Here is a 56,094-nt window from a genome sequence, read left to right as displayed (position 1 = left end):
AAATCCTGTACTCCGCCGGGCACACTCCGGTGCGACCGAAACGCTCCGCGAAGGCCGTGGGGGGCTTTGCGGGGCCTGGCGGTCGGTCGCACCGGGAAGCGCCGACGTGCCCGGCAGAATGACAGCGGCGGTGGACGGGTGGGGATCCGTCCACCGCCTGCTGGCGTAAAGATTTGTTGAACACAAAAAATAGGCGCGCCCGCCACCGGGCAGTCAGGGAACCCGGGGGCAGGCGCGGTCTATGGGGCCCTTGGTGGGGCCGGGGTGTCAGCGGCTGTCGCTGCCCTTCGCCTCGGCGGCCGCGCGACCGGCCTCCAGGCGCGCCACCGGAATCCGGAACGGCGAGCAGGAGACGTAGTCGAGGCCGACCTCGTGGAAGAAGTGGACGGACTCGGGGTCGCCGCCGTGCTCACCGCAGACGCCGAGCTTGAGGTCGGGGCGGGTGGCCCGGCCGGCCTCCACCGCGCTGCGGACCAGCGCGCCGACGCCGTCCTTGTCGATGGTCTCGAAGGGCGAGACCCCGAAGATGCCCTTCTCCAGGTACGCGGTGAAGAAGCTGGCCTCGACGTCGTCGCGGGAGAAGCCCCACACGGTCTGGGTCAGGTCGTTCGTGCCGAAGGAGAAGAACTGCGCGGCCTCGGCGATCTGCCCGGCCGTCAGGGCGGCGCGCGGCAGCTCGATCATGGTGCCGATGCTCAGCTTGAGGCTGGTGCCGGTGGCGGCCTCGACCTCGGCGATGACCTGGTCGGCCTCGTCGCGGACGATCTCCAGCTCCTGCACGGTGCCGACGAGCGGGACCATGATCTCGGCGCGCGGGTCGCCCTTGGCGTTCTTGCGCTCGGCCGCGGCCTCGGCGATCGCCCGGACCTGCATCTTGAACAGGCCGGGGATGACCAGGCCGAGGCGGACGCCGCGCAGACCCAGCATCGGGTTCTGCTCGTGCAGCTTGTGCACGGCCTGGAGCAGGCGCAGGTCGTTCTCGTTCGCGTCCTTGCGGGACTCGGCGAGGGCGACGCGCACCGAGAGCTCGGTGATGTCGGGCAGGAACTCGTGCAGCGGCGGGTCCAGCAGGCGGACGGTGACCGGCAGGCCGTCCATCGCCTCGAACAGCTCGACGAAGTCCTTCTTCTGCAGCGGCAGGAGGGCACTGAGTGCCGCCTCGCGCTCTTCGTCGGTGTCCGCGAGGATCAGTCGCTCCACCAGTTCGCGGCGCTCGCCGAGGAACATGTGCTCGGTGCGGCACAGGCCGATGCCCTGGGCGCCGAAGCGGCGGGCGCGCAGCGCGTCCTCGGCGTTGTCGGCGTTGGCGCGCACCCGCAGGCGGCGGACGCGGTCCGCGTACGCCATGATCCTGTGCACGGCGGCGACGAGCTCGTCGGCGTCGTCGGCGCCGGCGTGCATGCGGCCCTCGAAGTACTCGACGACCGGGGAGGGTACGACGGGTACCTCACCCAGGTACACCTTGCCGGTGGAGCCGTCGATGGAGACGACGTCGCCCTCTTCGATGACCGTCTCGCCGACCGTCATGCGGCGGCGCTTGGTGTCGACGTCGAGCTCCTCCGCGCCGCAGACGCAGGTCTTGCCCATGCCGCGGGCGACGACGGCGGCGTGCGAGGTCTTGCCGCCGCGCGAGGTCAGGATGCCCTCGGAGGCGATCATGCCGTCCAGGTCGTCCGGGTTGGTCTCGCGGCGGATCAGGATGACCTTCTCGCCGGAGCGGGACCACTTGACGGCCGTGTACGAGTCGAAGACGGCCTTGCCGACCGCCGCGCCCGGGGAGGCGGCGATGCCGCGGCCGAGGAGGGTCGTGGAGGCGGCCTCGTCGAAGCGCGGGAACATCAGCTGGGCGAGCTGGTGGCCGGTGACGCGCTGGAGCGCCTCGGCCTCGTCGATCAGGCCCTGGTCGACGAGCTGGGTGGCGATGCGGAAGGCGGCGCCGGCGGTGCGCTTGCCGACGCGGGTCTGGAGCATCCACAGCTGGCCGCGCTCGATGGTGAACTCGATGTCGCAGAGATCCTTGTAGTGGTTCTCCAGCGTCGTCATGATCGTCATGAGCTGGTCGTACGAGGCCTTGTCGATGGCCTCCAGGTCCGCGAGCGGAACGGTGTTGCGGATGCCCGCGACGACGTCCTCGCCCTGGGCGTTCTGGAGGTAGTCGCCGTAGACGCCCGCGTGGCCGCTGGCGGGGTCGCGGGTGAAGGCGACGCCGGTGCCGGAGTCGGGGCCCAGGTTGCCGAAGACCATGGAGCAGATGTTGACCGCGGTGCCCAGGTCGCTCGGGATGCGCTCCTGGCGGCGGTAGAGCTTGGCGCGGTCGGTGTTCCACGAGTTGAAGACGGCCTCGACGGCGAGGTCCATCTGCTCGCGGGCGTCCTGCGGGAACTCGCGGCCGGCTTCCTTGGCCACGATCTTCTTGAAGACCTTGACCAGCTTCTTCAGGTCGGCGGCGTCGAGGTCGGTGTCGACGGTGACCTTCTTGGCGGCCTTGGCCTCGTCGAGGGCGTCCTCGAAGAGCTCGCCCTCGACGCCGAGGACGGTCTTGCCGAACATCTGGATGAGGCGGCGGTACGAGTCCCACGCGAAGCGCTCGTCACCGGCCTGGGAGGCAAGGCCGGTCACGGACTCGTCGGAGAGGCCGATGTTCAGGACGGTGTCCATCATGCCCGGCATCGAGAACTTGGCGCCGGAGCGCACGGAGACCAGCAGCGGGTCGTCCGACTGTCCGAGCTTCTTGCCCATCTTCCCCTCGAGGGCGGCAAGGTGGGCGCTGACCTCGTCGCGCAGCTCGGCCGGGGCCGTGCCGCTGTCGAGGTAGACCTTGCAGGCCTCGGTGGTGATGGTGAAGCCGGGAGGGACCGGGAGACCCAGGTTGGTCATCTCGGCGAGGTTGGCTCCCTTGCCGCCGAGAAGGTCCTTGAGGTCGCGGTTTCCCTCGGTGAAGTCGTAGACGAACTTCTGATCTTTGTTTTCCGACACGGGTCTCGACTCCTCGAGGCTCGGTGGCTGCCCTGACGGCCAGGAACATACCCAGATCGAAGGCTTCTGGGTACGTCCACTTGGTCGTCATACGGCTGTAACCACCCGTGCGCCAGCAGATCGAAAGTAACTCATGGGTAGTCAGAAACCCGGATGAGCCTTCACACCCCGAAGGGTGAGGGTCGCTTTGAGGCCTGATCACGCCCGGATGAGCGATCATCGATACATTTGCCTTCAAGACTTGAACACACAAAGGGTGGCACCCAGTGCCACCCTTTGAAAGTCTTACCCGTGACTTCGGTGCTCATCTGAGCGAAACCCTTCCCATGCGTGGCGTATATCACGCACAACGGAGGGCGATTTGTCAGCCTCCGGAGGTGTCCAGTTCTGCGTCCTCGCTCACGCCCGCGCAGTCGTACGGGTCCTTCAACCAGCCGTCCGGCAGGACAACTCGGTTGTTTCCGGACGTCCGGCCCCGCGGGCCGTCCGCGCTCTCGGGCCATCCCTGATCCAAATCCAGCTCGCTCAGATGAGCGTCCAGCTCGGCCAGCGAAGAGGTGACCGCGAGCTTGCCCCGCATCTCGGACCCGACGGCGAAGCCCTTGAGGTACCAGGCCACGTGCTTACGGAAGTCGATCACCCCGCGCGCCTCGTCACCGATCCACTCCCCCAGCAGCTGTGCATGGCGGAGCATCGTGGCCGAGACCTCGCGCAGCGTGGGCTTGTGGAAGTCCTCCGGGCGCCCCTCGAAGGCCGCCACCAGGTCGTTGAACAGCCACGGCCGCCCCAGGCAGCCCCGGCCCACGACCACGCCGTCGCAGCCGGTCTCGCGGACCATGCGCAGCGCGTCCTCGGCGCACCAGATGTCGCCGTTGCCGAGCACGGGGATCTCCGGCACGTGCTCCTTGAGCCGCGCGATGGCGTCCCAGTCGGCGGTGCCGCCGTAGTGCTGGGCGGTGGTGCGGCCGTGCAGGGCTATGGCCGTGACCCCCTCCTCGACGGCGATCCGGCCGGCGTCGAGGTAGGTGAGGTGGTCGTCGTTGATGCCCTTGCGCATCTTCATGGTCACCGGCAGGTCGCCGGCGCCGGCGACGGCCTCGCGGAGGATCGCGCGCAGCAGGTTGCGCTTGTACGGGAGGGCCGATCCGCCGCCCTTGCGGGTCACCTTGGGGACCGGGCAGCCGAAGTTGAGGTCGATGTGGTCGGCGCGGTCCTCTTCGACGATCATGCGGACCGCCTTGCCGACCGTCGCCGGGTCGACCCCGTACAGCTGAATCGAGCGGGGCTTCTCGGTCGCGTCGAAGTGGATCAGCTGCATGGTCTTCTCGTTGCGCTCGACCAGGGCGCGCGTCGTGATCATCTCGCTCACGAACAGCCCCTTGCCGCCCGAGAACTCGCGGCACAGGGTACGGAACGGGGCATTGGTGATGCCGGCCATGGGTGCGAGCACCACCGGGGGCTGCACGGTGTGCGGGCCGATCGCAAGGGGCGGGGGGAGCGTGGTCATCCGCCCATTGTCCCGCATGCCGAGGGGGTGGGGCGGACGTAGCATCGGCGGCATGATCGAGCCGAGTCACCGGCAGCGCATGCTCGTCCTGGCGATCTGCTGCATGAGCCTGCTGATCGTCAGCCTCGACAACACCGTGCTCAACGTCGCGCTGCCCTCGATGCGCCGGGATCTCGACGCCTCGGTCGCGGGGCTGCAGTGGACCATCGACGCGTACACCCTCGTGCTGGCCTCGCTGCTGATGCTCGCGGGCTCCACGGCCGACCGGATCGGCCGCCGCAAGGTGTTCGTGGCGGGCCTGGTGGCCTTCACCGCCGGTTCCCTGCTGTGCTCGCTCGCCCCCAGCCTGAACTGGCTCATCGTCTTCCGGATGGTCCAGGCCGTCGGCGGCGCGATGCTCAACCCGGTGGCGATGTCGATCATCACCAACACCTTCACCGATCCCGCCCAGCGGGCCCGGGCGATCGGCGTGTGGGGCGCGGTCGGCGGTGTCTCCATGGCCGCGGGCCCCCTGATCGGCGGGGTCCTGGTGGACACCGTGGGCTGGCGCTCGATCTTCCTGATCAACCTGCCGATCGGGCTGGCGGCGCTCTTCCTGACCCTGCGCCACATCCCCGAGTCTCGGGCGGCCCGGCCGCGGCGCCCGGACCCGGTGGGGCAGGTGCTGGTCATGGGCCTGCTCGGCAGCCTGACGTACGGGATCATCGAGGCCCCGACCGCCGGCTGGCGCTCGCCGCTGATCCTGGGATGCGCCGTGGTGGCCGTCGGCTCGCTCGTGGGGCTGCTGGTCTACGAGCCCCGGCGCGAGGAGCCGCTGATCGATCTGCGGTTCTTCCGGAGCGCGCCCTTCAGCGGGGCGACCGTGATCGCGATCAGCGCGTTCGCCGGGCTGGCCGGCTTCCTCTTCCTGAACACTCTCTACCTCCAGGACGTACTGGGGCTCAGCGCCCTGAACGCCGGGCTCTACATGCTGCCGATGGCGGCGCTGACCGTCCTGTTCGCTCCGCTGGCGGGGCGGCTGGTGGGCAGCCGGGGACCCAGGATCTGCCTGCTGATCGCGGGCGTCGCGATGGCGGGCAGCGGGCTGCTGTTCGCCCTGTTCGAGGCCGAGACGTCCACCCCGCTGCTGTTCACGGGGTACGTGCTGTTCGGGCTCGGCTTCGGCATGGTGAACGCGCCGATCACCAATACGGCGGTGTCCGGGATGCCGCGCTCCCAGGCGGGCGTCGCGGCCGCCATCGCCTCCACCAGCCGGCAGACCGGCGGCACGCTGGGCGTCGCGGTCATCGGCTCCGTCCTGGCGGCCGGGCTGGCGGGCGGTGCCGACTTCTCCGCGGCGGCCCAGCCGGCCTGGTGGATCATCACGGTCTGCGGCGCGCTCGTCCTGGTCGTGGGCGCGGCGACGAGCGGCAGCTGGGCCCGCGCGACGGCGGAGCGCACGGCCCGCACCCTGGAGGAGCCCGTCAGCCCTTCCGCGGCGGCGGGGTCCCCGCGCGCCTGACCGCGCCTGGTCGTCTACTCGCCCAGTCGTCTACGCGTCTACGCGTCTACTCGTCGCAGTTGAAGTCCTCGGCCGAGGTGTTCACCCGGCCGAGGAGGCCGCGCAGGAGGTCGCACTCCTGGGCCGACAGGCCCGCGAAGATGACGCTCTCGACCTCGTCGAGGGCGGCGTTCGTCTTGCCGAGGACGGCCTCCCCCGCACTGGTGATGGCCACGTTGTGGCGACGGCGGTCGGCCTGGTCCCGGCGGCGTTCGGCCAGGCCCTCGCCCTCCAGGTCGTTCAGGATCCCGACGAGGACGCTCGGGTCCACCTCCAGCCGCTCGGCGAGGGCCCGCTGGCTGATGGGGCCGTCCTCCAGGTGCATCAGCGTCATCGCGTGCCTCGGGGTGAGCCCGGCCGCGCCGAGCGCCCGCTTCATCCGGGTCTGGGTGACCGACCCGTGCCAGGCCAGCAACAGGCCCAGCCGCTGCGGAGGGTGCGATCCGTCCTGGTCTGCCGTCATGGTCCACATCGTAACAACCGGGAAACGATTGCATCTCTCATATCGTTGATGCTATTCAATGGTTTCACAACTTCTACCGTTGGAGATTTCCATGTTCATCGCCTACGCCGTCGTCGGCACCCTGCTCGCCCTCGCCCTCACCGCCTCCGCCACCTTCACCCTCCAGCGCAACGACCAGATCGTCGCGAACATGCAGAGGGTCCAGGTCCCGGACTCCTGGCTGCCGCGCCTGGCCGGCCTCAAGGCCGCCGGGGCGATCGGCCTGGTCGCAGGCCTGTGGGTGACTCCGCTGGGCGTGGCCGCCGCCGCCGGCGTGACCCTCTACTTCATCGGCGCCGTCATCAGCCACCTCCGGGTCAAGGACTACGAGCTCGCACCGGCGGCCGTGCTCGCCCTGGTCGCGGCGGCGGCCCTGGCCCTGCGGATCCTCTCTTGACCCTGACGAGTGACAGATATTGAAATCTGTCACTCGTCATGTCATTCTCGTTCCATGACGAAGAACGAGAGCATCCACGCAACCGCGACCGCGGCCCGCCGCACCCTCGGCAGCACCGGCCCCTCCGTCTTCCCGCTGGGGCTGGGCTGCATGGGGATGTCCGCCCTCTACGGGGAGGCCGACCGCGCCGAGTCCATCGCGACGATCCACGCCTACCTGGACGCCGTCCCCGACGGCACCCACGCACTGCTCGACACCGGCGACTTCTACGGCATGGGCCACAACGAACTGCTGATCAACGAAGCCCTGCGCACCGCCCCCGCCGCGGCCCGCGAGCAGGCGCTGACCAGCGTCAAGTTCGGCGCCCTGCGCACGGTGGAGGGCGGCTTCACCGGGTACGACGGCCGGCCCGAGGCCGTGAAGAACTTCCTGGCCTACTCCCTCCAGCGGCTCGGCCGGGACCACATCGACATCTACCGGATCGCCCGCGTGGACCCGGACGTGCCGATCGAGGAGACCGTCGGGGCCATCGCCGAGGCGGTCCAGGCCGGACACGTGCGCCACATCGGCCTCTCCGAGGTCGGCGCGGACACCCTGCGCCGTGCCGCCGCCGTGGCCCCGATCTCCGACCTCCAGATCGAGTACTCGCTGATCTCCCGCGGCATCGAGGACGAGATCCTGCCGGCCGCCCGCGAGCTCGGCATCGGCGTCACGGCGTACGGAGTGCTGTCCCGCGGCCTGATCAGCGGCCACTTCACCCGCGACCGCGCGCTGGCCCCCGGCGACTTCCGCGGCATGAGCCCGCGCTTCCAGGGCGACAACCTCGACCGGAACCTCGACCTGGTCGACGCGCTGCGCAAGGTCGCCGACGACAAGGGCGTGAGCGTCGCCCAGACCGCCATCGCCTGGGTTCTCGCGCAGGGCCCCCGGCACGACGTCGACATCGTGCCGCTGGTGGGCGCCCGCCGCCGGGACCGGCTCTCCGAGGCACTGGGTGCCATGGACGTCACCCTCAGCGGCGCCGACCTGGCCGCCATCGAGGCGGCCGTGCCCGCCGGCTCCGCGGCCGGCGAGCGGTACCCGGCCGCCCAGATGGCCCACCTCGACAGCGAGCACTGAACCGGCGGTACGGTCGTACCCATGCCACCTGCTGCTGCCGAGCCCCTGACACCCGAGCGCATCCTCGAAACCACCGAGGAGGTGCTGCGCCGCTTCGGCCCCACCAAGGCGACCGTGGTGGACGTGGCCCGTGCCCTGGGAGTCAGCCACGGCAGCGTGTACCGGCACTTCCCGTCGAAGGCGGCCCTGCGCGAGGCCGTCACGGACCGCTGGCTCGCCAAGAGCGTCGTCATGCTGGAGGAGATCACCTCCGCCCCGGGCGAGAGCGCGCCCTCCAAGCTGGAGGCGTGGCTGGAGGCCCTCTTCGAGGCCAAGCGGCACAAGGCGGGGGCGGAACCCGAACTGTTCGCCACCTACACCGTGCTGCTCGCCGAGAACAGCGACGTGGTGGACGCGCACCTGACCGAGCTGATCGACCAGCTGGCCCGGATCATCTCCGAGGGCGTCGCGGCCGGCTCGCTCGCCGCCGACGACGTGCCGGCCGCCGCGCGCGCGGTCTTCGACGCAACCGGCCGCTTCCACGACCCGCAGTACGCGGCCGAATGGCTCTCGCCGACCATCTTCACGGAGTTCGAGGCGGTCACCTCCCTGGTCGTCCGGGGCCTGCGCGCCTGACGCGGAGCCCGGTCCGTCCGGAACGCTCCGGTCCGGACATTTGATGATCATCTTGGGCGCATTTGGCTTGCTCATGCCATCAAGTGCCCTACGGTCCCCCCTACCGCACTCATCCGGCATGTTTCAGGGGGGACCATGTCCACCCACGACGCTCGACAGCGTCATCAGCCTGGCCTGGCGCCGCGAGCTCGACGAGTTCGCCGTCGTCACCCTGGTGTTCCTGGTGATCACGGCCGTCGTCTCGCTCGTCGGCGACCACTCGGCGAGGACCCTGCTGATCAAGGACTCCGGCGTGACCGGGCTGTTCGGGCTGCTGTGCCTCGCGACGCTGCTCGCGCCGCGCCCGCTGATGTTCTACTTCGGCCGCAAGTTCGCCACCGACGGCACCCCTGCGAGCACCGCCTGGTGGAACGGCCTGTGGCAGTACGAGGGCTTCCGCACCACCATGAACCGGATGACGCTGGTGTGGGGTGTGGCCTATGTCGTCGAAGCCCTGGTCCGGATCGTCCTGGCATACAACCTGGACACCAAGACCATGGTGACCGTCAGCCCGTTCATGATCTACGGCGTGCTGGCCGCCCTCGGCGTGTGGACCGCCCGCCACGGCAAGCGCTCGCAGGCCGAGGGCGAGCGCCGCGCCGTCCTCGGCGGCGGCCGCCGCCGAGGACGGCGCGGCGGCCCGGCCGGCCTGAGCACCGCAGAAAGACCGGTGGCCCGGTGCGCTGTCAGCGCACCGGGCCACCGGTCTTTCTGCGGCGGGACCTAGCAGCCGAGCAGGCGGCTGCCGAGGTAGGTCTGGATCTGGTCCAGGGAGACGCGCTCCTGCTTCATGGTGTCGCGCTCGCGCACGGTCACCGCGTTGTCGTCCAGGGTGTCGAAGTCGACGGTGACGCAGAACGGCGTGCCGATCTCGTCCTGGCGGCGGTAGCGGCGGCCGATGGCGCCCGCGTCGTCGAACTCGATGTTCCAGAACTTACGCAGGTCGGCGGCGAGGCCCTTGGCCTTCGGCGACAGCTGCGGGTTGCGGGACAGCGGCAGGACGGCGACCTTGATCGGGGCCAGGCGCGGGTCGAGGCGCATCACGGTGCGCTTCTCCATGACGCCCTTGGCGTTGGGGGCCTCGTCCTCGTTGTACGCGTCGAGCATGAAGGCGAGCATGGCGCGGTTGACACCGGCCGCCGGCTCGATGACGTACGGGGTGTAGTGCTCCTTGGACTCCTGGTCGAAGTAGCGGAGGTCCTGGCCGGAGGCCGCGGAGTGCGCCTTGAGGTCGAAGTCGGTGCGGTTGGCGATGCCCTCGAGCTCGGAGAACTCGTTGCCACCGAAGTTGAAGCGGTACTCGATGTCGGCGGTGCGCTTCGAGTAGTGGGAGAGCTTCTCCTTCGGGTGGTCGAACCAGCGGATGTTCTCCTCGCGGATGCCGAGGTCGCGGTACCAGTTCCACCGCTCCTGCATCCAGTACTCCTGCCACTGCTCGTCCTCGCCCGGCTTGACGAAGAACTCCATCTCCATCTGCTCGAACTCGCGCGTGCGGAAGATGAAGTTGCCCGGAGTGATCTCGTTCCGGAAGGACTTGCCCATCTGCGCGATGCCGAACGGGGGCTTCTTGCGCGAGGTGGTCTGCACCTGGGCGAAGTTGGTGAAGATGCCCTGGGCGGTCTCGGGGCGCAGGTACGCCTTGGAGGCGGTGTCCTGGCTCGGGCCGAGGTGGGTCTCCAACATGCCGGAGAACTGCTTGGGCTCGGTGAACTGGCCCTTCACGCCGCAGTGGGGGCAGTTGATGTCGGCGAGGCCGTTGGCGGGCAGACGGCCGTGCTTGGCCTCGTACGCCTCTTCAAGGTGGTCCGCGCGGTGCCGCTTGTGACAGGCGGTGCACTCGGTCAGCGGGTCCGAGAAGGTCGCGACGTGGCCGGAGGCCACCCACACCTCGGGGGCAAGGATCACGGACGAGTCGAGGCCGACGATGTCCTCACGCCCGGTGACCATCGCCTTCCACCACTGGCGCTTGATGTTCTCCTTGAGCTCGACACCCAGCGGGCCGTAATCCCAGGCAGCCCGGGAGCCGCCGTAGATCTCACTGCAAGGGAAAACGAAGCCACGGCGCTTGCTCAGGCTGACGATGGTGTCGATCTTGTCGGCGGCCACGGTGCTCTCTTCATTACGAGGACGAACGGCGAATGCCTCAGGTTACCGGCGCCCGCACCCCCCCTTTCAAATCGGATACCCCTTCACGGCCGCCCGCAGGGCCCTCCCACCTGGGTTTTTGACAATCGTTTCCATCTTTGATGAAAATGGATGTCATGAACGTACGACGCCTCATACCCACCGCCGCCCTCGCCGGAGCCGTCGCCCTCGGGGCCACGGCCCTGACCGCCTGCTCCGGGGCGGCCGCCGGCACCGGCTCCAAGGACGGCAAGGTCGGCGTGACGGCGTCGTTCTACCCACTGCAGTACCTGGCCGAGCAGATCGGCAAGGACCACGTGAAGGTCGACACGCTGACCAAGCCCGGCGTCGAACCGCACGACCTGGAGATCACCCCGAAGCAGGCCGTCCGGCTCTCCGGCGCCGATGTCGTCCTCTACCTCAAGAGCCTGCAGCCCGCCGTCGACAAGGCCGTCGCCCAGGCCGGCGTGAAGAACACCGTCGACGCCGCGACCCTCACCACGCTCGCATCGCACGGCGCTTCCGGCCACGACCACGGCGCCGAGCCGGGTCACGACGAGGAGGGCCACGCCCACAAGGAGGGCGACGAGCACGCCGAGGAGGCGCACGGCCACAGCCACGGCGAGGCCGGCCAGGACCCGCACGTCTGGCTCGACCCCGCCAAGTACGCGGAGATCGCCAAGGGCGTCGGCGCGGCCCTGGAGAAGGCCGACCCCGACCACGCCGCGGACTACAGGAAGAACACCGACGAGCTGGTCGCCAAACTGGCCGCACTGGACACGGAGTTCAAGGACGGCCTGACCAACACGGCCTCCAAGACCTTCATCACCACCCACGCCGCCTTCGGCTACCTCGCCGAGCGCTACGGCCTGGACCAGGAGAGCATCTCCGGGGTCGACCCCCAGTCCGAGCCCAGCCCGGCGCGGATGAAGGAGCTCCAGGCCTTCGCGAAGCAGGAGAACGTCTCCACCGTGTTCTTCGAGACCCTGGCCAGCGACAAGACCGCCAAGGTCCTCGCCGCCGACACCGGCCTGAAGACGGACGTCCTCGACCCGCTCGAGGGAATCACCGACAAGTCCCAGGGCGCTGACTACTTCGAGGTCATGCGGTCCAACCTGAAGAACCTCCAGAAGGCACTCGGTAGCAAGTGATGGCAGTAGCAGCAACGGAGGCGCGCGCCATGCAGTCCTCGCCCCGACAGGCGGATGACCAGCCCGTCATATCCCTGCGCGGGGCCACGGCCTCGCTCGGCTCGCGCCCCGTGCTGCGCGGGGTCGACCTCACCGTCCGCCGCGGTGAGGTCGTCGCCCTGCTCGGCGCCAACGGCTCCGGCAAGTCCACCGCCGTGCGTGCCGTGGTCGGCCAGGTCCCCCTGACCGACGGCTCCCTGTCCCTCTTCGGGACCGACTTCAAGCGCTTCCGCGACTGGTCGCGCATCGGGTACGTCCCGCAGCGCACCACCGCCGCCAGCGGCGTCCCGGCCACCGTCCGCGAGATCGTCTCCTCCGGCCGGCTGGCCCGCTCCCGTTTCGGTCTCCTGCGCAAGGCCGACCGGGCCGCCGTCGAGCGGGCCCTCGTCCTCGTCGGCATGGAGTCCTACGCCGACGCCTCGGTCAACGCCCTCTCCGGCGGCCAGCACCAGCGCGTCCTGATAGCCCGGGCGCTCGCCGTCGAACCCGAACTGCTGATCATGGACGAGCCGATGGCCGGCATCGACCTCGCCAACCAGGAGGTCCTCGCAGGCGCCGTGCGCGAGCAGGTCGCCGCCGGCACCACCGTCCTGCTCGTCCTGCACGAGCTGGGCCCGCTGGAGCCCCTGATCGACCGCGCCGTCGTCCTGCGCGACGGCTGCGTCGTCCACGACGGCCCGCCTCCGGAGGCCGTCGGGCAGCACGCCCTGCCCGGCCACGACCACGTACACCCCCACGCGGCGCACGACGCCGAGCCCCTGCGGACGGGACTGCTGAGCTGATGGACCTCCTGGACTCCCCCCTGATGGTGCGCGCGCTGATCGCCGCCGTGCTGGTGGGCATCACCGCGCCCGCGATCGGCACGTACCTCGTCCAGCGCCGCCAGGCGGTCATGGGCGACGGCCTCGGCCACGTCGCCATGACCGGTGTCGCGCTGGGCTTCGTGCTCCACACCAGCCCCGTGTGGATGGCCACGCTGGTCGCCGTCGTCGGCGCGGTCGGCATGGAGATGATCCGCTCCCGCGGCAAGACCAGCGGCGACGTCGCGCTCTCCATCCTGTTCTACGGCGGCCTGGCGGGCGGCGTCATGATCATCAACGTGGGGGGCGGCACCACGACCGATCTGCTGAGCGCCATGTTCGGCTCGATCACCACCGTCGCGCCCGAGGACGTCACCGCCGTCGTGATCCTCGCGGCGTTCGTCCTCGCCGTCACCCTCGGCCTGCGCCGGCAGCTCTTCGCCGTCTGTCAGGACGAGGAGTTCGCCCGGGTCACCGGCCTGCCGGTGCGCGCACTGAACCTGCTGATCGCCGTGACCGCCGCGGTCACCGTCACCGTCGCCATGCGCATCGTGGGCCTGCTGCTGGTCAGCGCCATGATGGTGATCCCGGTCGCGGCCGCCCAGCGCGTCACCCGCGGGTTCACCGCGACCCTGTCGCTGGCGATGCTGATCTCCCTGCTCGTCTCCCTGACCGGCACGGTCTCCACGTACTACGTCGACGCGCCGTCCGGCGCGACCATCGTGCTGCTCGCCATCGGCGTCTTCATGGTGATGACGGCCTTGTCGACCCCCCTGGCCCGGCGCCGCGCGAAGGCGGCCCGGGCAGCGCAAGAGGTGTGCACGCGGGACGACGTCAAGGTCTAGGAGGAGGGCCGGGGCCGGGCAGAGCCGCCGGACACTCCTGGGGTGCTCGGCCGCCTGGCACAATGGCCGCAGGCCGATACGAGGAGGAACCGGTGGCGACTGCGCCTGGCGAGATGAATACCGCGCCAGTACGAGGACGATCCACCCGGCAGCGGGCCGCAGTGGCGGCGGCGCTGGACGAGGTGGACGAGTTCCGCAGCGCCCAGGAACTCCACGACATGCTCAAGCACCGTGGTGATTCCGTGGGCCTGACCACCGTCTACCGCACCCTCCAGTCGCTCGCGGACGCCGGCGAGGTCGACGTCCTGCGCACCAGCGACGGCGAGTCCGTCTACCGCCGCTGCTCCACCGGGGACCACCACCACCACCTGGTCTGCCGCAAGTGCGGCAAGGCCGTCGAGGTGGAGGGCCCGGCCGTGGAGAAGTGGGCGGAGTCCATCGCGGCCGAGCACGGCTACGTGAACGTGGCCCACACGGTGGAGATCTTCGGCACCTGCGCGGACTGCGCGGCCGCGGCCTAGAGCCGCCTGGCGCCCGCGCCTGGACCCGCCGACCGGCGGGCTAGACCCGGCGCAGGTTCCGGTCCAGGATCGCGCGCAGGCGGTCGATGTCGGCGGGGTGCTGGGCGCCCCGCTTCGGCAGCACGCCGATCGCGGCCGCGCGCGTGCCCCCGACGAGGACGAACAGCTCCGGCGTCTCGGTGTACTGGGGGAAGAGCTTCCAGTCCATCGTGTACGACATGGTCTCGCCCGTGGTCGCGGTGCCCCGTTCGCCGGCCACCGTGCGGCACTCCCCGTACTGCTCCACCACGGAGTACACCTGGCGGGCCATGCCGCGCCGGAGCGAGAAGACACCGCAGGTCGCGACGACCAGGGCCACCGCCGCCGAGACCGCGGTCACGATCGACAGGGTCCCCTGGAGCAGGCACAACCCCACGACGGCGGCGACCGACAGCAGCGGGAGGAGCAGCGTCTCCGCCCGCCCTGCGCTCGTCCGGCGGGCCCGCGCCCGGACCGCCCCCCGTATGTCGTCGAGCGCCAGCCGGTAGACGAGGGAGACCTGCTCGGGCTCCTGCCCGGCCTGCTCCGCCGCCGCCCCGCCCTGCCCGGTCTGCTCCGCCTGCCGCACTCTGTGATCCTCACCCGTGTTCATCGGGTGAGGATAACGGCAGCTCAGCCCGTGGTTCCGGAGCCCTCCGCCTGGTTGGGGACGGCCCCGCCGAAGCGGCGGTCGCGCTGGGCGTACTCCAGGCAGGCCGCCCACAGGTTGCGGCGGTCGAAGTCCGGCCACAGGACGTCCTGGAAGACCATCTCGGCGTACGCGCTCTGCCAGAGCAGGTAGTTGGAGGTGCGCTGCTCGCCGCTGGGGCGCAGGAACAGGTCCACGTCCGGCATGTCCGGGTAGTACATGTACTTCGCGAGGGTCTTCTCGTTGACCTTCGACGGGTCCAGCCGGCCGGCCGCCACATCGCGGGCGATCGCCTGCGCCGCGTCCGCGATCTCCGCGCGGCCGCCGTAGTTCACGCAGAAGTACAGGGTCATGGCGTCGTTGTCGACGGTCTGCTCCTGTGCGACCTGGAGCTCCTGGACGACCGACTTCCACATCTTCGGCATGCGGCCGACCCAGCGGATGCGGATGCCCAGCTCGTTCATCTCGTCGCGGCGGCGGCGGATGACGTCGCGGTTGAAGTTCATCAGGAAGCGGACCTCGTCGGGCGAGCGCTTCCAGTTCTCCGTCGAGAAGGCGTACAGGGAGAGGTTCTTGACGCCCATCTCCAGGCAGCCCTTGAGCACGTCGAGCACGACTCCCTCGCCGACCTTGTGGCCCTCGGTGCGCGGCAGGCCGCGCTCCTTGGCCCAGCGGCCGTTGCCGTCCATGACGACGGCCACGTGGTTCGGGACCAGCTCGCCGGGGATCTTCGGCGGGCGCGCACCGGACGGGTGCGGCTCGGGAACCTTGTACTCGCGGCGAGAGCGTCCCAGAATCCCGCGTCGTGCCATTGCCCAGCTCCTATTTCTCGACGTATCGCAGGGAGCGTAGCCCGCGCTCCAGATGCCAGTGCAAATAGGCGGAGACCAGCCCGCTGCCCTCCCGCACGTGACGCGCCTCGCACGCGTCGGCATACCCCCAGTCGCCCGTCAGCAGGGCGCTGAGCAGGGCGATGGCCTCTGATGAGGGTACGACGCTGCCGGCCACCCGGCAGTCGCCGCATATCACCCCGCCCGCGGCGACGGAGAAGTGCCGGTTGGGGCCGTGGATCCCGCACTTCGCGCAGTTCTCGAAGCTGGGCGCGTAGCCGTTGACGGCGAGGGAGCGCAGCAGGAAGGCGTCGAGGATCAGATGCGGTTCGTGCTCGCCGCGGGAGAGGGTGCGCAGGGCTCCGACGAGCAGCAGGTACTGCTGCACGGCGGGTTCGCCCTCGTTCTCGGTGAACCGCTCGGCGGTCTCCAGCATGGCGGTGCCGGCGGTGTAGCGGGCGTAGTCGGTGACGATGCCGTTGCCGTACGGGGCGATGATCTGAGTCTGGGTGCAGAGCGGGAGGCTGCGGCCGATCAGTTCGCTGCCGCGGGCGAAGAACTGCACGTCGGCGTGGGAGAAAGGTTCCAGCCCGGCGCCGAACTTGGACTTCGTACGCCGGACCCCGCGGGCGACGGCCCGCACCCGGCCGTGGCCTCGGGTCAGCAGCGTGATGATGCGGTCCGCCTCACCCAGCTTCTGGGTGCGCAGCACGATGCCGTCGTCGCGGAACAGACTCATGCGCCCATTGTCCCGTACGGGGACCGGCGCAGGGACAGCGCTGACCCCTCGCCCGGACCGGGGTCCGGGCGAGGGGTCACCACCCCTTGGGAGGATCAGGGAGCGGACGGGGACGCCTCCGCGTCGTCCGCCTTCTCGGCACCGGGTGCGGGGGACGCCGCCTGGGCGGGCACCGCCGCGGCGACCTTGCCGTCGTCCGGGGTGTCGTCCCCGGCACCGGCGACGGCCGGGGTGTCGGCCCGGGGGGTGTCGTGGGCATCGTCCTTGGCCAGGCCGTTGAAGATCAGGTTGAGGACGATGGCGGCCGTGGCACCCAGGGTGACACCGCTGTTGAGGAGCGAGGACAGGTCCGCGTCCATGTGCTTGGTGAAGAAGACCGGGACGGTCGCGGGGAGCAGGGCGAAGGCGAGGGAGACGCCGACGATCAGCGCGTTCTTCTCCTCCTTGAGGTCCACCTTGGCCAGGGTCTGGATGCCGGCCAGGGCGACCATGCCGAACATGACGGTCGCGGCGCCGCCGAGGACTCCGTGCGGGACGGCGGCGACGATCGCGGCGGCCTTGGGCAGCAGACCCAGGATGATCATGAAGACACCCGCGGCGACGACCACGAACCGGCTCTTCACCTTCGTCATCCGCACCAGGCCGACGTTCTCGGCGAAGGCGACGTACGGGAAAGAGTTGAGGACACCGCCGAGGGCGGTCGCGGCGCCGTCGGCCCGCAGGGCGCGCGCCACGGTCTCGCTGTCGACGTCCTTGCCGACGATGTCGCCGACGGCGTAGGTGTCACCGGTCGTCTCGACCATGGTGATCAGCATGACGATGAGCATCAGGACGATCGGGAACCACTCGAACTTCGGGACACCGAAGTGGAACGGGGTGGTGACCCCGATCCAGTCGGACTTGCCCACGTCGCCGAACTTCGCGTCTCCGAGCAGGAAGGCGACCGCGGTGCCGCCGACCAGGCCGAGGAGGATCGAGATGCTGGAGAGGAACGGCTTGCCGATCTTCATCAGGACGAGGATGAAGAGCATGGTGCCGCCGGCGTAGGCGAAGTGCTTCGGGTCGCCGAAGTCGGGGCTGCCGAGGCCGCCGGCCGCGTCGTTGAGGCCGACCGGGAGCAGGACGATGCCCAGCACGGTGATCACCGTGCCGGTGACGACCGGCGGGAACAGTCGCATGACCGTCCGGAACGCCTTGGCGGGCAGCCAGGCGAAGGCGAAGGTGGCGATACCGGCGGTGATGACCGCGCCGTAGATGACCAGCAGGGCTGCGGTCCCGCCGCCCGCGCCGAGGCCTATGGCGATCATCGGGGAGACGGCGGTGAAGGTCACGCCCTGGATCAGCGGCAGTCGCGCGCCGATCCGGCCAATGCCCCACGCCTGGATGATCGAGGCGATACCACAGGTGAAGAGGTCCGCGTTGATCAGGTAGACGAGCTGTTCAGGGCTCAGCTTCAGCGCGTTGCCGACGATGATCGGGACGATCACCGCGCCGGCGTAGAAGGCGAGTACGTGCTGGAAGCCGTACAGCGCGAGCTTGGGGAGGGGGAGCACCTCGTCGACCGGGTGCGTGCTCCGCTTTCCTTCGGTGGAAAGCCGGGCGGCGACACGTGCCATCTCAGCCTTGCCCTTCAAGGTAGGTAAGTGAGAGGAGATCTGGTTATCCCTGGCCGGAGTGGGTCGCTAACCCGTTGGTCCGCCAGGGTTGTCAGTGCGTTCACGTGAATCGAAGGCCCGCTGTGTTACCAACGGCGTCTCGTCGTGTGACCGGAATTGAACGCCTGTGGGGGGCCTCACAGATATCGTCGACTTCTACAAACTGTTGACGATCAGGCGTTCCGGATCTGTTGGTTTCTACAGTGGCGAAGGGTCTGACACAGGAGTATGCGCGACGCCCGCCGGACGAAGGTCATCCGGCCCTGCGCCCGCGAAGGCCGTACACCCTGACCTGCGGCTCCATACGTTGCAGCCATTCGGCCGCGCAAAGGAGAAGCCCTCGTTCCGGGCGCCCCACAGGTGGCTCTTCCGGGCCCGGAGCAGCGGCTTCCGCCATTCACGGAATGTTCACCAGGCGAGATTCCGCCCCCCGTGAGGCCGGATCGTTACCTCGTACGGAACCCTTTCGGACGGCTTCGGGGCCGGACTCAGGCCCGGGCGGCCGCCGCCACGATCGCGGCCGCCGCCGTCGCCGCCGTCAGCACAGGCTCCGGGGAGCGGCCGGCCCGGACCGACTTCCGCGTCGTCGTCCCCGTCCTCCCGCTCGGCAGCCACCGCCGCCCCATGCGCCCCGGCGCCGACCTCTCGGCCCACGGAATCGCCGCCCTGCTCGCCGAGTTCCTGGACCGCCTCGACCTGCGCGCGGTCACCCTCGTCCAGAACGACGCCGGCACCGCGCAGCTCCTCGTCGGCGACCACGACGACCGCATCGGCCGCCTCGTCCTCACCTCATGCGAGGCGCTCGACAACTACCCTCCGGGCGTCCAGGGCCGGACCCTGCACGCCGCGAACCGCGTTCCGGGCGGGCTCTTCCTGCTCCTGCAGTCCTTCCGCTCGCCCTTCCTCGCCGGGATGCGGAGCTCGCTGGGCGGCATGGCCAAGCGCCCGATCCCGTACGAGCTCGTCCGCCGCCGGTACGGCCCGCTGCTGAGCGACCCCGCCATCCGCCGCGACCTCTCCGCCTTCCTGCGCGGCACCCGCAAGGACACCTACCTGCGCGCCGCCGAGCGGCTGCGGACCTTCGACCGGCCCGCCCTCGTCGCCCGGGGCGCGGAGGACCGCATGATGCCGCCCGAGACCGGCCGGCGGCTCGCTGGACTGCTGCCGCACGGCCGGTACGTGGAGATCCCCGACGCCCGCACGCTGATCCCGCTGGACAACCCCACGGGCCTGTGCGCGGCCCTGCGCCGGTTCATCGCGGAAACGCCTTAGGGCGCGCGCACCGCCGACAGCAGCCGCGCCACCTCGTCCGCGTCGATCCGCAGCGCCGAGCCCACGGTGGAGAGCACCTCGCGCTCGGCCGGGATGTACGGGCCGTCCGCGAGCGCGATCCGGGCGCCCTGCAGCAGGATCGATTCGCGGCCCGGGGCCGCCAGGTGCGGGGCCAGCGGCTCCAGCGCCTCGTGGAGCTCTATCGACAGCGCGGCCCCGCAGCACTCCGGGACGTCGTACAGCCCGAGCCGGCCCTCGTCCGTGGAGAGCGCCTCGACTAGGGACTCCAGCTGCTCCTCGGTGCAGTCCTGGAAGCCCGCGGCCCGTACGGCGCCCACCGCGGCCTCCAGCGCGCTGCGGGAGGCCGTCCCGCCCGCGGTGAGCACGGCCAGCGCCACCGTGTGCACGGCGTCGCGCAGGAGCGCCGTGAAGCGGGTGGTGGTGAGGTGGTCCAGCACGTCGGTGTCGAAGCGCGCACGGCAGCCCTGGCACTCGACGACGGGCCCGGCCTGCCCGCGCGGCAGCAGCGGCAGTCCGAGGACGGTGAACCGGCGGCGGCCGGTGCGCCTGCGGTAGTTCCGGTCTCCACCGCAGGCGGGGCAGAAGAATTCCCCGTCGCCCACGGTGCTCCAGGTGGTACGGATGCCCCAGACCGTCAGCTTCCGGCCGTCCCCACCCCGAACTGGCAGCACGTCGCACCTCCGTAACCTTCCGGCAACATCGCCGGGTGGGCGTGATGTTAGCCACATCGGTGAGGATGTGTCAGTCGTGTGACAAGACAACATGTGCCGCTGCCCGCAGTTGGCCGATCTGCGCCCCCGCCTCCGCCGCGTGCCCGGACTGATCGGCGGGACACCCCTAGGGTCTGCCGCATGAACGAGAAGTCCTGTCTGGTGACCGGCGCCGCGAGCGGGATCGGCCGGGCCACCGCCCTGCTGCTGGCCCGCTCGGGGGCCCGGGTGACCGCGGCCGACATCAACGGCCCCGGGGTCGAGGCCCTGCGTACGGAACTGGCCGCCGAGGGGTGCGAGGTCACGGCGGTCACCGCCGACGTCGCCGATCCGCAGGCCAACCGCGCGATGGTCCGCGCCGCGGTGGAGGCGTACGGGCGCCTCGACGTCGCCGTGGCGAACGCGGGGGTGATCCCCCTTTCGGATGTACGCGAGACCACCCCCGAGGACTGGGACCGCGTCATGGCGGTCGACGGCCGGGGGATGTTCCTCACCTGCAAGTACGCCATCGAGGCGATGACCGGGCAGCCGCGGCCCGGCGGGGCGCTGGTCTGCGTGTCCTCGATCTCGGGGGTGGCCGGGCAGGCGCGCCAGGCGGCGTACGGACCCGCGAAGTTCGTCGCGTCGGGGCTGACCAAGCACCTCGCGGTGGAGTGGGCCGCGCACGGGATCCGGGTCAACGCGGTGGCACCGGGAACCATCCGTACGGAGCGGGTGCTCGCCCTGAAGGACGAGCCGGGCGGACCGGAGTACCTGGAGGAGATCACGGGGGCGCACCCGATGGGCCGGCTCGGCGAACCGGAGGAGGTGGCCCGGGTGATCGCCTTCCTGGCCTCGGACGCGGCCTCGTTCGTCACGGGCGTCATCCTGCCGGTGGACGGCGGCTATCTGGCCCGCTGACGACCGTCCGGGGTGCCCGGGAACGGCGGAACCCCGCCCCTCCGGCAGGAGGAGCGGGGTTCGCGTCACGGACGGGCGTCAGCGGCCCGCGCGGTTGACGGCGGAGATGACCGCCTTCAGGGAGGCGCGCGTGGTGTTGGCGTCGATGCCGATGCCCCACAGGACCCGGCCGTCGATCGCGCACTCGATGTACGAGGCGGCCACGGCGGAGGCGCCCTCGCTCATGGTGTGCTCGGTGTAGTCCAGCAGGCGGGCGTCGATGCCGATGCCGGCCAGGGCGTCGAAGAAAGCCGAGATCGGGCCGTTGCCGGTGCCGTTCAGGACCGTCTCCACGCCGTCCACGACCGCCTCGACGTTCAGCGTGTCCGTGCCGTCCTTGTCGGTGGCCGTCGAACCGGAGCGCAGCTGGATGCGGCCCCACGGGTTCTCGGGGTTGGGCAGGTACTCGTCCTCGAAGACCGACCAGATCGCCTTCGGGGTGACCTCGCCGCCCTCGGAGTCGGTCTTGGCCTGGATGATCCGGGAGAACTCGATCTGCATGCGGCGCGGCAGGTCCAGCTTGTGGTCGTTCTTCAGGACGTAGGCGATGCCGCCCTTGCCGGACTGCGAGTTGACCCGGATGACGGCCTCGTAGGAGCGGCCGACGTCCTTCGGGTCGATGGGCAGGTACGGGACGGCCCACTCGATGTCGTCGACGGTCTTGCCGGCGGCGGCCGCGTCGGCCTCCATGGCGTCGAAGCCCTTCTTGATGGCGTCCTGGTGGGAGCCGGAGAAGGCGGTGTAGACCAGATCGCCCGCGTAGGGGTGGCGCGGGTGTACTTCCATCTGGTTGCAGTACTCGCTGGTGCGACGGATCTCGTCGATCTGCGAGAAGTCGATCTGCGGGTCGATGCCCTGCGAGAACAGGTTCATGCCCAGCGTGATCAGGTCGACGTTGCCGGTGCGCTCGCCCTGGCCGAACAGGCAGCCCTCGATGCGGTCGGCGCCGGCCATCAGGGCCAGCTCGGCGGCGGCGACGGCGGTGCCGCGGTCGTTGTGCGGGTGCACGGAGATGCAGATGTGCTCGCGACGGGTCAGGTTGCGGGCCATCCACTCGAAGCGGTCCGCGTGCGTGGACGGCGTCGAGCGCTCCACGGTGGCGGGCAGGTTCAGGATGATCTCGCGGCCCTCGGCCGGCTGCCAGACGTCGCAGACGGCCTCGCAGACCTCCAGGGCGAAGTCCAGCTCGGTGTCGGTGAAGATCTCGGGGCTGTACTGGTAGCCGAAGACGGTCTCGGGGCCCAGCAGCTTCTCCGCGTACTCCATGACCAGGCGGGTGCCGTCGACGGCGATCTGCTTGATCTGCTCCTTGGAGCCGCGGAAGACGACCCGGCGGAAGGTCGGGGCGGTCGCGTTGTACAGGTGCACGGTGGCGCGCTTGGCACCGACCAGGGACTCCACGGTCCGCTCGATCAGGTCCTCGCGGGCCTGGGTCAGCACGGAGATGGTGACGTCGTCCGGGATCGCGCCCTCTTCGATGATGGAGCGAACGAAGGCGAAGTCGGTGTCGCCGGAGGACGGGAAGCCGACCTCGATCTCCTTGTAGCCCATGCGCACCAGCAGGTCGAACATCTCGCGCTTGCGGGCGGGGGTCATCGGGTCGATCAGCGACTGGTTGCCGTCGCGCAGGTCGGTGGACAGCCAGCGGGGAGCCCTGGTCACGCGGGCGTCGGGCCAGGTGCGGTCCGGGATGTCCACCTGCTCGTACCGGCCGTACTTGTGGATCGGCATGCCGGAGGACTTCTGGGCGTGGGTCGCGTTCGTGATGGGCGTGGGGCGACCGACGAAAGTGTGCTGACTCATGGCGTGGGGCTCCTCGCGTGTCCGCGTGTAGTTCGCTGGGACGGCCGACGGCGGTCGTAAATCCGCAACACCAAACTCCGCGGGGAGGGGGCCGGCCTACGACTACAGACCCTCGCCGCGGCAGCTAAGGAGAAGCAGCCCGAAACGCATGATGGACCGAGCCTAGCCGAGCCGCGCCGTATCGCGAGGACCTGTTTCAGTATGCAAGACCCCGGGGTCCGATTTGTACTGTATGTGAGCTACGCCACGCTTTGCCCCACCGGGTCAGGGTGATCCGTCAACCCGGCGGCTCCGCTTTCAGACGACTTAATGAATCATGGTCGCAGCTAGTGACACCGACATGACCCACTGCCACATTGCCGGGCATGGATGCCTCCCACGCTCACCGCCACCCCGTCTTCTGCACCGTTGTGCCGCCGCACCTCCTCGACAAGGCCGCCCTGTCCGCGGACTCCCGGCGCGCCGACCTCGCGCAGCGCACCCTCGAACGCGACTCCCTGCTGCGCACCCGGCGCCGCGTCACCGCCGTGCGCGGGATCGTCCCCACGCTCGCGGCGCCGGCCTCCGACGATCCGGACCGGACGGTCTACGACGCCGAGCACCTCACCCGGCTGCCCGGCACGAAGGTCCGGGGGGAGGGCGACCCCGTGAACAAGGACGCCACCGTCAACCGCGCCTACGCGGGCCTCGGGGCGACCTACGACCTGTTCCTCAAGGGCTTCGGCCGCCGCTCGATCGACGATTCCGGGCTCCCGCTCGACGCGACCGTCCATTACGGCGAGGACTACAACAACGCCTTCTGGGACGGCCGGCAGATGGTCTTCGGCGACGGGGACGGGGACCTCTTCCTCGACTTCACCGTGTCGGTGGACGTCATCGGGCACGAGCTGACCCACGGGGTCACCCAGTACACGGCGAACCTGCGGTACCGCGGGCAGTCGGGCGCCCTGAACGAGTCGATGTCGGACGTCTTCGGCGCACTGATCAAGCAGTACTCGCTGGAGCAGACGGCCGAGGAGGCCGACTGGCTGATCGGGGCCGGGCTGCTCGGCCCCAACGTGACCGGGGTCGCGCTGCGCTCGATGAAGGCGCCGGGCACCGCGTACGACGACGACGAGCTCGGCAAGGACCCGCAGCCGGCCACGATGGACGGCTACGTGAACACCCACAGCGACAACGGCGGGGTGCACATCAACTCGGGCATCCCCAACCACGCCTTCTACATCGCGGCGACCGAGCTGGGCGGCAAGGCCTGGGAGCGGGCCGGGCAGATCTGGTACGACACCCTGACCGGCGGGGACCTGACCCCGAAGGCGGACTTCGCGGAGTTCGCCCGGCTCTCGACGGCGGCGGCCGTCACCCGGTACGGGGACGGCGGCGCCGAGCACCAGGCGCTGCAGAAGGCGTGGTCCGCGGTGGGCGTCCCGTTCACGGGGTAGAACGGCTCCCATGCGCATCGAGGTGGTACGGACGGGCGGCTTCGCGGGCATCGAGCGCCGGGCCGAGGTGGACACCGCGGGCCTGCCGGACGAGGACGAGTGGCGGGCCCTGGCCGGGCTCGCGCTGCGGCCCGGTCCGCCGGGCGATCCGGCGGACCGGGTACGGGACGGGTTCGCGTACCGGATCACGGTGGACGGGCGGACGGTGACCTGCCGGGAGCCGACCCTGTCGGAGGCCCAGCGGGCGCTGATCTCACGGGTCCTGAAGGAGGGCGCCTGAAGGAGAGCGCCTGAGAGGGGCTCCTGAAAGGAGGTGCCCGGGCAGCACCCCTTTGCTTGGATGACCGGATGACCGACCACATGATCGATTCAACGCTGTCCGAGCTGGAGCGGTACTACGACACGGTGCCGCGGGTGGGCGGCGCCCGCGCCGAGGACTTCGGGCCGCTGACCCTGTTCGTCCAGGAGGGCTCGGGCTGGCCCTACTACGCGCGGCCCGCGCTCGGCGGCCCCGAGGCGAGCCGGGCCGACGTGGAACGGGTCTGGCAGCGCCAGCGGGAGCTGAAGGTCCCCGAGGCCTTCGAGTGGGTGGCCGAAACCAGCCCCTCGCTGCGGGCCGCGGTGGAGGCGGCGGGACTCCACGTCCACGCGCACCCGCTGATGGTGCTGGACCTCTCGGCCGAGGCCCTTCCCCCGCACCCGGAGGTCCGTCTGCTCGGCGCGGACGACCCGCTGCTCACCGCCGCGGTGACGGTCCCGGCCCTGGCCTTCGCGGCCCCGGGAACCGCGGTGGGCGAGGCCGGCCCCGCGGAACTCGCGGCGGCGATGGCCGAGCCTGCGGCCGAGGAGGGCCGGGCACGGGTGTCCGGAAAGCTGGCGGCGGGCAGCACGGTCCTGGCCTCGGCCGTACGGGACGGCGTGGTGCTCTGCTCGGGCCAGTACAACCCGGTCGGCGACGTCGTTGAGGTGGTGGGCGTCGGCACCCTCCCGTCGGCCCGCCGCCAGGGCCTGGCCCTCGGTGTCACGGCCGCCCTCGTCGCGGAGGCCCGCGCGCGCGGCGCCCGTACGGTCTTCCTCTCGGCCGGCGACGAGGCCGTGGCCCGCGTCTACGCCCGCATCGGCTTCCGCCGGGTGGCCACGGCCCTGATCGCGGAGCCGCCGGCGGACCCCACGGGCTGACGGGACGGTTTGCCGGAACGGCAACAGGGTTTGCCCGTACGGGCGGACGGGCGGAGCATCGGCCGTACCGGCACCCGTACTGGAAGAGGACGCAATGACCGAGCACACGCACACGCACTCCCACCACTCCCCCGCGCCCGGGACCGCGGCGGGCGAGGAGTTCTGGGACGGCCGCTACGAGGAGAGCGACCGGATCTGGAGCGGCGAGGCCAACGCCATGCTGGTGCACGAGGCGTCCGGCCTCGCCCCGGGCCGGGCCCTGGACCTCGGCTGCGGGGAGGGCGGCGACGCGGTCTGGCTGGCCCGCCGCGGGTGGACCGTCACCGGGACGGACATTTCCGGGGTCGCCCTCGGCCGGGCGGCCGAGCACGCGGCGGAGGCCGGGGTCGCGGACCGCGTCTCCTTCGCGCGGCACGATCTGACGGAGTCCTTCCCGCAGGGGGAGTTCGACCTCGTCTCGGCGTGCTTCCTGCACAACTACGGGGACTTCCCCCGTGACGTCGTCCTGCGGACGGCCGCGGCGGCCGTGGCCCCCGGCGGCACCCTGCTGGTGGTCGGCCACGCGGGCTGGGCCCCGTGGCAGGAGGACCGCGAGGAGGCGCACTTCCCGACGCCCGAGGAGGTCCTCGGACAGCTGGAGCCGGTCACGGCGGGCTGGGAGGTGCTGCGGGCCGAGGAGACCGAGCGGGTGCAGGAGCAGCCCGACGGCACGCCGGGGACCCGGACGGACAACGTGGTGCGGGTGCGCCGGCCCGCGTAGCGGAACGACGCCGAACGACGTACGGACGCGGCCCCGGTGCGGGGCCGCGTCCGTACGTCGTGGCGTGTGGGGTGTGGCGTGCGGCGTGTGGCGTCGCCCGTCAGAAGCCGAGCTTGCGCAGCTGCTTGGGGTCCCGCTGCCAGTCCTTGGCGACCTTCACGTGGAGGTCGAGGAAGACCGGGGTCCCGAGCAGCGCCTCGATGTGCTTGCGCGACTTCATCCCGACCTCCTTCAGGCGGGAGCCCTTCGGGCCGATGATGATGCCCTTCTGGCTCGGCCGCTCGATGTAGACGTTGGCGTGGATGTCGAGCAGCGGGCGGTCGGCCGGGCGGTTCTCCCGCGGGATCATCTCCTCGACGACCACGGCGATGGAGTGCGGGAGCTCGTCCCGTACGCCCTCCAGCGCGGCCTCGCGGATCAGTTCCGCGACCATGACCATCTCGGGCTCGTCGGTGAGGTCGCCCTCCGGGTACAGCGGCGGGCTCTCCGGCAGCAGCGGCGCGATCAGGTCGGCCAGCAGCTGGACCTGGCTGTCACCGACCGCCGAGACGGGAACGATCTCGGTCCACTCGAAGCCCAGTTCCTCGGCGAGCTGGTGGACCGCGATGAGCTGCTCGCCCACCACCTTGGACTCGACCAGGTCGGTCTTGGTGATGATGGCGATCTTGGGGGTCTTCTTGATCCCCGCGAGCTCCTTGGCGATGAACTTGTCGCCGGGGCCGAGCTTCTGGTCGGCCGGCAGGCAGAAGCCGATGACGTCGACCTCGGCCCAGGTGGTCCGCACGATGTCGTTGAGGCGCTCGCCGAGCAGCGTGCGCGGCTTGTGCAGGCCGGGCGTGTCGACGAGGACGAGCTGCGCGTCGGGGCGGTGCACGATGCCGCGGACGGTGTGGCGGGTGGTCTGCGGCCGGTTGGAGGTGATCGCGACCTTGGTGCCCACGAGTGCGTTGGTGAGGGTCGACTTCCCCGCGTTGGGGCGGCCGACGAAGCAGGCGAAGCCCGCACGGTGCGGGCTGGTGGACTCGGGGGAACGATCGCTCATACGGGCCATTCTCCCCGATGCGGCTCCCAGCGCCGACCAGATCACGGCAGCGAGGGCGAGCATGGCCGTCAGCGAGGGGTGCGCGGCGTAGCCTGCACGTCCCTGAGCTGTGGTTCCGTCGGCCCGCGCGCGCACCGTGACCTCGGCCCATTCCCCTGCCGGCGGGCCCTCCCAGCGGGTGCTGAGCCGCACTTCCTGACCCGGCAGCAGTTCGGCGGGCAGCCCGGCGAGCCCGCGGGTGAGCAGCCGCCGGCCGAGGGCGCCGGAGGCGGTGAGGGTGGCTCGGGGGCGCAGGGTGACGTTGCCGATGTTGTGGAGCGTGTACGAGACCTCCGCGCCGGCGCCGCGCCGTTCCACGGCGACTCCCCGGACGACGAGGGCGGGGGCGGTGGGTCCGGTCACCCGCAGGTAGAGCCGGGCGGCGACGGCCTGCTGGACTCCGATCCCCCGGGCGGTGGTGGTCGCGGGCCGGTCCTCCAGGGCCACGATGGCGCCGGGGTGGTCCCCGGGCTCCGCCCGGTCGGGGACGGTGACGGTGAAGCCGACGCCGACCGACGCCCGGGCCGGTACGGTGACCCGCTCCCGGTCGAGCTTCGCCCACGCGGCGGTGGCCAGACGCGGCTCGTCGGGGCCGCGGAGGGCGAAGCCGCCGTCGCGGGCGGTGTTGTGGGCGTCGGCGGCGTAGAGCCGGAAGGTGCGGGGGCGGTCGGTGCGGTTGGTGAGGGTGACGGCGTCGGCGACCGTCTGGCCCGGCGCGGCGGCGAGATAGAAGTACGGCCGCTGCCCGACGCCCGTCGCGGCGGGCAGCACGGACCACTGCCCGTTGTCGGCGGCGGTGGCCGTCCCGGCAAGTCCGACGACGAGTCCGGTCGCCGCGAGCAGCAAGGCCGATCCGGCCCGGGCGACCGCTGCGCGGAGCTGTCCCCTACCCGCCCTTCCACCGTTCCCTGGGGCTCCGCCCCAGACCCCGCGCCTCAAACGCCGGCGGGGCTGAACTTCAGCCCCGCCGGCGTTTGAGCAGGGGGTACCTCCCAGCGGTAGCTGGGGGAGGGTCCGGGCAGAGCCCGGGGCTCCGCGCAGCGGCAGCCTCCGCCGCATCCGGGCCGTCACGACAGGGTCAGCGTCAGGACCGCCGTGTACGCACCCGGCGGGGTGTACGGCGGCACCTGCAGCGTCACCGCCGCGTCGACCGTGAAGGTGCCGCCGACCAGCGGAGCGTCGGGCGCCGAGGCGAGGACCGCGCCGCCCGGCCCGACCACACCCGCGCTGCCCGGCGTACAGGGGCTCTTGCTGCCCTCGGCCGCCACGCACGACGGGGTCCAGGACAGGGACGCGCCCGGGATGCGGATCCCGCCCGGTCCCGTGAAGTCGGTGACCTTGCCGATCAGGGACCAGCCGGCCGGGCCGCCGCGGGCGTCGGTGACGGTCACGGTCCCGATCCGGCCGGGGGCCGCGCCGCCGTCGCCGTACGGGACCGCGCCCAGGGTGATGTCCTCGCCCGTCTGGGTCATGCCGAGCGCGCCCGGTTCGACGGTGACCGTGACCTTCCGGGTGCCCGTCGGCGGCGCGATCGGCGTCGGGGTCGGTGTCGGGACCGGGGTGGCGTCGACGGCGTCGATGACCGTGTACGCGGCCGGTCCGGAGCCCCGCCGCGCAGACCAGGCCGCGCCCTCATAGGCGATCACCGCGGTGGTGGCCTTGTCCGTGACCGGCAGCTCCACCAGGGCCGTGCCCCGTTCGTCGGCGGTGGCGGTCTCCCGGTCTGCGGTCTCGGCGGCGCCCGCCCGCCCGGCCACCGTCACGGTCGCGCCCGGGGGGAAGCCGGCGGCGGTGACCTTGACCTTGGCTCCCGGTCGTCCGTACGCGGCGCCGAGGAAGACGCTGCGCAGGTTGGCCGTGGGCAGCTCGGTCGCGGTCAGGCGTTCGGAGACGGGCGTGGCCGACGGGCCGGCGGCGGTGCAGCTGGTGCCGAGGTCCAGCAGGTGGCTGGTGTGCAGCGTGTAGCCGCCCGGGGCCAGGGTGATCTCGCCGGGCGCGGTGACGGTGAAGGTGCCGGTCATGGTGACGGCGGGGAGGGGCGCGCCGGCCGGGACGGGGTCGTTGCGCTTGGCGCCGACCACGGTGACCTCGCCGCTCTGGGCGCCGGCCAGGACGATCCGGCCGGTCGGGGTCAGCGCATCGGCGGGGAGTTCGCCGGCGATCGGGTTCAGGGCGGGGGTCGCGAGCACCTGGTAGGTCACGGTGACGGTGTCGCCAACCTGCGGGGCCGGGTCGTCGACGGTGACGCGTGCGGTGGTCGGGCCGTCGGCGGGCGGGATTCCGGCCTCCTGGGGCGCCAGGCACTGCGTCGGGAAGGTCACCTGGCCGGGGGGCGTTTCGCCCTCGGCCGCGGCCGGCCCGCTCAGGGCGCCCCCGGTCGTGGCCGCGAGCACGGCCATGCCGACGGCTGCCGACCATCTCCGGTTCCGTGCCCCTGTTCGCACTGCCCGCCCCCTGGGTTCCCTCGCGCCGAGCCCTGCGCAGGGGGCCATTCACGAGCGGGCGGCGGGAGAAGTCAATGCACGGGTCCGGCAAAAACTGATGGCCCATCAGGAGATGGTGAAATGCCGGTACCGGTGGGGTTCACGGGGCTCACGAGGCCGCCGAGGCTGCGGGGATCCCCGGGCCGGCCCCGCGGCCGGGGTCGTCGGCGTGGCCCGTACCACCACGGCTCCCGAGGCCCCCCGGCCCGCCCGACGCACGGAAGGTGCGCCGGTAGGCCGTCGGGCTGACCCCCAGCGCCGCCTGCACGTGCTTGCGCAGCGACTGCGCCGTGCCGAAGCCGCTCTCCCGCGCGACCTGCTCCATCGGCAGGTCCGTCTGCTCCAGCAGCCGCCGGGCCGGCTCCACCCGCTGGCCGACGATCCACTGCCCGGGGCTGACGCCCGCCTCCTCCCGGAAGCGGCGCGTGAAGGTCCGTACCGACATGGCCTCCTGCCGGGCCAGGTCGGTCAGCCTGAGCGGCTCGTGGAGCCGGTCCAGCACCCACGCACGCGCCGCCGTGGTGCTGGCGAGCTGCGGCTCCGGCACCGGGCGCTCGATGAACTGCGCCTGTCCGCCCTCCCGGTGGGGCGGTACGACGGTCCGCCGGGCCGTGCCGTTCGCGACGGCCGCTCCGTGGTCGCGGCGCACGATGTGCAGACAGAGGTCGATGCCGGCGGCGACGCCGGCGGAGGTGAGCACGTCCCCGTCGTCGGTGTAGAGCACGTCCGGGTCGACCCGCACGGCGGGGAACAGCCGCTGGAAGTGCTCGGCCGAGGCCCAGTGGGTGGTGGCCGGGCGGCCGTCCAGGTAGCCGGCGGCGGCCAGCACGTAGCCGCCGGTGCAGATGGAGACGAGCCGCGTGCCGGGCCGGATGTGCGCGAGGGCCGCGGCGAGCTCGTCGGTCAGCGTGCCGTACTCGTGCACCGGGCCCAGTTCGTACGAGGCCGGTACCACCACCGTGTCGGCGGTGGCCAGCAGTTCGGGTCCGTGCTCGACCTGGATCGCGAAGTCGGCGTCCGTGCGCACCGGCCCGGGGGCGAGCCCGCACGTGAGGATCTCGTACAGCGGCCGCCCGGACGGATCCTTGGCCCGCCCGAAGATCCGGTGCGGGATGCCGAGCTCGAAGGGGAGCAGCCCGGCGAGAGCGAGGACGACGATGCGGTGCGGCAACGGCTCCATGGCCCGATCGTACCGAAGCGTGACAGCCAGGCCACTGTCGTACGGTGCCCCGCCGGCCGGAAGCTGTCGGCGTGACCACGACAACCCCCGCCTCGGGCTCCGGCCCGGACTCCGCCGCTGCCGCTGCCGCTGCCGCTGCCGCTGCCGCTGCCGCTGCCGCCAGGATGATCAGACGATCGCGAGGTGGGTCACCGTTGATCCGCCGTTCAGCGGTCAGATTTCACCCGTCGCCGACAACACCAGTGCTTCAGAGTGTTCCTCGTATCGCCGCTTCGAAGTGCTCATGGGTCAGTGCGTCGAACCCATGCTCGGCGGCGAAGGCGCGGATGCGGCCGAGTGGGGTGTCAGGGGCTGGCGGTTCGGTGGCCAACTCGAAGCCGGTGACCTGGAGGGCGAACGCAAGGTCGTAGTCAGGGGCGCTGTCTGGATGGCTCATCGCGTCAGCGTAGCGAGGGCAGGCCAGTGAGTGACCGCATTTTGAGAGGCGCCTCACACGCCAGTGACCTGCACTCTTCCGTGCCGTGCCCGGTACCTTGCGGTTCCCTCGCACTGGTGGGGCGGGGCCGATGGGGAAGGGAGGCCCGAGATACAGGAACACGTATGGCGCCGTGCGCTTGTGCGCTCCGACATGAAGCCCGCAGAGAAGTTGGTCGGCGTCGCGATGGCGTCGTATGCGGACTACGACTCGGGTGAGAACGCGTGCCCGTCGAACGGGACGATCGCCAGGGAACTCGGCTACGGCGGGAAGGCTCCAGAGCAGACGGTCAACAAGATCGTCGGCAGGCTGCGTCAGGCTGGCTGGCTTACGAAGACGGGCAAGGTGCCGGACGGTCCGGTGATCTACCGGCTCACGTTGCCGAAGCAGGAGGGGATGGCTGAGAAGCCATACAACCTACATACCTTCAAGAGCGACGGCGGTCGGAGTGCAGGGCCGACGGCGAAGCGCAAGCCAGTGCGGCGGGGGCCTCCGGCCAGCTGATCTTCCTGCCGCTGCTGGCCTGGCTGGTGGACCAGCACGGCTGGCGCCCGGCGACGGTGACGGTCTCGCTGTCGGCGCTGGCGGTCGTCCCCTTCGTCTGGCTGCTGCTGCACGACCACCCGGCGGACGTGGGCCTGGCGCCGTACGGGGGCACGTACGCGCAGAAGCCGGTCCCGGTCCCGGGCGCGGCCCGGCGGGCGGTGAAGGTGCTGTCCGACGCGGCCCGGACCGGCCCCTTCTGGCTGCTGGCCGGCACCTTCGCGATCTGCGGGGCCTCGACCAACGGGCTGGTCAGGACGCACTTCGTGCCCGCCGCCCACGACCACGGCATGCCGGTGACGGCGGCCGCCGGGCTGCTGGCGGTGATCGGCGTGTTCGACGTGATCGGCACGATCGCCTCGGGCTGGTTCACGGATCGCTTCGAGGCCCGGCGGCTGCTCGCCGTCTACTACGCCCTGCGCGGGATCTCGCTGCTCTTCCTGCCGATCCTGCTGGCGCCCTCGGTACAGCCGCCGCTGGTCTTCTTCATCGTCTTCTACGGCCTGGACTGGGTCGCGACCGTCCCGCCGACGATCGCGCTGTGCCGCGAGCACTACGGGGACGACGGCGCGATCGTCTTCGGCTGGGTCCTGGCCTCGCACCAGGTCGGCGCGGCGGTGGTGGCCTTCCTGGGCGGCCTGGCGCGCGACGTGACCGGCTCGTACGACGTGGTCTGGTACGCGTCGGGCGCGCTGTGCGCGATGGCGGCGCTGATGGCCATGGTGATTCGCCGCCGCCGCTAGCCTCCGGCGGTCCGCACCCCTGGCCTCGTAGCCTCGCGGCCACCTTCGGACTCGCCCGGGCCACGTCCCGCCCCGCTGGCAGCTTGGGGCTCGCCCGGGCCACATTCAGCCTCGGCCAAATTCAGCCTCGCCGGCGTTTGAGGCGCGGGTCCGGGCAGAGCCCGGTGCCCGGCGGAGCCGGGTTCCCTGGTGCGCCGCCCCAGCCCCCGCGCCTCAATCGCCGGCGAGGCTCAAAGATCGGGGCTTCGTCCCGGACCCCGCGCCTCGAACGCCGGCGAGGCTGGAGTGTGCGCGGCGGGGCTGGGATGGTCCCGACGAGGCTGGGATGGTGCAGGCGCGGCTGGATTTGGCCCGGGCGGGCGAGGGGCGTCGGCAACCCCGCCGGGAGGCTAGGCGCCGGCCGGGGTCGTCGACTTCAGGGTGCCGTCCGGGCCCGCCAGCAGCACCGGCGTGCCCGGGCCACCGAGATCGCGGACGGCCGCGCGGTCGGCCTCCGCCGGGGCGTCCGCCGCGCTGACGACCGCCGCCGCCTCCAGGGACCGCGCCCCGCTCGCCACGGCCATCGCGACCGCGGTCTGCAGCGCGCTCAGCTTGAGGGAGTCGAGCTCCACCGTCCCGGCGACGTAGGTGCGGCCCGTCTCGTCGCGCACCGCCGCCCCCTCGGGAACGCCGTTGCGGGCCCGGGCGCTGCGCGCCAGCGTGATGATCTTGCTGTCCTCGGGGTCGATCCCAGTGCTCTCGCTCATGGTCGAAAGCATAGGGAGCGCCCCCGCGCCCCCGCACGACCACCCCGCCGCCGACCCGGGCGCACCGTCACGGCCGGTCGAGCCGCAACCGCTCCGCCCGCGGCAGACCCGCGACCACCAGGTCGTACGAGTCCTCCACCAGCTCGCGCACGAGGCGGTCCGGCAGGCCGCCCGGCCCGCCCACCGTCACCGTGTTCCAGTGCCGCTTGTTCATGTGGTAGCCCGGCACGATCGCCTCGTGCTCCTCGCGCAGCCGCACCGCCTGCTCCGGTTCGCACTTGAGGTTGACCTTCAGCGGCTGCGCGTCCAGCGCCGTGAGCGCGAACACCTTGCCCAGCACCTTGAACACCGAAGTCTCCGGCCCGAAGGGGAACTCCTCCACCGCCGCGTTGAAGCCCAGACAGAACTCCCGCAGCCGCTCCGGGGTCATTCCCCCTCCTCCCCCGCGGACCCGTCCGCGTCCACCGGTTCCACGAGCACCGTGACGATCTTGTTCCGCCGCCCCGCCGGGGACTCGGCCGTCAGCCGCAGCGGACGCCCGTCCGGCAGCTCCACCAGCGCCGAGGCGCCCGCGATGGGCACCCGGCCCAGCGCCTTCGCCAGCAGACCGCCGACCGTCTCCACGTCCTCGTCGTCGAAGGAGTCGACCTTGAACAGCTCACCGAGATCGGTGATGTCCAGCCGCGCCGTGACCCGGTAGCGGTCCCCGCCCAGGTCCTCGACCGGCGGGAGCTCCCGGTCGTACTCGTCCGTGATCTCGCCGACGATCTCCTCGAGGATGTCCTCGATGGTGACGATGCCGGCCGTGCCGCCGTACTCGTCGATCACGACGGCCACGTGGTTGCGCACCTGCTGCATCTCGCGCAGCAGATCGCCCGCGTTCTTGGTGTCCGGCACGAAGACGGCCGGCCGCATCGCCGTCGAGACCAGGTCGGACTCCGCGTCCCGGCTGATGTGCGTCTTGCGGACCAGGTCCTTCAGGTAGACGATCCCGACGATGTCGTCCTCGTTCTCCCCGGTCACCGGGATGCGCGAGAAGCCGGATCGCAGGGCGAGCGTGGTCGCCTGACGGACCGTCTTGTACCGCTCGATGCAGACCAGGTCGGTGCGCGGCACCATCACCTCGCGCACCAGCGTGTCGCCGAGCTCGAAGACCTGGTGCACCATCCGGCGCTCGTCGTCCTCGATCAGCGATTCCCGCTCCGCGAGGTCCACCATCGCGCGCAGCTCGGCCTCGGAGGCGAACGGCCCCTTGCGGAAGCCCTTCCCGGGCGTGAGCGCGTTGCCGATGAGGATCAGCAGCTGCGGGATCGGCCCCATGACCCGGGCCAGCGGCACGAGGACGTACGCGGCGGCCGTCGCGGTGTTCAGCGGGTGCTGGCGGCCGATCGTGCGCGGGGAGACCCCCACGGCGACGAAGGAGACCAGCACCATGACGGCGATCGCCACGAGCAGCGCGGTCCAGTTCTCGCCGAACTCGTCGAGGCAGACGTAGGTGACGAGCACCCCCGCCGCCATCTCGCAGGTGACGCGGACCAGCAGGGCCACGTTGAGGTAGCGGGTGGGGTCGCCGGCGACCTGGGCGAGCTTCTCGCTGCCGCGCCGGCCCTCCCGTACGGCCTGCTCGGCGCGGAAGCTGGAAATACGGGCGATGCCGGACTCGGCACACGCCGCGAACCAGGCCACCACCACCAGCAGCACTGCCCCGGTGATGAGCTGGGCCGCGTTCACGAGACGGTCGGTGCCGGCGACGGACCGGTCATGCCGCGCTCACCGCGCCAGCCGTCGACGATGGCCGCCTGGAGGCCGAACATCTCGGCCTTCTCGTCCGGCTCCTCGTGGTCGTAGCCGAGGAGGTGCAGCACTCCGTGGACGGTCAGGAGCTGGAGCTCCTCGTCCATGGAGTGCTGCGTCGGGGCTTCCTCGCCCTGCCTCTTCGCGACCTCGGGGCAGAGCACGATGTCACCGAGGAGCCCCTGCGGGGGCTCCTCGTCGTCCTTCGTCGGCGGCCGGAGCTCGTCCATCGGGAAGGACATGACGTCGGTCGGGCCGGGCAGGTCCATCCACTGGATGTGGAGCTGCTCCATGGCGTCCTCGTCGATGACGATGACGGAGAGCTCCGAGAGGGGGTGGATCCGCATCCGGGTGAGCGCGTAGCGGGCGATGTCGAGGATCGCCTGCTCGTCGACCTCGGTTCCGGACTCGTTGTTGACGTCGATCGACATGGTGCGCTGGGTTCTACTTCCGCTGGTGGCCGTTCGCGGCCTGCTGCTGGCCGTCGTCGTACTTCTCGTACGCGTCGACGATACGGCCGACCAGCTTGTGGCGGACGACATCCTCGGACGTGAGCCGCGAGAAGTGGATGTCCGGAAGCCCTTCGAGGATCTCCTGGACCTGACGCAGACCGCTCTTGGCGCCACCCGGCAGGTCGATCTGGGTGACGTCACCGGTGACGACGATCTTCGAGTCGAAGCCGAGCCGGGTCAGGAACATCTTCATCTGCTCGGCGGTGGTGTTCTGCGCCTCGTCGAGGACGACAAAGGCCTCATTGAGGGTGCGACCCCTCATGTAGGCCAGGGGTGCCACCTCGATGGTCCCGGCGGCCATGAGCCGCGGGATCGAATCCGGGTCGATCATGTCGTGCAGCGCGTCGTAGAGCGGGCGCAGGTACGGGTCGATCTTGTCGAAGAGGGTGCCCGGCAGGAAGCCGAGCCGCTCCCCCGCCTCGACGGCGGGCCGCGTCAGGATGATCCGGCTGACCTGCTTGGACTGCAGGGCCTGGACCGCCTTGGCCATGGCGAGGTAGGTCTTGCCGGTACCGGCGGGGCCGATGCCGAAGACGATCGTGTTCTTGTCGATCGCGTCGACGTACCGCTTCTGGTTGAGGGTCTTGGGGCGGATGGTGCGTCCGCGGCTGGAGAGGATGTTCTGGGTGAGCACCTCGGCAGGCGTCTCCGCGGGGCCGTCGCCGTTCCCATTGGCGCTCGCCTGGAGCATGGCGATCGAGCGTTCCACTGCGTCCTCCGTCATCGGCTGCCCGGTGCGGAGCACCAGCATCATCTCGTCGAACAGTCGCTGGATCAGCGCGACTTCCGCCGCCGCGCCGATCGCGCTGACCTGATTGCCCCGAACATGGATGTCGGCCTTCGGGAAGGCCTTCTCGATCACGCGCAACAGGGCGTCGCCCGAGCCGAGCACCGTCACCATCGGGTGCGTCGCCGGTACGGTGAAGTGCGCTCGCGCCTGCCCCGGCGCGGGGATGTGGGCTGTCGATGTCTGAGTCATGGGCCGGCACTGTGGCCTGCGCATACCTCCCGCTGAGGGGCCGCGCCGATCGACGACCTCCGGAGTACCAAGCGTACGTCGCCGCCGCGGCTTCCCCGAGAGGTTTTACCGGCCGCCCGCGGACCCTCGCGTTCCGGGCCCCGGGCACGCCCTACGCCGAGTGCCGGAAGCCGATCGTCGGCACGGCCCTGCGCCGGGCCGCCGGGCCGGCAGCAGGCGGGATGAGGTCGTCCAGGAAGCCGTAGCGGCCGCGCAGGGCCTCCGGGGCGGCCCGCCACCAGTGGGCCACCTCGGGCCAGCCGGGGGCCGACAGGGAGCCGCCGAACTCCTGGACCGACAGGGCCGCCGTCAGCCCGGCGAAGGCGAGGCGGTCGGCGAGCGGCCAGCCCGCCAGGGTGCCGGTGACGAAGCCCGCCACGTACACGTCCCCCGCGCCCGTGGGGTCCAGCTCGTCCACCGTGATCCCGGGGACGTGGGCCGTCTCCCCGGTGCGCCCGTCCACCGCGTACGAGCCCTCCGCGCCCATCGTGACCACCGCGATCGGCACCTTCTCCGCCAGCGCCCGGGCCGCCGCCCGCGGACAGTCGGTGCGGGTGTACCGCATGGCCTCGCCCGCGTTCGGCAGGAAGGCCTCGCAGTGCTCCAGGTCGGCCAAGGCCCCCAGGTCCCACCGGCCGCTCTCGTCCCACCCCACGTCCGCGAAGATCCGCGAGCCGCGCCGGGCGGCCTCGCCGATCCACTCCTCGCCGCGGCCGGGCCCCAGCGCGGCCACGGCCGCACGGGCTCTCGGCGGGCACTGCGGGAAGGGCCCGGGGCCCGCCGGCGGAGGGGCCTCGTGGCCGTGCGAGACCATCGTGCGCTCGCCCTCGTAGGCCATCGAGACGGTGACGGGGCTGTGCCAGCCGCGGACGGTGCGCGACATGGACAGGTCGATGCCCTCGCCCTGCTCAAGGGCGTCCCAGCAGTACTCGCCGTAGTGGTCGTCCCCGAAGGCCGCGGCCAGCGAGGTGCGCAGACCGAGCCGGGCCAGGGCGGTGGCCATGTTGGCCACGCCGCCGGGGCTGGAGCCCATGCCGCGGGCCCAGGACTCCGTACCGCGCACCGGAGCCGAGTCGAGGCCGGTGAAGATGATGTCGAGGAAGACCGTTCCGGTCAGGAAGACGTCACAGCCCGGCTCCTCGGGGTCGCGCACGGGACCGAGCGGGTCCACCGCTGCCGCGCGGCTGTCGAAGTCCCTACTGGTCACGGTGTACTCCCCGGGGTGCTCGAAGGGCCGTTTCGCTGGAAAGCTGCCAGTCCTGCCCGACCGGGCCAGAACCAAAACCCAGTGTGGCGCAGATCACCTACCCGTCCAGTCGTGCCGCGGTCGAGGCACGGGGGCCGGCGCGGGGAGCCCCGGCACCGCGTCCGGCTCAGCCCCGCTTGGGCAGCGGCACCCGCACCAGGTCGGCGGCCACCGTCAGCTCCCCCTCGAAGCCCGCCGCACGCGCCTGGCGCTCGAACTCGGAGGGGTCCGTGTAGCGCTGCGAGAAGTGCGTCAGCACCAGGTGCCGTACGCCCGCGTCCCGCGCGACCCGCGCCGCCTGGCCGGCGGTGAGGTGTCCGTGGTCGGTGGCCAGCCGTTCGTCCTCGTCGAGGAAGGTCGACTCGATCACCAGCAGGTCGCAGCCCTCGGCGAGCGCGTCCACGCCGGGGCAGAGCCGGGTGTCCATGACGAAGGCGAACCGCTGTCCGGGCCTGTGCTCGCTGACGTCGTCCAGGGTGACGCCGCCGAGCTGCCCCTCGCGCTGGATCCGGCCGACGTCGGGTCCCTTGATCCCGTGGTGGGCGAGCAGCTCCGGCACCATGCGGCGCCCGTCGGGCTCGGTGATCCGGTAGCCGAAGGACTCGACCGGGTGCGAGAGCAGCCGGGCCTCCAGGACGTACGAGGCCCCGCGCGCCAGCGGCCCGTCCGCGGCCACCGGCTCCTCGTGGAGCGGGACGCTCTCGCGGTAGGCCGTGGCGTAGCGCAGCCGGTCGAAGAACTTCTGCCCCGAGGCCGGGTAGTGCGCGGTGACGGGGTGCGGGACCTGGTCGAGGTTGATCCGCTGGATCACCCCGGCGAGGCCGAGGCTGTGGTCACCGTGGAAGTGGGTGATACAGATCCGGTTGATGTCGTGCGCGGCCACCCCGGCACGCAGCATCTGGCGCTGGGTGCCCTCGCCCGGGTCGAAGAGGATGCCCTCGCCGTCCCAGCGCAGCAGGTAGCCGTTGTGGTTGCGGTGGCGGGTGGGCACCTGGCTGGCCGTGCCCAGCACCACGAACTCTCGTACGGACACGTGCTATCCCGGGGGCCACTGGAGGCCGCGGCCGCCCAGGACGTGCGCGTGGGCGTGCCAGACGGTCTGCCCGGCGCCGGAGCCGGTGTTGAAGACGATCCGGTAGCCGTGGTCGTCGATCTTCTCGTCGGCGGCGACCTGGGCGGCCTCGCGCAGTATGTCCGCGGCGACGCCCGGCTCGGCGGCGGCGAGGGAGGCCGCGTCGGGGTAGTGCACCTTGGGAATGACGAGCACGTGCGTGGGCGCCTGCGGGTTGATGTCCCGGAAGGCGACCGTGGTCTCGGTCTCCCGGACCACGGTCGCGGGGATGTGCCCCTCGACGATCTTGCAGAACAGGCAGTCGGCCTGCGGTTCCCCGGCCATTGCTGAGCCTCCCGTGACGTTGATCGGTCCGGGCATCGTATCCAGCCCCGCGCCGCCCCGGGGGGCGGGCGATCAACGACGGCCGGTCAACGGCGGCCGGTCAACGGCGGCCGGTCAACGCCGCCCGGTCGACAGCGGCCGATCAGCGACGGCCGTTCATCAGCGGCCGGCCGTCAGGCCCAGCGCCCGGTGCGGGCCAGCAGGACCGCCGTGGCCGCGGTGCCGGCCGTGGAGGTCCGCAGGACGGAGCGGCCCAGGCGGTAGGGGTGGGCCCCCGCCTCGGCGAAGACCGCCAGCTCCTCCGGGGAGACGCCCCCTTCCGGGCCGACCACCAGGACGACGGAGCCGGTGGCGGGCAGCTCGGCCGTGGCCAGCGCCCCGGAGGGGGTGTCGCGGTCCTCGTGGAGGACCATCGCCAGGTCGGCGCCCGCCAGCAGCGCCGCCACCTGCTTGGTGGACATGGCCTCGGCCACCTCCGGGAAGCGCACCCGGCGGGACTGCTTGCCCGCCTCCCGGGCCGTGGCCCGCCACTTGGCCAGGGACTTGGCCCCGCGGTCGCCGCGCCACTGCGTGATGCAGCGCGAGGCCTGCCAGGGCACGATCGCGTCCACGCCGGTCTCGGTCATCGTCTCGACGGCCAGCTCGCCGCGGTCTCCCTTGGGCAGGGCCTGGACGACGGTGATGCGGACCGGCGGCTCCGGCTCCCGCCCCGCCGAGGACACCGCCACGACGAGCCGGTCCTTGCCCTCCGCCGCCTTGACGACCGCCTCCGCCCAGCCGCCCCGGCCGTCCGTCAGGACCACCGCCTCGCCCGGGTTCAGCCGCTTCACGGACACCGCGTGCCGGCCCTCCGGGCCGTCCAGGACGAACTCCGCTCCCGCGGGGACCTCTTCGACCACGAACACCGGGGCCGTCATGACGCACTCCTCATCTGCCTTGCCTTCAACGTGCTCTGTGCCTCGGCCAGTTCGGCCGCCAGCACCTCCACCAGCTCCCCCGCCGGCAGCGCACGCGCGAGCCGGTGCCCCTGCCCCGCCCACAGGGCCATGCCCTGCGGGTCCCCGGCCGCGGCGGCCGCCTTGCGCAGCCCCGAGGTCAGGTGGTGGACCTGCGGGTACGCGGCCGGGGCGTACGGCCCGTGCTCCCGCATGAAGCGGTTCACCAGCCCCCGCGCCGGCCGCCCGGAAAAGGCCCGGGTCAGTTCCGTGCGGACGAACAGCGGGTCCGTCAGCGCCTTCTTGTGCACCGGGTGCGCGCCCGACTCCGGGCAGGCCAGGAAGGCCGTCCCGAGCTGCGCCGCCTCGGCGCCCGCCGCCAGCAGCGCCGCGATCTGCGAGCCCCGCATGAGGCCGCCCGCCGCGATGATCGGGAGCGCCACCGCCTCCCGTACCTGGGCCACCAGCGCGAGGAGCCCCACGCCCGCCGTGCCGTCGGCCTGGGGGTCGTCCCGGTGGGTGCCCTGGTGGCCGCCGGCCTCGACGCCCTGGACGCAGACGGCGTCGGCGCCCGCCTGCTGGGCGGACCAGGCCTCCTCGACGGAGGTGACCGTGACGACGGTGTACGTACCGGCCTTGCGCAGGGCCGCGAGGGCCGCGGAGGAGGGGCAGCCGAAGGTGAACGAGACGACCGGGACCGGGTCTTCGAGGAGGATGGCGAGCTTGGCGTCGTAGCCGTCGTCGCTGGTGCCGATGATGTCCTCCTCGGCGAGCGAGATCTCGTACCAGCTGGCCTCGCCGGCGAGCTGCCCGCGGTACGCCTCCACGGCGGCCGGGTCGACGTAGCCGGTCTGCGGCATGAAGAGGTTGACCCCGAAGCGGCGCCGGGTGAGCGCGCGCACCTGCTTGATCTCCTGGTACATCCCGTCGGCGGTCTTGTAGCCGCCCGCCAGGAAGCCCAGTCCGCCCGCCTCGCACACGGCGGCGGCGAGCGGCGGACAGGAGGCGCCGCCCGCCATGGGAGCCTGCACGATCGGGTACGGGGAGGGACCGTTCGGCGCGGAGGACATGGACTGCATCGTGCCACGTCCCAAGCGGGGGGCCGAATCATGGCATTCGCCTGGCATAGTCCGCTTCTCGGCCGGCCTTCGGCCCGCGCCCGGCTCATGCGACGAGCCCGGCCGGGGAATCCCCTGGCCGGGCTCGTGCGGGTGGTCGCCGGTCGGTCAGCGACCGTTGAACGCGTCCTTCAGACGGCTGAACAACCCCTGCTGACCCGGCGCGAACTGGCCCATCGGCCGCTCCTCGCCGCGCAGCTTCGCCAGCTGGCGCAGCAGGTCCTCCTGCTGCGCGTCCAGCTTGCCCGGGGTGGTGACCTCGACGTGCACGATCAGGTCGCCGCGCCCGCCGCCGCGCAGGTGCGTGACGCCGCGCCCGTGCAGCGGAATCGCCTGGCCGGACCCGGTGCCGGGCCGGATGTCGATCTCCTCCAGGCCGTCCAGCGTCTCCAGCGGGCACTTGGTGCCCAGCGCGGCCGCCGTCATCGGGATGGTGACCGTGCAGTGCAGGTCGTCACCCCGCCGCTGGAAGGTCGGGTGCGCCAGCTCGTGGATCTCCACGTACAGGTCGCCGGCGGGGCCGCCGCCGGGGCCGACCTCGCCCTCGCCCGCGAGCTGGATCCGGGTGCCGTTCTCGACACCGGCCGGGATCTTGACCGTGAGGCTGCGACGGGAGCGGACCCGGCCGTCGCCCGCGCACTCGGGGCACGGGGTCGGGACCACGGTGCCGAAGCCCTGGCACTGCGGGCAGGGGCGCGAGGTCATGACCTGGCCCAGGAAGGACCGGGTGACCTGCGAGACCTCACCGCGGCCACGGCACATGTCACACGTCTGCGCCGAGGTGCCGGGGGCGGCACCCTCGCCGGAGCAGGTGGTGCAGACGACGGCCGTGTCGACCTGGATGTCCTTGGTCGTCCCGAAGGCCGCCTCGTCCAGTTCCAGGTCGAGGCGGATCATGGCGTCCTGGCCGCGGCGGGTCCGCGAGCGCGGGCCGCGCTGCGAGGCCTGGCCGAAGAAGGCGTCCATGATGTCGGAGAAGTTGCCGAAGCCGCCCGCCCCGAATCCGCCCGCGCCGCCGCCACCGCCGGACGAGGACAGCGGGTCGCCGCCGAGGTCGTAGACCTGCTTCTTCTGCGGGTCCGAGAGCACCTCGTAAGCCGCGTTGATCTCCTTGAAGCGCTCCTGCGTCTTCGGGTCCGGATTCACATCCGGGTGGAGTTCACGCGCGAGGCGACGGAAGGCCTTCTTGATCTCGTCCTGCGATGCGTCGCGGCGCACGCCGAGAACGGCGTAGTAGTCCGTGGCCACTTACGACTCCGCCAGGATCTGTCCGACGTAACGTGCCACTGCGCGTACCGCTCCCATCGTTCCGGGGTAATCCATGCGGGTCGGTCCGACCACGCCGAGCTTGGCGACGGTTTCGCCGCCCGAACCGTAACCGACCGAGACGACGGACGTGGAGTTCAGTCCCTCGTAGGCATTCTCATGCCCGATCCGTACGGCCATTCCCGACTCGTTGGCCTCGCCCAGCAGCTTGAGGAGCACGACCTGCTCCTCGAGTGCTTCGAGCACCGGCCTGATCGTCAGGGGAAAATCGTGTCCGAAGCGGGTGAGATTGGCGGTGCCGCCGATCATCAGCCGCTCTTCGGCTTCCTCGACCAGGGTTTCGAGGAGCGTCGAGAGCACCGTGGAGACGGTGCCGCGGTCCTCGGCCTCGAAGGATTCGGGCAGGTCCTGGACGAGCGGGGGTACATCGGTGAAGCGCCGGCCGACGACCCGGCTGTTGAGCCGGGCCCGCAGGTCGGCCAGCGAGGTCTCGCCGAAGGGACCCGGGCAGTCGATGAGCCGCTGCTCGACGCGTCCGGTGTCCGTGATCAGTACGAGCATCAGGCGCGCGGGAGCGAGCGAGAGCAGCTCCACGTGCCGGACGGTCGACCGGGTCAGGCTCGGGTACTGGACCACCGCGACCTGCCGGGTGAGCTGCGCGAGCAGCCGCACCGTGCGGCCGACGACGTCGTCGAGGTCGACGGCGCCGTCGAGGAAGTTCTGGATGGCCCGGCGCTCGGGCGACGACAGCGGTTTGACCCCCGCCAGCTTGTCGACGAAGAGCCGGTAGCCCTTGTCGGTGGGGATCCGGCCGGCACTGGTGTGGGGCTGGGCGATGTAGCCCTCGTCCTCCAGCACGGCCATGTCGTTGCGCACGGTGGCGGGCGAGACGCCGAGCCGGTGCCGCTCGGTGAGCGCCTTGGAACCGACCGGCTCCTCCGTCCCGACGTAGTCCTGGACGATGGCGCGCAGCACTTCGAGTCTGCGTTCGCTGAGCATCGCGCGCACACCTCCAGCTGGTCCGTTGCCGTGTTCGTTGGCACTCAGGTCGTTCGAGTGCCAGAGATCCCCCGCTCAGTGTACGGCCGGGTAGTAAGACCCTGGCAAGGGAGGCCCGCCAGGGTAGCGTCGCGGCATGGACGTGCGTTGGGAAGAGGCGGGCTGGGAACGGCTGACCGGACGGGCCGGCCGGCGGCGGCTGCCGGTGTGGGACTGCACCGTGGGGCTGGTGGTGGGCGAGGACTCGGTCCTTCTGATCGACCCCGGGTCGTGCCTGCGCGAGGGCGCCGAGGTGCGGGCCGAGGCGGAGCGGCTGACGGGCCGGCACGTGACCCATATCGCATTCACGCACGGCCATTTCGATCATGTCCTGGGCGGGGCCGCCTTCTCCGGGGCCGAGGTGTTCGGGGCGGTCGGGCTGGACTCGCTGCTGGCGGCGGAACGCGAGGAGCTGCGCGAGGACGCGGTCCGGCAGGGGCTCGCGGAGGCGGAGGCGGCGGAGGCGGTGGACCTGCTGGTGCTGCCCCGGCACGCGGTGTCGGGCGAGTGGACGCTGGAACTGGGCGGGCTGCAGGTGCTGCTGGCCAACGTGGGGCCCGGGCACAGCGGGCACGACCTGGCCGTCTTCGTACCGGGCGAGCGCGAGGTGGTCTTCTGCGGGGACCTGGTCGAGGAGTCGGGCGAGCCCATGGCGGGCCCGGACGCCATGCCCGGGCAGTGGCCCGCCGCCCTGGACCGGCTGCTGTCGCTGGGCGGTGACGACGCGCTGTACGTGCCGGGTCACGGAGCGGTGGTCCGGGCGGACTTCGTGCGTGCGCAACGCGCCACACTGGCAGCCCGTTTCGGCGTGTCGGAGGCGTGACCCGCCCGGCTCTCCTACTGTCGGCCGGATGCGCGAGTACTCCCCCGACCTGACCCCCCAGTGGAAGCGACCCAAGGCCGTGCCGGAGGTGGCGGCGGAACCCGACCTGGTGGTCGAGGTGGCGGGTACGGACTTCTGCGGCGCGGTGGTGGCCTGCGAGGCGGGCACGGTGACCCTGGAGGACCGCTTCGGCAAGCGGCGGGTGTTCCCGATGGAGCCGCGGGGGTTCCTGCTGGAGGGCGCGGTGGTCACCCTGGTCCGCCCGCCCCGGGGCCCGTCGGCGCCCGCCCGTACGGCCTCGGGGTCGATCGCCGTTCCGGGTGCCCGGGCGCGGGTGGCCCGGGCGGGGCGGATCTACGTCGAGGGCCGGCACGACGCGGAGCTGGTGGAGCGGGTCTGGGGCGACGACCTGCGCATCGAGGGCGTGGTGGTGGAGTACCTGGAGGGCATCGACGACCTCCCGGCCGTCGTGGCGGAGTTCGCGCCGGCCCCCGACGCCCGCCTGGGGATCCTGGTGGACCACCTGGTGCCCGGCTCGAAGGAGTCCCGTATCGCGGCGTCGGTGACCTCCGCGGACGTCCTGATCGTGGGCCACCCGTACGTGGACGTCTGGCAGGCGGTGAAGCCGTCCGCGCTGGGCATCGCTGCGTGGCCGGTGGTCCCCCGCGGCCAGGACTGGAAGACGGGCGTCTGCCGGGCCCTGGGCTGGCCGGAGAACACGGGCGCCGCCTGGCAGCACATCCTGTCCCGCGTGACGTCCTACAAGGACCTGGAGCCGACGCTCCTGGGCCGCGTCGAGGAGCTGATCGACTTCGTGACGGCACCTGTCTGAGCTACGGCAGGGTGCCGAACTCCGCGGTGTCGAGCGTGACACCGAGGACGTCGAGCGGGACCGGTTCACCGAACTTGCTGGTCCGCTCGGTCCGGTAGTCGGCTTCGTCTCCGGCGCCGAAGGGTTCGGTCAGCACCACGCACTTGGCCTGGAAGGGGTCGATGATCAAATAGGTGGGGATGCCGCCCGCCGCGTAGATGGAGCGCTTCGTCACGTGGTCGCGCAGCTTGCTGGTCTTGGAGACGACCTCAACCACCATCGCCAGAGCTGAGGCGGGCACCAAACGGCCCGACTCAGGCGCTGCCTCGGTCGGCAGGACCACGAGGTCCGGCTGCGGCTCGGACGACTCCGCCGGAATGTCCACGTCCTGCGTCTGGAGCGGGTACCAGCATCCGACCGGGATCTGCCGCTGGACGAACAGGACGATCAGGTTGTGGACCACGTCGGGCCCCGCCATCATCACGATTTCCCCCCTGAGGAGCTCAACCTTGACCCCCTCGGGAGCCTCGAAGCTCTCGAAGTACTCGGTCATCCGGCGATCGTCCACAGCGGTCATCTCCGTGCCCTCCACTTCTGCCGCCGGGTATGCGACAGAAGGCTACGAACAGGCTAGGCCGCGCCTGCGCTCATTCGCAGCGATTCACTCCGTGGAGTGATCAGTCCACCAGGTCCCGGACCACGGCGTCGGCCAGCAGCCGCCCCCGCAGGGTCAGGACGGCCCGCCCGGCCTCGTACGGCGCGGCGTCCAGCAGCCCGTCGGCGAGGGCCTTGCGGGAGGCGGCGAGCCCGGCCGGGGCGAGCAGGGACAGCGGGACGCCGTCCACGAGCCGCAGCTCCAGCAGGATCCGCTCCACCCGCCGGTCCTCCTGCGACAGGAGCTCCCGCCCGGCGCCGGGCGAGCGCCCCTCCGCGAGCGCGGCGGCGTACGCGCCGGGGTGCTTCACGTTCCACCAGCGCACCCCGCCCACGTGCGAGTGCGCGCCCGGGCCGGCGCCCCACCAGTCGGCGCCGCGCCAGTACAGCTCGTTGTGCAGGCAGCGCCCGGCCTCGGTGGTGGCCCAGTTCGACACCTCGTACCAGTGGTACCCGGCCTCGGCCATGACCTCGTCGGCGATCAGGTACCGGTCGGCGTGCACGTCGTCGTCGGTCATCGGGACCTCGCCCCGGCGGATCCGCCGCGCCAGCTGCGTGCCCTCCTCCACGATCAGCGCGTAGGCGCTGATGTGGTCCGGCCCGGCCCCCAGCGCCGCCGAGAGCGACGCACGCCAGTCGTCGTCCGACTCCCCCGGGGTGCCGTAGATCAGGTCGAGGTTGACGTGCTCGAACCCCGCCGCCCGCGCCTCCGCGACGCACGCCTCGGGGCGGCCCGGCGTGTGGGTGCGGTCCAGCACCTTCAGGACGTGCTGCTTCGCGCTCTGCATGCCGAAGGAGATCCGGTTGAAGCCGCCGGCGCGCAGCTCGGCCAGGTACTGCGGGCCGACCGACTCCGGATTGGCTTCCGTCGTGATCTCGGCATCCTCGGCCAGGCCGAATTCGTCCCGGATCGCCGCGAGCATCCGGACGAGGTCCCCGGCGGGCAGCAGCGTCGGCGTACCGCCGCCCACGAACACCGTCCGCACGGCCCTCGGGTCGTCGCCGAGCACCTTGCGGGCGAGGCGGACCTCGTCGATCAGGGTGTCGGCGTAGTTCTCCCGGGAGGCGAGCACGCCTCCGGTGCCCCGCAGCTCGGTGGCCGTGTAGGTGTTGAAGTCGCAGTACCCGCAGCGCGTGGCGCAGTACGGGACGTGCAGGTAGAACCCGAGCGGCCGCTCCCCCGCCCCTTCCAGGGCATGCGACGGCAGCGAGCCGTCTTCGGGCATGGGTTCACCGTCGGGCAGTGCGGAAGGCATACCCCCATCATCCCGCACGAACCCAGCCCCACGAACGCCGATCCGGCCCCGCCTGCGTTTGAGGCGCGACATCCGTGACGGAGCCCCGGCAATTCCAGCCCCGCCGGCGTTTGAAGCGCGGGGTCCGGGGCGGAGCCCCGCTCTCTCAGCCCCGCCGACGCTTGAGGCGCGACATCCGTGACGGAGCCCCGGCAATTCCAGCCCCGCCGGCGTTTGAGGCGCGGGGTCCGGGGCGGAGCCCCGGGAAGCGGCCCGCAGGGAGGCACGGCCCGCCGGCCCCACCACCGGGGCCCGCCCGGGAGGGGCGGGGTGTGCGGGGCGGCCCAGCCGCCCCGCCCCGCCAAGCCCGCGGCAAGCGCTACGCCTCGCGCGACCCCTCGTACATCTCCTCGATCAGGTGCTTGAACTCACGCTCGACCACCGGCCGCTTCAGCTTCAGGCTGGGCGTCAGGTCGCCGTGCTCGACGTCCAGGTCACGCGGCAGCAGCCGGAACTTCTTGACCGTCTGCCAGCGCTGGAGGCCCTCGTTCAGGGTCTGTACGTACGTCTCGATCAGGCGGGTGGTCTCCGGCGCCGCCAGGACCTCCCCGTACGTCTTGCCCTCCAGCCCGTGGTCCGCCGCCCAGCCGAGGATCGACGGCTCGTCGAGGGCGATCAGGGCCGAGCAGAAGTTCCGGTCGGCGCCGTGCACGACGATGGTCGACACGTACGGGCAGATCGCCTTGAACTGGCCCTCGATCTCCGCCGGGGCGACGTACTTGCCGCCCGAGGTCTTGATCAGGTCCTTCTTGCGGTCGGTGATGCGCAGGTAGCCGTCGGCCGAGAGCTCGCCGATGTCGCCCGTGTGCAGCCAGCCGTCCGACTCCAGGACCTCGGCGGTCTTCTCGGGCTGCCCGTGGTAGCCCTGCATGATGCCGGGACCGCGCAGCAGGACCTCGCCGTCGTCGGCGATGCGGACCTCGGTGCCGGGGAGCGGCTTGCCGACGGTGCCGGTGCGGTAGGCCTCGCCCGGGTTGACGAAGGAGGCCGCGCTGGACTCCGTCAGGCCGTAGCCCTCGAGGATGTGGATGCCCGCGCCGGAGAAGAAGTAGCCGATGTCGGGCGCCAGGGCGGAGGCGCCGGAGACGGCGGCCCGCAGCTTGCCGCCGAAGGCATCGCGGAGCTTGGAGAAGACGAGCGCGTCGGCGATCTTGTGCTTGGTGGTGAGGCCGAAGGGGGCGCTCGCCTGGCCGGTGCGGCGGAAGTTGTCCTGCGTGACCTTGGCGTACTCGCGGGCGACGCCGACCGACCACTGGAAGATCTTGTACTTGGCGCCGCCGGCGACACGCGCCTTGGCGGCCACACCGTTGTAGACCTTCTCGAAGATGCGCGGAACGGCGGCCATGTACGTCGGCTGCACGATCGGCAGGTTCTCGATGATCTTGTCGATCCGGCCGTCGACCGCGGTCACGTGCCCGGCCTCGATCTGCCCGGAGGTCAGCACCTTGCCGAAGACGTGGGCCAGCGGCAGCCACAGGTACTGGACGTCCTCCTTGCCGATCAGACCGGTGGCGACCATGGCCTTGGCCAGGTACGACCAGTTGTCGTGCAGCAGCCGGACGCCCTTGGGGCGGCCGGTCGTGCCGGAGGTGTAGATGAGGGTGGCGAGCTGGTCGGCGGTGATCCCCGCGATCCGCTCCTTCACCGCCTCGGGGTGCTTGGCGAGGTACTCCCTGCCGCGCGCCTCCAGATCGGCGAGCGAGAGCACCCAGCCCTCGGGGTCGCCCTCGGCGGCGACCGCGTCGGCGGCCTCAAGGACCACGACGTGGGCGAGCTTCGGCAGGTCGGCGCGGCGCTCGCGCGCCTTCGCCAGCTGCTTCGCGTCCTCGGCGATGAGCACCCGGCTCTCGGAGTCCGCGAGGATGAACGCCGATTCGTCCGCGTTGGTGCTGGGGTAGACGGTGGTGACCGCGCCGCCGGCGCACATCACGCCGAGGTCGGAGAGGATCCACTCGACGCGGGTGTTGGAGGCGAGCGCGACGCGCTCCTCCGTCTGGATGCCGAGGCTGATCAGCCCGGCGGCGATGGCGAAGACGCGCTCGGCCGCCTGGCCCCAGCTGAGCGACTTCCAGTCGTCGGCGGCGCCCGGGCCGCCGGTCGAGGGCACCGGGAACCGGTAGGCCTCGTCGTTCGGCGTCGCTGCGACGCGCTCAAGGAAGAGCACCGCCACGCTGGGCGGGCGGTTCTCGAGATAGGTCTGTGTGTCGCTCACGACATCCTCCGGACCGATCCACGCGGCAGTGCGTGGGCGTGGGGCGCTTGGGGGGCGCTTGGGACTGGCGGGTTTACAGCCGTTGACTCTTTAAACTGGCGAGTAACCGTCGAGCAGTGATCAGACTAGAGGCCGTCCGGCGTGCGCGTAAGAGCTCGCAAGCGGCCGGTTCATAACGAAACAGGCCCCCGCGTCGGTGCGCGGGGGCCTGCTCTCGTCGGGTGACGGCGGGGCTGCTACTTCTTCTTGCCGCTGGACTCGTCACTGGAGAGGACGGCGATGAAGGCCTCCTGCGGGACCTCCACGGAGCCGACCATCTTCATCCGCTTCTTGCCTTCCTTCTGCTTCTCCAGCAGCTTCCGCTTACGGGAGATGTCACCGCCGTAGCACTTGGCGAGGACGTCCTTGCGGATGGCGCGGATGGTCTCGCGGGCGATGACGCGGGAGCCGACGGCCGCCTGGATCGGGATCTCGAAGGCCTGCCGCGGGATGAGCTCGCGCAGCTTGGCGACCAGGCGCACGCCGTAGGCGTAGGCGGCGTCCTTGTGGCAGACGGCGGAGAAGGCGTCGACCTTGTCGCCGTGGAGAAGGATGTCGACCTTGACCAGGCTGCCGGACTGCTCGCCGGTGGGCTCGTAGTCCAGGGAGGCGTAGCCGCGCGTCTTGGACTTCAGCTGGTCGAAGAAGTCGAAGACGATCTCCGCGAGCGGGAGCGTGTAGCGGATCTCGACGCGGTCCTCGGAGAGGTAGTCCATCCCGAGGAGGGTGCCGCGGCGCTGCTGGCAGAGCTCCATGATCGCGCCGATGAACTCGGAGGGCGCGAGCAGGGTGGCCCGGACGACCGGCTCGAACACGTCCGAGATCTTGCCCTCGGGGAACTCGCTCGGGTTGGTGACGGAGACTTCCTTGCCGTCCTCCATGACGACCCGGTAGACCACGTTCGGCGCGGTGGCGATCAGGTCGAGACCGAACTCGCGCTCCAGGCGCTCGCGCACCACGTCGAGGTGGAGCAGGCCGAGGAAGCCGACGCGGAAGCCGAAGCCGAGCGCCGCCGAGGTCTCCGGCTCGTAGACCAGCGCGGCGTCGTTGAGCTGCAGCTTGTCGAGGGCCTCGCGCAGGTCCGGGTAGTCCGAGCCGTCGAGCGGGTACAGGCCGGAGAAGACCATCGGACGCGGGTCCTTGTAGCCGCCGAGGGCCTCGGTCGCGCCGTTGTGCAGGCTGGTGATGGTGTCACCGACCTTGGACTGACGGACGTCCTTCACTCCGGTGATGATGTAGCCCACCTCGCCGACGCCGATGCCGTCGGCCGGGGTCATCTCCGGGGAGGAGACACCGATCTCCAGCAGCTCGTGCGTGGCGCCGGTCGACATCATCCGGATGCGCTCGCGCTTGTTGAGCTGGCCGTCGACGACACGGACGTAGGTCACGACACCGCGGTACGAGTCGTAGACCGAGTCGAAGATCATCGCGCGGGCCGGGGCGTCCTTGGGGCCGACCGGGGCCGGGACCGTGGCGACGATCTTGTCGAGCAGTGCGTCCACGCCGAGACCGGTCTTCGCCGAGACGCGCAGCACGTCCTCCGGCTGGCAGCCGACCAGGTTCGCGAGCTCCTCGGCGAACTTCTCCGGCTGGGCGGCCGGCAGGTCGATCTTGTTCAGGACCGGGACGATCGCGAGGTCCTTCTCCATCGCCAGGTACAGGTTGGCGAGGGTCTGGGCCTCGATGCCCTGGGCGGCGTCCACGAGGAGGACGGTGCCCTCGCACGCGGCGAGGGAGCGCGAGACCTCGTAGGTGAAGTCGACGTGCCCGGGGGTGTCGATCATGTTGAGGACGTGGGTGGTGCCCAGGCCCTCGCCCGTGGTGGGGGCCCAGGGCAGACGGACCGCCTGGGACTTGATCGTGATGCCGCGCTCACGCTCGATGTCCATGCGGTCGAGGTACTGGGCGCGCATCTGCCGCTGGTCGACCACACCGGTGAGCTGGAGCATCCGGTCGGCAAGGGTCGACTTGCCGTGGTCGATGTGCGCGATGATGCAGAAGTTGCGGATCAGCGCCGGGTCGGTACGGCTCGGCTCGGGCACGTGGCTGGGGATCGCGGGCACGCAGTGTCCTGATTCTCGGGTCGCAGTCGGAAAGCGTTTGCGGAGCGTCGGTCGGGGCGAAAGTCCGGCTCCCGTCGCTCTCGGCGGCGCGCAGTCGGATCTATACGCAGACTCCCATGGTCCCATGGACGGGGCAGTGCGCTCGGTTTGGGCCGCCAGGAGCGCGCCTGGTAGCCTGGGCAGCTGTGTCTCGTATGCCCTCTCAGCTGTCGGGACACAATCCGAAGATGAAACTCTGAACCTGAAAAGGCTCTTTCGTGGCGAACATCAAGTCCCAGATCAAGCGGAACAAGACGAACGAGAAGGCGCGCCTGCGCAACAAGGCCGTCAAGTCCTCGCTCAAGACCGCGATCCGCAAGGCCCGCGAGGCCGTCGTCGCCGGTGACGTCGAGAAGGCCACCGTGGCTTCTCGCGCCGCCTCGCGTGCGCTCGACAAGGCTGTCTCGAAGGGTGTCATCCACAAGAACGCCGCCGCCAACAAGAAGTCGGCGCTGGCCTCCAAGGTTGCCTCCCTGCAGGGCTGAGCTCCCTGATGTGATCGCCGGGCAGGGATCCAGCGGGCCCTCTCTCCCGCTCCCGACCGGCACCCCGCGCCGCACACGAAGCGTTCGCCACGCGGGTGCGGCGCAACCGAAGCAGTGACCGAAGGCCCCGGCCGCCACCCTTCCCCAGGGTGGCGCCGGGGCCTTCGCGTTATCCGGGCCCCGCCGCGTCCCGGCAGCGCCGGTGGCGAGGACCGTCGAGGTCAGGACCTCGGGGCGTCCGCCGGGCGGCGTGGACGAGGCTGTAGACGACGCTGACCAGCCAGTCCGCGTATGGGGCGGAGCGCACCTCGCCGGCTTCCCGGCTGCGGACGATCAGGCGCCGGACGGGCGCCGGCAGGGCCGCCTCTCCCCCACCGCGGCCCATGCCATGGCTATGGCCATGGCCCATTCTGGCCCCGGCCCGGGGCGCCCACCCCGGGCAGGGCCGGGGCATGCCTACCGGGGCTGCGTCGGCCGAGCCCGCGTCATGGTGCCGCGCATCGCACAGCGGAGAAGCGCGACTCGTACCGGGTCGTACGCGCGTGAGCCGGGCCCGGGCCGCCGGCAGGACGGGTCCTACTGGCGCTGCGGGCGGGCCGCGCGGGCCACCGCCACGACCGCCTTCTCCAGCGCGTATTCGGGGTCGTCACCGCCGCCCTTGACTCCCGCGTCGGCGGCGGCCACGGCGCGCAGCGCGTCCGAGACGCCGTCCGCCGACCAGCCCCGCATCTGCTGGCGGACCCGGTCGATCTTCCACGGCGGCATGCCCAGGTCCCGGGCGAGGTCGCCCGGGCGGGCCCCGCGCGGGGCGGAGGCCAGCTTGCCGATCGCGCGCACCGCCTGGGCCAGGGCGCTGGTGATCAGGACCGGCGCCACCCCGGTGGACAGGGACCAGCGCAGGGCCTCCAGGGCCTCGGCCGCACGTCCTTCCACCGCCCGGTCGGCGACCGTGAAGCTGGAGGCCTCGGCCCGGCCCGTGTAGTAGCGGCCGACCACGGCCTCGTCGATGGTTCCCTCGACGTCCGCGCACAGCTGCGCCGCCGCGCTCGCCAGCTCCCGCAGGTCGCTGCCGATCGCGTCGACCAGGGTCTGGCAGGCCTCCGGGGTCGCCGAGCGGCCCAGCGTGCGGAACTCGCCGCGAACGAACGACAGCCGGTCCGCCGCCTTCGTCATCTTCGGGCAGGCGATCTCCCGCGCGCCCGCCTTCCGCGCCGCGTCCAGCAGGCCCTTGCCCTTGGCCCCGCCCGCGTGGAGGAGGACCAGGACGATCTCCTCGTAGGGCGCGTCGAGGTAGGCCTTGACCTCCTTCACCGAGTCCGCGGACAGGTCCTGTGCGTTGCGCACGACCAGGACCTTGCGCTCGGAGAAGAGGGAGGGGCTCGTCAGCTCGGCCAGCGTGCCGGGCTGGAGCTGCTCGGAGGCGAGGTCCCGGACGTCCGTGTCGGCATCGGCGGCCCGGGCGGCCACCACCACCTCCCGCACGGCACGGTCGAGCAGCAGCTCCTCCTGCCCCACCGCGAGGGTGAGCGGGGCGAGCAGATCGTCGGTGGAATTCTTCCTGGTGGCCATCGCCTCCAGCATCCCACGCCGCACTGACAGCCCCCCGCCCGGCGGCCGCCTCCGCCGCGTACTCGAGAATGTCCGGGTGAACGTGCGACATGTACTCGTCCTGCCCGACCGCGACGCCGCCGAGGAGGTGGCGCGGGAGGCCGTCGACCGCTTCGGGCTCCCGGAGGAACCGCAGTTGGTCCGCGACGCACTGGCCGGCGAGGACGACGCCGAGGACGCCCAGTGGCTGGTGGTCGTCGAGGATCCGAACGAACGGCTCGACAGCACCTCGCTGGACGACCTCGCCGCCGAGTACGAAGGCTGGCTGGAAGCCCCCTGAGCTCCCTCCGGGAGCGTCCGCGATCAGGCCTTGTGCACGATCTGGACGTCCAGCGTCACGTCCACGTTCGAACCGATCGCCGCGATCCCGTGCGCCAGCATCGACTGCCAGTTCAGGGTGAAGTCCTCGCGGTGCAGTTCCGCGGTGGCCCGGCAGGCGGCCCGCACCTCGCCCTCCATGCCCGTGCCCAGCCCCAGGTACCGGGTGTCCAGGGTGACGGACCGGCTGACCCCGTGCAGGGTGAGGGCGCCCGCGACGGCCCAGCGGCTGCCGCTGCGGTGGATGAACCGTTCGCTGTAGAACTCCACCGTGGGGTGCCGGACCGCGTCCAGGAAGTCCCCCGACCGCAGGTGGTCGTCCCGCAGCCGTACCCCGGTGTCGATGCTCGCCGCATCGATGATCACGTGCATGGAGGAGTCCTCCATGCGCTCGGCTATCCGTACCGCGCCGGCGAACGTGTTGAACCGGCCGCGGATCCGGGCCAGGCCGATGTGCCGGGCCGTGAAGCCGATGGACGAGTGCGTCGGGTCGAGCTCCCAGTGGCCGGGCTGAGGCAGCAGCGGCGGCTCCACGGCGTCGAGGATGATCTCCGCGGTGCCGGGCTGCGCCGGGTCCCCCACGAGCGTCACCCCGTGGAACGGCGCGTACCCCTCGGCCGTGACGGAGAGCCGGTACTCCCCCTCCGGCACGGCCGCCGTGAAGCCGCCGTACGGGTCGGTCTCGCCGCCGACGATCCGGCGGCCGATCGGGTCGGTCACCTCGAACGTGGCCTGCCGGACCGGCTGGTGGACCGTGTCGAGGACCCTGCAGCTGAGCAGACGCGCCGTCGGCGGCAGCGTCAGTGTCGCGGAAGTGTGCGGGCTGGAATTTCCGGCCGACTCCATCCCCCGTCGGCGACCGAACATGACTGATGCACCCCCGTGCTGTGTGGACTTGGACCGCTCTGGCGAAGACGCATTCGATCATGCTGTCGGGTTGTGGGCAAACAGAGCGGTCGCGCCCGGTATGCCCGCGCCGCCTCCGCCCCCGATCGGCCGGAAATGCCCGTAGTCCAACGCCCCCTCCGCTGACGGCGATCGAGCCGTCGGTGTCGGTGCGCAGTACGGTCGCGCCGACCGCCCGCAACCGGGCCAGCGTACGCGGCGCCGGGTGTCCGTAGCGGTTGCCCGCCCCGACGGGGACGAGCGCGAGCCGTGGCCGGATCCGGGCGTGCAGCTCGGGGTCCTGGTGCGCGGAGCCGTGGTGGGCGACCTTGAGGACGTCCACCGGACCCAGCTGCGGATGTTCCCTCAGAAGTGCCTGCTGTGCGGGTGGTTCGAGGTCTCCGAGCAGGAGCAGGGTCAGGCCCGCGCCGCGTACCAGCAGGGCGACGCTCGCGTCGTTGGGCCCCTCGGGCAGCCCGGCCGACGGCGGCCAGAGCACCTGCCAGGCGAACGGCCCGGCCCGGCGCCGCTCCCCCTGCGCCGCCCGCACGATCGGCACGCCGGAGGCGGCCGCGGTCCGACGGACGAATTCGGCCTGCCCCGGCGGCTCTTCCAGCCCGGTGACCTGGATCACGCCGACGGACCTGCCCCGCAGAACCCCGGCCAGGCCTCCCACGTGGTCCGCGTGAAAATGCGTCAGCAGGAGCATCGGCACCCGCCGCACGCCCAGGGCGCGCAGGCAGTCGTCCACCGGGCCGGGATCCGGACCGGCGTCGACCACCACGGCCTCGCCGGGGCCGACGGCGAGGACGGCGGCGTCACCCTGCCCCACGGCGCACTGGACATAGCTCCAGTCGGGCGGAGGCCAGCCGGAGAGCGTACGGGTGAGCTGCGGCGGCCTCAGCACGGCAAGGAGCAGCAGCACCGCCAGCGCGGAGCAGAGCCACCGCCGCCGCCGCCGGAGCCGCGCGCCGAGGCCCACGACGGCCAGGATGGCGACGGCCAGCAGCAGGCCGCCGGTCAGCCCGCCCGGCCAGGGCAGCTCCGCTCCCGGAATCCGCGCCCCGGCCCGGGCCACGGCCGCGATCCACCCGGCCGG

Annotated in this window: 52 protein-coding genes and 3 pseudogenes (1 of these 55 cut by a window edge); 21 read left to right on the top strand and 34 right to left on the bottom strand. The window is 71.5% G+C overall.

Translation table 11 applies throughout. The annotated features are described in order from the left end of the window. Positions 1-267 precede the first annotated feature (267 nt). Together ppdK and dusB are read right to left on the bottom strand one after the other, a co-directional pair. Positions 268-2,976 (bottom strand): pyruvate, phosphate dikinase, encoded by a 2,709-nt coding sequence (gene ppdK, locus OG534_RS25080; protein WP_326590902.1) that lies wholly within the window; start codon positions 2,974-2,976, stop codon positions 268-270. A 364-nt stretch (positions 2,977-3,340) separates the two neighbouring features. Continuing rightward, positions 3,341-4,501 carry a tRNA dihydrouridine synthase DusB gene (gene dusB / locus OG534_RS25075; RefSeq protein WP_326593821.1) on the bottom strand — a complete coding sequence of 387 codons (1,161 nt, stop codon included), beginning with the start codon at positions 4,499-4,501 and terminating at the stop codon, positions 3,341-3,343. 34 nt (positions 4,502-4,535) lie between these two features. Between dusB and OG534_RS25070 the strand changes: the two genes are divergently transcribed. Continuing rightward, positions 4,536-5,984: an MFS transporter gene (locus OG534_RS25070; protein WP_326590900.1), complete on the top strand. Its 1,449-nt coding sequence runs from the start codon at positions 4,536-4,538 to the stop codon at positions 5,982-5,984. A 46-nt stretch (positions 5,985-6,030) separates the two neighbouring features. On the opposite strand, the gene OG534_RS25065 is transcribed toward OG534_RS25070, so the two are convergent. Beyond that, on the bottom strand, positions 6,031-6,486 hold the full coding sequence (locus OG534_RS25065; protein WP_326590898.1) for a MarR family winged helix-turn-helix transcriptional regulator: 456 nt from the start codon (positions 6,484-6,486) through the stop codon (positions 6,031-6,033). A 91-nt stretch (positions 6,487-6,577) separates the two neighbouring features. On the opposite strand from OG534_RS25065, the gene OG534_RS25060 reads away from it, so the two are divergent. The 4 genes from OG534_RS25060 to OG534_RS25045 all read left to right on the top strand — a co-directional run bounded on the left by OG534_RS25060 (position 6,578) and on the right by OG534_RS25045 (position 9,422). Continuing rightward, positions 6,578-6,922, top strand: a complete 345-nt coding sequence (locus OG534_RS25060; RefSeq protein ID WP_326590896.1) for a DoxX family protein — start codon at positions 6,578-6,580, stop codon at positions 6,920-6,922. A 54-nt stretch (positions 6,923-6,976) separates the two neighbouring features. After that, positions 6,977-8,041 carry an aldo/keto reductase gene (locus OG534_RS25055; RefSeq protein ID WP_326590894.1) on the top strand — a complete coding sequence of 355 codons (1,065 nt, stop codon included), beginning with the start codon at positions 6,977-6,979 and terminating at the stop codon, positions 8,039-8,041. Positions 8,042-8,062: 21 nt separating this feature from the next. Further along, complete coding sequence (locus OG534_RS25050) at positions 8,063-8,656, top strand: TetR family transcriptional regulator (RefSeq protein ID WP_326590893.1); 594 nt, start codon at positions 8,063-8,065, stop codon at positions 8,654-8,656. Between the two features lie 118 nt (positions 8,657-8,774). After that, entirely contained in the window at positions 8,775-9,422 is a 648-nt protein-coding gene (locus OG534_RS25045; protein WP_326590891.1) for a VC0807 family protein, read from the top strand. Here the strand turns inward: OG534_RS25045 and OG534_RS25040 are convergent. After that, entirely contained in the window at positions 9,419-10,801 is a 1,383-nt protein-coding gene (locus OG534_RS25040; RefSeq protein ID WP_326590890.1) for a glycine--tRNA ligase, read from the bottom strand. The two genes, OG534_RS25045 and OG534_RS25040, sit on opposite strands and share 4 nt — an antisense overlap. 155 nt (positions 10,802-10,956) lie before the next feature. On the opposite strand from OG534_RS25040, the gene OG534_RS25035 reads away from it, so the two are divergent. From OG534_RS25035 to OG534_RS25020, 4 genes are all read left to right on the top strand, one after another. Next, complete coding sequence (locus tag OG534_RS25035; RefSeq protein WP_442807146.1) at positions 10,957-11,970, top strand: metal ABC transporter substrate-binding protein; 1,014 nt, start codon at positions 10,957-10,959, stop codon at positions 11,968-11,970. Further along, positions 11,970-12,791, top strand: coding sequence for a metal ABC transporter ATP-binding protein (locus tag OG534_RS25030; protein ID WP_442807145.1), 822 nt, complete (start codon positions 11,970-11,972; stop codon positions 12,789-12,791). Before OG534_RS25035 ends, OG534_RS25030 begins: the two co-directional genes overlap by 1 nt. Further along, on the top strand, positions 12,791-13,654 hold the full coding sequence (locus OG534_RS25025; RefSeq protein ID WP_326590887.1) for a metal ABC transporter permease: 864 nt from the start codon (positions 12,791-12,793) through the stop codon (positions 13,652-13,654). The genes OG534_RS25030 and OG534_RS25025 overlap by 1 nt, the downstream gene beginning before the upstream one ends. Before the next feature lie 92 nt (positions 13,655-13,746). Further along, positions 13,747-14,175 carry a Fur family transcriptional regulator gene (locus tag OG534_RS25020; RefSeq protein WP_078892882.1) on the top strand — a complete coding sequence of 143 codons (429 nt, stop codon included), beginning with the start codon at positions 13,747-13,749 and terminating at the stop codon, positions 14,173-14,175. A gap of 40 nt (positions 14,176-14,215) precedes the next feature. Here the strand turns inward: OG534_RS25020 and OG534_RS25015 are convergent, their stop codons facing one another. From OG534_RS25015 to OG534_RS25000, 4 genes are all read right to left on the bottom strand, one after another. Continuing rightward, complete coding sequence (locus OG534_RS25015) at positions 14,216-14,806, bottom strand: YcxB family protein (protein ID WP_326590881.1); 591 nt, start codon at positions 14,804-14,806, stop codon at positions 14,216-14,218. Between the two features lie 20 nt (positions 14,807-14,826). Beyond that, positions 14,827-15,654 carry an isoprenyl transferase gene (locus OG534_RS25010; protein ID WP_326590879.1) on the bottom strand — a complete coding sequence of 276 codons (828 nt, stop codon included), beginning with the start codon at positions 15,652-15,654 and terminating at the stop codon, positions 14,827-14,829. 10 nt (positions 15,655-15,664) lie between these two features. Beyond that, positions 15,665-16,411, bottom strand: coding sequence for a DNA repair protein RecO (gene recO / locus OG534_RS25005; protein ID WP_326590877.1), 747 nt, complete (start codon positions 16,409-16,411; stop codon positions 15,665-15,667). A 95-nt stretch (positions 16,412-16,506) separates the two neighbouring features. Further along, positions 16,507-18,027 carry a nucleobase:cation symporter-2 family protein gene (locus OG534_RS25000; RefSeq protein WP_326590875.1) on the bottom strand — a complete coding sequence of 507 codons (1,521 nt, stop codon included), beginning with the start codon at positions 18,025-18,027 and terminating at the stop codon, positions 16,507-16,509. A gap of 471 nt (positions 18,028-18,498) precedes the next feature. On the opposite strand from OG534_RS25000, the gene OG534_RS24995 reads away from it, so the two are divergent. Beyond that, positions 18,499-19,338 (top strand): alpha/beta fold hydrolase, encoded by an 840-nt coding sequence (locus OG534_RS24995; protein WP_326590873.1) that lies wholly within the window; start codon positions 18,499-18,501, stop codon positions 19,336-19,338. Here the strand turns inward: OG534_RS24995 and OG534_RS24990 are convergent. Beyond that, a complete protein-coding gene (locus OG534_RS24990; RefSeq protein ID WP_326590871.1) occupies positions 19,335-20,030 on the bottom strand; it encodes a TerB family tellurite resistance protein in 696 nt (231 codons plus the stop codon). The two genes, OG534_RS24995 and OG534_RS24990, sit on opposite strands and share 4 nt — an antisense overlap. A gap of 180 nt (positions 20,031-20,210) precedes the next feature. Here OG534_RS24990 and OG534_RS24985 point away from each other — a divergent pair, with 180 nt between their 5' ends. Then, positions 20,211-20,969, top strand: coding sequence for an SDR family NAD(P)-dependent oxidoreductase (locus OG534_RS24985; RefSeq protein WP_326590869.1), 759 nt, complete (start codon positions 20,211-20,213; stop codon positions 20,967-20,969). 78 nt (positions 20,970-21,047) lie between these two features. Here the strand turns inward: OG534_RS24985 and leuA are convergent, their stop codons facing one another. Next, entirely contained in the window at positions 21,048-22,811 is a 1,764-nt protein-coding gene (gene leuA / locus OG534_RS24980) for a 2-isopropylmalate synthase (protein WP_326590868.1), read from the bottom strand. 365 nt (positions 22,812-23,176) lie between these two features. Between leuA and OG534_RS24975 the strand changes: the two genes are divergently transcribed. The 4 genes from OG534_RS24975 (at position 23,177) to OG534_RS24960 (ending at position 26,189) form a co-directional block, all read left to right on the top strand. Then, positions 23,177-24,250, top strand: a complete 1,074-nt coding sequence (locus OG534_RS24975; RefSeq protein ID WP_326590867.1) for a M4 family metallopeptidase — start codon at positions 23,177-23,179, stop codon at positions 24,248-24,250. A gap of 10 nt (positions 24,251-24,260) precedes the next feature. Next, complete coding sequence (locus OG534_RS24970) at positions 24,261-24,530, top strand: protealysin inhibitor emfourin (RefSeq protein ID WP_326590865.1); 270 nt, start codon at positions 24,261-24,263, stop codon at positions 24,528-24,530. A gap of 80 nt (positions 24,531-24,610) precedes the next feature. Continuing rightward, positions 24,611-25,429, top strand: a complete 819-nt coding sequence (locus tag OG534_RS24965) for a GNAT family N-acetyltransferase (RefSeq protein ID WP_326590863.1) — start codon at positions 24,611-24,613, stop codon at positions 25,427-25,429. Between the two features lie 94 nt (positions 25,430-25,523). Then, positions 25,524-26,189, top strand: coding sequence for an SAM-dependent methyltransferase (locus tag OG534_RS24960; RefSeq protein WP_326590862.1), 666 nt, complete (start codon positions 25,524-25,526; stop codon positions 26,187-26,189). A gap of 100 nt (positions 26,190-26,289) precedes the next feature. Here the strand turns inward: OG534_RS24960 and era are convergent, their stop codons facing one another. The 5 genes and pseudogenes from era to OG534_RS24935 form a co-directional block, all read right to left on the bottom strand. Further along, entirely contained in the window at positions 26,290-27,240 is a 951-nt protein-coding gene (gene era / locus OG534_RS24955; protein ID WP_326593817.1) for a GTPase Era, read from the bottom strand. A gap of 489 nt (positions 27,241-27,729) precedes the next feature. After that, a pseudogene (locus OG534_RS24950) lies at positions 27,730-28,329 on the bottom strand (WxL protein peptidoglycan domain-containing protein); the annotation flags it as partial. An 8-nt stretch (positions 28,330-28,337) separates the two neighbouring features. Continuing rightward, a complete protein-coding gene (locus tag OG534_RS24945; protein ID WP_326590860.1) occupies positions 28,338-29,669 on the bottom strand; it encodes a beta-xylosidase in 1,332 nt (443 codons plus the stop codon). Between the two features lie 193 nt (positions 29,670-29,862). Beyond that, a complete protein-coding gene (locus tag OG534_RS24940) occupies positions 29,863-30,933 on the bottom strand; it encodes a GlxA family transcriptional regulator (protein ID WP_326590859.1) in 1,071 nt (356 codons plus the stop codon). A gap of 247 nt (positions 30,934-31,180) precedes the next feature. Then, positions 31,181-31,369 (bottom strand): hypothetical protein, encoded by a 189-nt coding sequence (locus tag OG534_RS24935; protein WP_326590858.1) that lies wholly within the window; start codon positions 31,367-31,369, stop codon positions 31,181-31,183. Positions 31,370-31,561: 192 nt separating this feature from the next. Here OG534_RS24935 and OG534_RS24930 point away from each other — a divergent pair, with 192 nt between their 5' ends. Further along, positions 31,562-31,912 carry a helix-turn-helix domain-containing protein gene (locus OG534_RS24930; RefSeq protein WP_326590856.1) on the top strand — a complete coding sequence of 117 codons (351 nt, stop codon included), beginning with the start codon at positions 31,562-31,564 and terminating at the stop codon, positions 31,910-31,912. Then, a pseudogene (locus tag OG534_RS24925) lies at positions 31,885-32,694 on the top strand (MFS transporter); the annotation flags it as partial. The gene OG534_RS24930 and the pseudogene OG534_RS24925, both read left to right, overlap by 28 nt. Before the next feature lie 389 nt (positions 32,695-33,083). On the opposite strand, the gene OG534_RS24920 reads toward OG534_RS24925, so the two are convergent. The 12 genes from OG534_RS24920 to hrcA form a co-directional block, all read right to left on the bottom strand. After that, positions 33,084-33,452, bottom strand: coding sequence for a cytidine deaminase (locus OG534_RS24920; RefSeq protein ID WP_385156802.1), 369 nt, complete (start codon positions 33,450-33,452; stop codon positions 33,084-33,086). A gap of 55 nt (positions 33,453-33,507) precedes the next feature. Further along, positions 33,508-33,870 (bottom strand): MmcQ/YjbR family DNA-binding protein, encoded by a 363-nt coding sequence (locus OG534_RS24915; protein WP_326590853.1) that lies wholly within the window; start codon positions 33,868-33,870, stop codon positions 33,508-33,510. Next, on the bottom strand, positions 33,867-35,171 hold the full coding sequence (locus OG534_RS24910; protein WP_326590852.1) for a hemolysin family protein: 1,305 nt from the start codon (positions 35,169-35,171) through the stop codon (positions 33,867-33,869). Before OG534_RS24910 ends, OG534_RS24915 begins: the two co-directional genes overlap by 4 nt. After that, complete coding sequence (gene ybeY / locus OG534_RS24905) at positions 35,168-35,665, bottom strand: rRNA maturation RNase YbeY (protein WP_030011942.1); 498 nt, start codon at positions 35,663-35,665, stop codon at positions 35,168-35,170. The genes OG534_RS24910 and ybeY overlap by 4 nt, the downstream gene beginning before the upstream one ends. Before the next feature lie 13 nt (positions 35,666-35,678). Continuing rightward, entirely contained in the window at positions 35,679-36,725 is a 1,047-nt protein-coding gene (locus OG534_RS24900; RefSeq protein ID WP_326590850.1) for a PhoH family protein, read from the bottom strand. A 151-nt stretch (positions 36,726-36,876) separates the two neighbouring features. Then, complete coding sequence (locus OG534_RS24895) at positions 36,877-37,971, bottom strand: carbohydrate kinase family protein (RefSeq protein ID WP_326590849.1); 1,095 nt, start codon at positions 37,969-37,971, stop codon at positions 36,877-36,879. Between the two features lie 166 nt (positions 37,972-38,137). Then, on the bottom strand, positions 38,138-39,043 hold the full coding sequence (locus OG534_RS24890; RefSeq protein WP_326590848.1) for a ribonuclease Z: 906 nt from the start codon (positions 39,041-39,043) through the stop codon (positions 38,138-38,140). A 3-nt stretch (positions 39,044-39,046) separates the two neighbouring features. Beyond that, positions 39,047-39,406 carry a histidine triad nucleotide-binding protein gene (locus OG534_RS24885; protein WP_326590847.1) on the bottom strand — a complete coding sequence of 120 codons (360 nt, stop codon included), beginning with the start codon at positions 39,404-39,406 and terminating at the stop codon, positions 39,047-39,049. A gap of 173 nt (positions 39,407-39,579) precedes the next feature. Further along, entirely contained in the window at positions 39,580-40,323 is a 744-nt protein-coding gene (locus OG534_RS24880) for a 16S rRNA (uracil(1498)-N(3))-methyltransferase (RefSeq protein WP_326590844.1), read from the bottom strand. Further along, on the bottom strand, positions 40,320-41,411 hold the full coding sequence (locus tag OG534_RS24875) for a nitronate monooxygenase (protein WP_326590842.1): 1,092 nt from the start codon (positions 41,409-41,411) through the stop codon (positions 40,320-40,322). Before OG534_RS24875 ends, OG534_RS24880 begins: the two co-directional genes overlap by 4 nt. Positions 41,412-41,567: 156 nt before the next feature. After that, the gene (gene dnaJ / locus OG534_RS24870) at positions 41,568-42,707 is read right to left on the bottom strand and encodes a molecular chaperone DnaJ (protein ID WP_190182426.1); all 1,140 of its coding nucleotides are present in this window, start codon (positions 42,705-42,707) and stop codon (positions 41,568-41,570) included. Next, positions 42,708-43,724, bottom strand: a complete 1,017-nt coding sequence (gene hrcA, locus OG534_RS24865; protein ID WP_326590840.1) for a heat-inducible transcriptional repressor HrcA — start codon at positions 43,722-43,724, stop codon at positions 42,708-42,710. A 136-nt stretch (positions 43,725-43,860) separates the two neighbouring features. Here hrcA and OG534_RS24860 point away from each other — a divergent pair, with 136 nt between their 5' ends. Together OG534_RS24860 and OG534_RS24855 are read left to right on the top strand one after the other, a co-directional pair. Then, positions 43,861-44,586, top strand: coding sequence for an MBL fold metallo-hydrolase (locus tag OG534_RS24860; RefSeq protein WP_326590838.1), 726 nt, complete (start codon positions 43,861-43,863; stop codon positions 44,584-44,586). Between the two features lie 28 nt (positions 44,587-44,614). Further along, the gene (locus tag OG534_RS24855) at positions 44,615-45,418 is read left to right on the top strand and encodes a DUF3097 domain-containing protein (RefSeq protein WP_326590836.1); all 804 of its coding nucleotides are present in this window, start codon (positions 44,615-44,617) and stop codon (positions 45,416-45,418) included. A gap of 1 nt (position 45,419) precedes the next feature. On the opposite strand, the gene OG534_RS24850 is transcribed toward OG534_RS24855, so the two are convergent. The 4 genes from OG534_RS24850 to lepA form a co-directional block, all read right to left on the bottom strand. After that, positions 45,420-45,950 carry a Uma2 family endonuclease gene (locus tag OG534_RS24850; RefSeq protein ID WP_326590834.1) on the bottom strand — a complete coding sequence of 177 codons (531 nt, stop codon included), beginning with the start codon at positions 45,948-45,950 and terminating at the stop codon, positions 45,420-45,422. Positions 45,951-46,074: 124 nt separating this feature from the next. Further along, positions 46,075-47,307 carry a radical SAM family heme chaperone HemW gene (gene hemW / locus OG534_RS24845; protein ID WP_326590832.1) on the bottom strand — a complete coding sequence of 411 codons (1,233 nt, stop codon included), beginning with the start codon at positions 47,305-47,307 and terminating at the stop codon, positions 46,075-46,077. 358 nt (positions 47,308-47,665) lie between these two features. Next, the gene (locus OG534_RS24840) at positions 47,666-49,558 is read right to left on the bottom strand and encodes an AMP-dependent synthetase/ligase (protein ID WP_326590831.1); all 1,893 of its coding nucleotides are present in this window, start codon (positions 49,556-49,558) and stop codon (positions 47,666-47,668) included. A gap of 236 nt (positions 49,559-49,794) precedes the next feature. After that, positions 49,795-51,660 (bottom strand): translation elongation factor 4, encoded by a 1,866-nt coding sequence (lepA, locus tag OG534_RS24835; RefSeq protein ID WP_326590830.1) that lies wholly within the window; start codon positions 51,658-51,660, stop codon positions 49,795-49,797. Positions 51,661-51,917: 257 nt separating this feature from the next. Here lepA and rpsT point away from each other — a divergent pair, with 257 nt between their 5' ends. After that, positions 51,918-52,184, top strand: a complete 267-nt coding sequence (gene rpsT / locus OG534_RS24830) for a 30S ribosomal protein S20 (protein ID WP_326590828.1) — start codon at positions 51,918-51,920, stop codon at positions 52,182-52,184. A 576-nt stretch (positions 52,185-52,760) separates the two neighbouring features. On the opposite strand, the gene holA is transcribed toward rpsT, so the two are convergent. Further along, positions 52,761-53,753 (bottom strand): DNA polymerase III subunit delta, encoded by a 993-nt coding sequence (gene holA / locus OG534_RS24825; protein ID WP_326590827.1) that lies wholly within the window; start codon positions 53,751-53,753, stop codon positions 52,761-52,763. Between the two features lie 76 nt (positions 53,754-53,829). Here holA and OG534_RS24820 point away from each other — a divergent pair, with 76 nt between their 5' ends. After that, positions 53,830-54,072 (top strand): hypothetical protein, encoded by a 243-nt coding sequence (locus OG534_RS24820; protein ID WP_326590826.1) that lies wholly within the window; start codon positions 53,830-53,832, stop codon positions 54,070-54,072. A gap of 23 nt (positions 54,073-54,095) precedes the next feature. On the opposite strand, the gene OG534_RS24815 is transcribed toward OG534_RS24820, so the two are convergent. Both OG534_RS24815 and OG534_RS24810 read right to left on the bottom strand, forming a co-directional pair. Further along, positions 54,096-54,977 carry a YceI family protein gene (locus OG534_RS24815; protein WP_398562552.1) on the bottom strand — a complete coding sequence of 294 codons (882 nt, stop codon included), beginning with the start codon at positions 54,975-54,977 and terminating at the stop codon, positions 54,096-54,098. 136 nt (positions 54,978-55,113) lie between these two features. Continuing rightward, positions 55,114-56,094: pseudogene (locus OG534_RS24810) on the bottom strand (ComEC/Rec2 family competence protein); its annotated part runs 1,242 nt beyond the window's last position; the annotation flags it as partial.

The sequence above is a fragment of the Streptomyces sp. NBC_01294 genome (genome assembly GCF_035917235.1).
Classification (GTDB): Bacteria; Actinomycetota; Actinomycetes; order Streptomycetales; family Streptomycetaceae; genus Streptomyces; species Streptomyces caledonius.
The sequence above is the reverse complement of the archived record's forward strand: the minus strand, read 5'-3'. Positions and strand labels throughout refer to the sequence as shown.

Bases quoted from the DNA above. Each gene is read 5' to 3' on its own strand.
- dusB (WP_326593821.1), bottom strand. From the start codon at position 4,501: ATGCGGGACAATGGGCGGATGACCACGCTCCCCCCGCCCCTTGCGATC.
- OG534_RS25070 (WP_326590900.1), top strand. From the start codon at position 4,536: ATGATCGAGCCGAGTCACCGGCAGCGCATGCTCGTCCTGGCGATCTGC.
- OG534_RS25065 (WP_326590898.1), bottom strand. From the start codon at position 6,486: ATGACGGCAGACCAGGACGGATCGCACCCTCCGCAGCGGCTGGGCCTG.
- OG534_RS25060 (WP_326590896.1), top strand. From the start codon at position 6,578: ATGTTCATCGCCTACGCCGTCGTCGGCACCCTGCTCGCCCTCGCCCTC.
- OG534_RS25055 (WP_326590894.1), top strand. From the start codon at position 6,977: ATGACGAAGAACGAGAGCATCCACGCAACCGCGACCGCGGCCCGCCGC.
- OG534_RS25050 (WP_326590893.1), top strand. From the start codon at position 8,063: ATGCCACCTGCTGCTGCCGAGCCCCTGACACCCGAGCGCATCCTCGAA.
- OG534_RS25045 (WP_326590891.1), top strand. From the start codon at position 8,775: ATGTTTCAGGGGGGACCATGTCCACCCACGACGCTCGACAGCGTCATC.
- OG534_RS25035 (WP_442807146.1), top strand. From the start codon at position 10,957: ATGAACGTACGACGCCTCATACCCACCGCCGCCCTCGCCGGAGCCGTC.
- OG534_RS25030 (WP_442807145.1), top strand. From the start codon at position 11,970: ATGGCAGTAGCAGCAACGGAGGCGCGCGCCATGCAGTCCTCGCCCCGA.
- OG534_RS25025 (WP_326590887.1), top strand. From the start codon at position 12,791: ATGGACCTCCTGGACTCCCCCCTGATGGTGCGCGCGCTGATCGCCGCC.
- OG534_RS25015 (WP_326590881.1), bottom strand. From the start codon at position 14,806: ATGAACACGGGTGAGGATCACAGAGTGCGGCAGGCGGAGCAGACCGGG.
- OG534_RS25010 (WP_326590879.1), bottom strand. From the start codon at position 15,654: ATGGCACGACGCGGGATTCTGGGACGCTCTCGCCGCGAGTACAAGGTT.
- recO (WP_326590877.1), bottom strand. From the start codon at position 16,411: ATGAGTCTGTTCCGCGACGACGGCATCGTGCTGCGCACCCAGAAGCTG.
- OG534_RS25000 (WP_326590875.1), bottom strand. From the start codon at position 18,027: ATGGCACGTGTCGCCGCCCGGCTTTCCACCGAAGGAAAGCGGAGCACG.
- OG534_RS24985 (WP_326590869.1), top strand. From the start codon at position 20,211: ATGAACGAGAAGTCCTGTCTGGTGACCGGCGCCGCGAGCGGGATCGGC.
- leuA (WP_326590868.1), bottom strand. From the start codon at position 22,811: ATGAGTCAGCACACTTTCGTCGGTCGCCCCACGCCCATCACGAACGCG.
- OG534_RS24975 (WP_326590867.1), top strand. From the start codon at position 23,177: ATGGATGCCTCCCACGCTCACCGCCACCCCGTCTTCTGCACCGTTGTG.
- OG534_RS24970 (WP_326590865.1), top strand. From the start codon at position 24,261: ATGCGCATCGAGGTGGTACGGACGGGCGGCTTCGCGGGCATCGAGCGC.
- OG534_RS24965 (WP_326590863.1), top strand. From the start codon at position 24,611: ATGATCGATTCAACGCTGTCCGAGCTGGAGCGGTACTACGACACGGTG.
- OG534_RS24960 (WP_326590862.1), top strand. From the start codon at position 25,524: ATGACCGAGCACACGCACACGCACTCCCACCACTCCCCCGCGCCCGGG.
- era (WP_326593817.1), bottom strand. From the start codon at position 27,240: ATGGCCCGTATGAGCGATCGTTCCCCCGAGTCCACCAGCCCGCACCGT.
- OG534_RS24945 (WP_326590860.1), bottom strand. From the start codon at position 29,669: ATGGCCGTGCTCGCGGCCACGACCGGGGGCGCCCTGAGCGGGCCGGCC.
- OG534_RS24940 (WP_326590859.1), bottom strand. From the start codon at position 30,933: ATGGAGCCGTTGCCGCACCGCATCGTCGTCCTCGCTCTCGCCGGGCTG.
- OG534_RS24935 (WP_326590858.1), bottom strand. From the start codon at position 31,369: ATGAGCCATCCAGACAGCGCCCCTGACTACGACCTTGCGTTCGCCCTC.
- OG534_RS24930 (WP_326590856.1), top strand. From the start codon at position 31,562: ATGAAGCCCGCAGAGAAGTTGGTCGGCGTCGCGATGGCGTCGTATGCG.
- OG534_RS24920 (WP_385156802.1), bottom strand. From the start codon at position 33,452: ATGCTTTCGACCATGAGCGAGAGCACTGGGATCGACCCCGAGGACAGC.
- OG534_RS24915 (WP_326590853.1), bottom strand. From the start codon at position 33,870: ATGACCCCGGAGCGGCTGCGGGAGTTCTGTCTGGGCTTCAACGCGGCG.
- ybeY (WP_030011942.1), bottom strand. From the start codon at position 35,665: ATGTCGATCGACGTCAACAACGAGTCCGGAACCGAGGTCGACGAGCAG.
- OG534_RS24900 (WP_326590850.1), bottom strand. From the start codon at position 36,725: ATGACTCAGACATCGACAGCCCACATCCCCGCGCCGGGGCAGGCGCGA.
- OG534_RS24885 (WP_326590847.1), bottom strand. From the start codon at position 39,406: ATGGCCGGGGAACCGCAGGCCGACTGCCTGTTCTGCAAGATCGTCGAG.
- OG534_RS24880 (WP_326590844.1), bottom strand. From the start codon at position 40,323: ATGACGGCCCCGGTGTTCGTGGTCGAAGAGGTCCCCGCGGGAGCGGAG.
- OG534_RS24875 (WP_326590842.1), bottom strand. From the start codon at position 41,411: ATGTCCTCCGCGCCGAACGGTCCCTCCCCGTACCCGATCGTGCAGGCT.
- hrcA (WP_326590840.1), bottom strand. From the start codon at position 43,724: ATGCTCAGCGAACGCAGACTCGAAGTGCTGCGCGCCATCGTCCAGGAC.
- OG534_RS24860 (WP_326590838.1), top strand. From the start codon at position 43,861: ATGGACGTGCGTTGGGAAGAGGCGGGCTGGGAACGGCTGACCGGACGG.
- OG534_RS24855 (WP_326590836.1), top strand. From the start codon at position 44,615: ATGCGCGAGTACTCCCCCGACCTGACCCCCCAGTGGAAGCGACCCAAG.
- OG534_RS24850 (WP_326590834.1), bottom strand. From the start codon at position 45,950: ATGACCGAGTACTTCGAGAGCTTCGAGGCTCCCGAGGGGGTCAAGGTT.
- hemW (WP_326590832.1), bottom strand. From the start codon at position 47,307: ATGCCTTCCGCACTGCCCGACGGTGAACCCATGCCCGAAGACGGCTCG.
- holA (WP_326590827.1), bottom strand. From the start codon at position 53,753: ATGGCCACCAGGAAGAATTCCACCGACGATCTGCTCGCCCCGCTCACC.
- OG534_RS24815 (WP_398562552.1), bottom strand. From the start codon at position 54,977: ATGTTCGGTCGCCGACGGGGGATGGAGTCGGCCGGAAATTCCAGCCCG.